This is a genomic window from Acidovorax sp. GW823-FHT01C06, from assembly GCF_058798375.1.
In genome coordinates this window covers 842,819-899,449 of the sequence record NZ_JBXAKN010000001.1, presented here as the reverse complement: position 1 = coordinate 899,449, position 56,631 = coordinate 842,819, and the positions used below count along the sequence as shown (strand labels likewise).

General features: G+C 68.4%; 51 protein-coding genes and 1 riboswitch (2 of these 52 only partly in view). Of the genes, 16 read left to right on the top strand and 35 right to left on the bottom strand.

The features are described from left to right. From AC1RCS_RS04070 to AC1RCS_RS04060, 3 genes are all read right to left on the bottom strand, one after another. Positions 1-460, bottom strand: partial view of an ABC transporter permease gene (locus AC1RCS_RS04070; protein WP_218293321.1) — the start only. 521 nt of this gene lie to the left of the window's left edge; the window shows 460 of its 981 coding nt (coding positions 1-460); it begins with the start codon at positions 458-460; its stop codon lies beyond the left edge, outside the window. 141 nt (positions 461-601) lie between these two features. Further along, entirely contained in the window at positions 602-2,182 is a 1,581-nt protein-coding gene (locus AC1RCS_RS04065; RefSeq protein ID WP_492244367.1) for an ABC transporter substrate-binding protein, read from the bottom strand. A 413-nt stretch (positions 2,183-2,595) separates the two neighbouring features. Further along, a complete protein-coding gene (locus tag AC1RCS_RS04060; protein ID WP_218293319.1) occupies positions 2,596-3,654 on the bottom strand; it encodes a porin in 1,059 nt (352 codons plus the stop codon). Between the two features lie 316 nt (positions 3,655-3,970). On the opposite strand from AC1RCS_RS04060, the gene coq7 reads away from it, so the two are divergent. Further along, positions 3,971-4,588, top strand: coding sequence for a 2-polyprenyl-3-methyl-6-methoxy-1,4-benzoquinone monooxygenase (gene coq7 / locus AC1RCS_RS04055; protein ID WP_369641441.1), 618 nt, complete (start codon positions 3,971-3,973; stop codon positions 4,586-4,588). 71 nt (positions 4,589-4,659) lie between these two features. Here the strand turns inward: coq7 and AC1RCS_RS04050 are convergent, their stop codons facing one another. Continuing rightward, positions 4,660-5,109, bottom strand: coding sequence for an OsmC family protein (locus AC1RCS_RS04050; protein ID WP_492244366.1), 450 nt, complete (start codon positions 5,107-5,109; stop codon positions 4,660-4,662). 359 nt (positions 5,110-5,468) lie between these two features. Here AC1RCS_RS04050 and ilvA point away from each other — a divergent pair, with 359 nt between their 5' ends. The 3 genes from ilvA to AC1RCS_RS04035 all read left to right on the top strand — a co-directional run bounded on the left by ilvA (position 5,469) and on the right by AC1RCS_RS04035 (position 8,511). After that, a complete protein-coding gene (gene ilvA / locus AC1RCS_RS04045; RefSeq protein ID WP_369641439.1) occupies positions 5,469-7,031 on the top strand; it encodes a threonine ammonia-lyase, biosynthetic in 1,563 nt (520 codons plus the stop codon). 86 nt (positions 7,032-7,117) lie between these two features. Beyond that, entirely contained in the window at positions 7,118-7,924 is an 807-nt protein-coding gene (cobS, locus tag AC1RCS_RS04040) for an adenosylcobinamide-GDP ribazoletransferase (RefSeq protein ID WP_492244365.1), read from the top strand. Next, positions 7,921-8,511, top strand: coding sequence for a histidine phosphatase family protein (locus tag AC1RCS_RS04035; protein ID WP_492244364.1), 591 nt, complete (start codon positions 7,921-7,923; stop codon positions 8,509-8,511). Before cobS ends, AC1RCS_RS04035 begins: the two co-directional genes overlap by 4 nt. A gap of 43 nt (positions 8,512-8,554) precedes the next feature. On the opposite strand, the gene AC1RCS_RS04030 is transcribed toward AC1RCS_RS04035, so the two are convergent. Continuing rightward, the gene (locus tag AC1RCS_RS04030) at positions 8,555-9,010 is read right to left on the bottom strand and encodes a type II secretion system protein N (RefSeq protein ID WP_218293313.1); all 456 of its coding nucleotides are present in this window, start codon (positions 9,008-9,010) and stop codon (positions 8,555-8,557) included. Positions 9,011-9,058: 48 nt separating this feature from the next. On the opposite strand from AC1RCS_RS04030, the gene gspG reads away from it, so the two are divergent. From gspG to AC1RCS_RS03980, 10 genes are all read left to right on the top strand, one after another. Then, on the top strand, positions 9,059-9,511 hold the full coding sequence (gene gspG / locus AC1RCS_RS04025) for a type II secretion system major pseudopilin GspG (RefSeq protein WP_370628420.1): 453 nt from the start codon (positions 9,059-9,061) through the stop codon (positions 9,509-9,511). Between the two features lie 31 nt (positions 9,512-9,542). Continuing rightward, positions 9,543-10,061 (top strand): prepilin-type N-terminal cleavage/methylation domain-containing protein, encoded by a 519-nt coding sequence (locus AC1RCS_RS04020; RefSeq protein ID WP_255591235.1) that lies wholly within the window; start codon positions 9,543-9,545, stop codon positions 10,059-10,061. Beyond that, entirely contained in the window at positions 10,058-10,444 is a 387-nt protein-coding gene (gene gspI, locus AC1RCS_RS04015; RefSeq protein WP_218293312.1) for a type II secretion system minor pseudopilin GspI, read from the top strand. The genes AC1RCS_RS04020 and gspI overlap by 4 nt, the downstream gene beginning before the upstream one ends. Positions 10,445-10,622: 178 nt before the next feature. Then, positions 10,623-11,249: a PulJ/GspJ family protein gene (locus AC1RCS_RS04010; RefSeq protein WP_218293311.1), complete on the top strand. Its 627-nt coding sequence runs from the start codon at positions 10,623-10,625 to the stop codon at positions 11,247-11,249. Positions 11,250-11,329: 80 nt separating this feature from the next. After that, positions 11,330-12,340 carry a type II secretion system minor pseudopilin GspK gene (gene gspK / locus AC1RCS_RS04005; protein ID WP_492244362.1) on the top strand — a complete coding sequence of 337 codons (1,011 nt, stop codon included), beginning with the start codon at positions 11,330-11,332 and terminating at the stop codon, positions 12,338-12,340. An 83-nt stretch (positions 12,341-12,423) separates the two neighbouring features. Continuing rightward, positions 12,424-13,722, top strand: a complete 1,299-nt coding sequence (gene gspL / locus AC1RCS_RS04000; protein WP_492244361.1) for a type II secretion system protein GspL — start codon at positions 12,424-12,426, stop codon at positions 13,720-13,722. Beyond that, positions 13,719-14,267, top strand: coding sequence for a type II secretion system protein M (locus AC1RCS_RS03995; protein ID WP_218293308.1), 549 nt, complete (start codon positions 13,719-13,721; stop codon positions 14,265-14,267). Before gspL ends, AC1RCS_RS03995 begins: the two co-directional genes overlap by 4 nt. A gap of 50 nt (positions 14,268-14,317) precedes the next feature. After that, positions 14,318-15,127 (top strand): type II secretion system protein N, encoded by an 810-nt coding sequence (gspN, locus tag AC1RCS_RS03990; RefSeq protein WP_492244360.1) that lies wholly within the window; start codon positions 14,318-14,320, stop codon positions 15,125-15,127. 4 nt (positions 15,128-15,131) lie between these two features. After that, positions 15,132-17,753, top strand: coding sequence for a type II secretion system secretin GspD (gene gspD, locus AC1RCS_RS03985; RefSeq protein WP_492244359.1), 2,622 nt, complete (start codon positions 15,132-15,134; stop codon positions 17,751-17,753). 13 nt (positions 17,754-17,766) lie between these two features. Next, positions 17,767-19,155: a GspE/PulE family protein gene (locus AC1RCS_RS03980; RefSeq protein WP_218340433.1), complete on the top strand. Its 1,389-nt coding sequence runs from the start codon at positions 17,767-17,769 to the stop codon at positions 19,153-19,155. Positions 19,156-19,281: 126 nt separating this feature from the next. Here AC1RCS_RS03980 and AC1RCS_RS03975 read toward each other — a convergent pair whose 3' ends face one another. The 29 genes from AC1RCS_RS03975 to dapF form a co-directional block, all read right to left on the bottom strand. After that, on the bottom strand, positions 19,282-20,940 hold the full coding sequence (locus AC1RCS_RS03975) for a methyl-accepting chemotaxis protein (protein WP_218293305.1): 1,659 nt from the start codon (positions 20,938-20,940) through the stop codon (positions 19,282-19,284). 178 nt (positions 20,941-21,118) lie between these two features. Continuing rightward, positions 21,119-22,999: a phosphomethylpyrimidine synthase ThiC gene (gene thiC, locus AC1RCS_RS03970; RefSeq protein ID WP_492244506.1), complete on the bottom strand. Its 1,881-nt coding sequence runs from the start codon at positions 22,997-22,999 to the stop codon at positions 21,119-21,121. 141 nt (positions 23,000-23,140) lie between these two features. Next, a riboswitch (TPP riboswitch) is annotated at positions 23,141-23,264 on the bottom strand. 44 nt (positions 23,265-23,308) lie between these two features. Next, positions 23,309-23,485, bottom strand: a complete 177-nt coding sequence (locus AC1RCS_RS03965) for a hypothetical protein (RefSeq protein ID WP_218293304.1) — start codon at positions 23,483-23,485, stop codon at positions 23,309-23,311. A gap of 82 nt (positions 23,486-23,567) precedes the next feature. Beyond that, on the bottom strand, positions 23,568-24,491 hold the full coding sequence (gene lpxC / locus AC1RCS_RS03960) for a UDP-3-O-acyl-N-acetylglucosamine deacetylase (protein ID WP_218340434.1): 924 nt from the start codon (positions 24,489-24,491) through the stop codon (positions 23,568-23,570). A gap of 405 nt (positions 24,492-24,896) precedes the next feature. Beyond that, positions 24,897-26,138, bottom strand: coding sequence for a cell division protein FtsZ (gene ftsZ / locus AC1RCS_RS03955; protein WP_492244358.1), 1,242 nt, complete (start codon positions 26,136-26,138; stop codon positions 24,897-24,899). A gap of 175 nt (positions 26,139-26,313) precedes the next feature. Next, entirely contained in the window at positions 26,314-27,543 is a 1,230-nt protein-coding gene (gene ftsA / locus AC1RCS_RS03950) for a cell division protein FtsA (RefSeq protein ID WP_008903721.1), read from the bottom strand. Positions 27,544-27,653: 110 nt separating this feature from the next. Further along, positions 27,654-28,460, bottom strand: coding sequence for a cell division protein FtsQ/DivIB (locus tag AC1RCS_RS03945; protein WP_218293301.1), 807 nt, complete (start codon positions 28,458-28,460; stop codon positions 27,654-27,656). Then, complete coding sequence (locus AC1RCS_RS03940) at positions 28,457-29,443, bottom strand: D-alanine--D-alanine ligase (RefSeq protein WP_218293300.1); 987 nt, start codon at positions 29,441-29,443, stop codon at positions 28,457-28,459. Before AC1RCS_RS03940 ends, AC1RCS_RS03945 begins: the two co-directional genes overlap by 4 nt. Beyond that, on the bottom strand, positions 29,440-30,873 hold the full coding sequence (gene murC / locus AC1RCS_RS03935; RefSeq protein WP_218340435.1) for a UDP-N-acetylmuramate--L-alanine ligase: 1,434 nt from the start codon (positions 30,871-30,873) through the stop codon (positions 29,440-29,442). The genes AC1RCS_RS03940 and murC overlap by 4 nt, the downstream gene beginning before the upstream one ends. After that, the gene (gene murG / locus AC1RCS_RS03930) at positions 30,870-31,937 is read right to left on the bottom strand and encodes an undecaprenyldiphospho-muramoylpentapeptide beta-N-acetylglucosaminyltransferase (protein ID WP_218293298.1); all 1,068 of its coding nucleotides are present in this window, start codon (positions 31,935-31,937) and stop codon (positions 30,870-30,872) included. The genes murC and murG overlap by 4 nt, the downstream gene beginning before the upstream one ends. Further along, the gene (ftsW, locus tag AC1RCS_RS03925) at positions 31,934-33,205 is read right to left on the bottom strand and encodes a putative lipid II flippase FtsW (RefSeq protein WP_218340437.1); all 1,272 of its coding nucleotides are present in this window, start codon (positions 33,203-33,205) and stop codon (positions 31,934-31,936) included. The genes murG and ftsW overlap by 4 nt, the downstream gene beginning before the upstream one ends. Next, positions 33,202-35,199, bottom strand: a complete 1,998-nt coding sequence (murD, locus tag AC1RCS_RS03920) for a UDP-N-acetylmuramoyl-L-alanine--D-glutamate ligase (protein ID WP_492244357.1) — start codon at positions 35,197-35,199, stop codon at positions 33,202-33,204. Before murD ends, ftsW begins: the two co-directional genes overlap by 4 nt. Next, entirely contained in the window at positions 35,196-36,374 is a 1,179-nt protein-coding gene (mraY, locus tag AC1RCS_RS03915; RefSeq protein WP_218293295.1) for a phospho-N-acetylmuramoyl-pentapeptide-transferase, read from the bottom strand. Before mraY ends, murD begins: the two co-directional genes overlap by 4 nt. A 66-nt stretch (positions 36,375-36,440) precedes the next feature. After that, on the bottom strand, positions 36,441-37,922 hold the full coding sequence (locus AC1RCS_RS03910; protein WP_492244356.1) for a UDP-N-acetylmuramoyl-tripeptide--D-alanyl-D-alanine ligase: 1,482 nt from the start codon (positions 37,920-37,922) through the stop codon (positions 36,441-36,443). Further along, positions 37,919-39,427 carry a UDP-N-acetylmuramoyl-L-alanyl-D-glutamate--2,6-diaminopimelate ligase gene (locus AC1RCS_RS03905; protein ID WP_492244355.1) on the bottom strand — a complete coding sequence of 503 codons (1,509 nt, stop codon included), beginning with the start codon at positions 39,425-39,427 and terminating at the stop codon, positions 37,919-37,921. Before AC1RCS_RS03905 ends, AC1RCS_RS03910 begins: the two co-directional genes overlap by 4 nt. After that, on the bottom strand, positions 39,424-41,169 hold the full coding sequence (locus AC1RCS_RS03900) for a peptidoglycan D,D-transpeptidase FtsI family protein (protein ID WP_218293292.1): 1,746 nt from the start codon (positions 41,167-41,169) through the stop codon (positions 39,424-39,426). The genes AC1RCS_RS03905 and AC1RCS_RS03900 overlap by 4 nt, the downstream gene beginning before the upstream one ends. Next, positions 41,166-41,501 carry a cell division protein FtsL gene (ftsL, locus tag AC1RCS_RS03895; protein WP_492244354.1) on the bottom strand — a complete coding sequence of 112 codons (336 nt, stop codon included), beginning with the start codon at positions 41,499-41,501 and terminating at the stop codon, positions 41,166-41,168. The genes AC1RCS_RS03900 and ftsL overlap by 4 nt, the downstream gene beginning before the upstream one ends. A gap of 132 nt (positions 41,502-41,633) precedes the next feature. Beyond that, positions 41,634-42,560 (bottom strand): 16S rRNA (cytosine(1402)-N(4))-methyltransferase RsmH, encoded by a 927-nt coding sequence (gene rsmH, locus AC1RCS_RS03890; RefSeq protein WP_492244353.1) that lies wholly within the window; start codon positions 42,558-42,560, stop codon positions 41,634-41,636. Positions 42,561-42,568: 8 nt separating this feature from the next. Further along, the gene (gene mraZ / locus AC1RCS_RS03885) at positions 42,569-42,997 is read right to left on the bottom strand and encodes a division/cell wall cluster transcriptional repressor MraZ (protein WP_218293289.1); all 429 of its coding nucleotides are present in this window, start codon (positions 42,995-42,997) and stop codon (positions 42,569-42,571) included. Positions 42,998-43,252: 255 nt separating this feature from the next. Then, positions 43,253-44,578: an ATP-dependent protease ATPase subunit HslU gene (gene hslU / locus AC1RCS_RS03880; RefSeq protein ID WP_218340442.1), complete on the bottom strand. Its 1,326-nt coding sequence runs from the start codon at positions 44,576-44,578 to the stop codon at positions 43,253-43,255. A gap of 116 nt (positions 44,579-44,694) precedes the next feature. After that, positions 44,695-45,261, bottom strand: coding sequence for an ATP-dependent protease subunit HslV (gene hslV, locus AC1RCS_RS03875; protein ID WP_218293287.1), 567 nt, complete (start codon positions 45,259-45,261; stop codon positions 44,695-44,697). A gap of 245 nt (positions 45,262-45,506) precedes the next feature. Next, on the bottom strand, positions 45,507-47,276 hold the full coding sequence (locus AC1RCS_RS03870) for an STAS domain-containing protein (protein ID WP_492244352.1): 1,770 nt from the start codon (positions 47,274-47,276) through the stop codon (positions 45,507-45,509). A gap of 39 nt (positions 47,277-47,315) precedes the next feature. Continuing rightward, a complete protein-coding gene (gene dksA, locus AC1RCS_RS03865) occupies positions 47,316-48,116 on the bottom strand; it encodes an RNA polymerase-binding protein DksA (protein WP_218293285.1) in 801 nt (266 codons plus the stop codon). 181 nt (positions 48,117-48,297) lie between these two features. Next, entirely contained in the window at positions 48,298-49,359 is a 1,062-nt protein-coding gene (locus AC1RCS_RS03860) for a CobW family GTP-binding protein (protein ID WP_218340444.1), read from the bottom strand. 114 nt (positions 49,360-49,473) lie between these two features. Continuing rightward, the gene (locus AC1RCS_RS03855; RefSeq protein ID WP_218340445.1) at positions 49,474-50,709 is read right to left on the bottom strand and encodes a class I SAM-dependent rRNA methyltransferase; all 1,236 of its coding nucleotides are present in this window, start codon (positions 50,707-50,709) and stop codon (positions 49,474-49,476) included. Positions 50,710-50,803: 94 nt separating this feature from the next. Then, positions 50,804-51,475: a signal peptidase I gene (lepB, locus tag AC1RCS_RS03850; RefSeq protein WP_492244351.1), complete on the bottom strand. Its 672-nt coding sequence runs from the start codon at positions 51,473-51,475 to the stop codon at positions 50,804-50,806. A gap of 243 nt (positions 51,476-51,718) precedes the next feature. Continuing rightward, entirely contained in the window at positions 51,719-52,687 is a 969-nt protein-coding gene (locus AC1RCS_RS03845) for a tyrosine recombinase XerC (RefSeq protein WP_492244350.1), read from the bottom strand. A 128-nt stretch (positions 52,688-52,815) separates the two neighbouring features. Next, entirely contained in the window at positions 52,816-53,505 is a 690-nt protein-coding gene (locus AC1RCS_RS03840) for a DUF484 family protein (protein ID WP_492244349.1), read from the bottom strand. Beyond that, a complete protein-coding gene (dapF, locus tag AC1RCS_RS03835; protein ID WP_492244348.1) occupies positions 53,502-54,383 on the bottom strand; it encodes a diaminopimelate epimerase in 882 nt (293 codons plus the stop codon). The genes AC1RCS_RS03840 and dapF overlap by 4 nt, the downstream gene beginning before the upstream one ends. A gap of 190 nt (positions 54,384-54,573) precedes the next feature. On the opposite strand from dapF, the gene AC1RCS_RS03830 reads away from it, so the two are divergent. Continuing rightward, on the top strand, positions 54,574-55,278 hold the full coding sequence (locus AC1RCS_RS03830; RefSeq protein WP_492244347.1) for a glutathione S-transferase N-terminal domain-containing protein: 705 nt from the start codon (positions 54,574-54,576) through the stop codon (positions 55,276-55,278). Between the two features lie 32 nt (positions 55,279-55,310). Here the strand turns inward: AC1RCS_RS03830 and AC1RCS_RS03825 are convergent, their stop codons facing one another. After that, positions 55,311-56,195: a LysR family transcriptional regulator gene (locus tag AC1RCS_RS03825; RefSeq protein WP_218293278.1), complete on the bottom strand. Its 885-nt coding sequence runs from the start codon at positions 56,193-56,195 to the stop codon at positions 55,311-55,313. 105 nt (positions 56,196-56,300) lie between these two features. On the opposite strand from AC1RCS_RS03825, the gene AC1RCS_RS03820 reads away from it, so the two are divergent. Then, positions 56,301-56,631, top strand: the beginning of a protein-coding gene (locus tag AC1RCS_RS03820; protein WP_218293277.1) for an MFS transporter. 872 nt of this gene lie beyond the right edge of the window; the window shows 331 of its 1,203 coding nt (coding positions 1-331); its start codon is at positions 56,301-56,303; its stop codon lies off the right edge, out of view.

Below are 56,631 nucleotides of genomic sequence, written 5' to 3'. Positions count from 1 at the left end.
ACACCAGGATCAGCAGGATGCCGATCAGGAAGGTGGGCAGCGACACGCCGAGCAGCGAAAGCGTCATGAACATCTGGCTGGTGAAGGTGCCGCGCTTGAGCGCCGCATACACGCCCATGGGCACGCCGATCACCAGCGCCAGCACCGCGGCGACCAGCGCCAGCTCCAGCGTGGCGGGGAAACGCTCGGCAATGAGGCGCGAGACCTTGGCACCCTGGCGCAGGCTCAGGCCGAATTCGCCTTGCGCCGCATTCACGAGAAAGTGCCAGAACTGCACGAAGAAGGGTTTGTCCAGGCCGAGGGAGGCACGCAGCTCCCGGATCTGTTCAGGGGTGGCATCCTGTCCCAGCAGAAACACCACGGGATCTCCCACGTACTGGAACAGCATGAAGGAGATGAAGGCCACCGTGACCATGACAATCACAGCCTGTATCAGGCGGCGCAATATAAAGGCAAGCATCGGGAAGTCGAGTGAGTGTTCGATAAAAGCACCGCGGCCACTTTTGATGGCAGGGGCACTGACTGGCAATACGTCGTCGTCAAACTGAATCAAGGAGAGCAAGGGCCTCGAGGCCCTTGCTCTCAGCGTATCGACAATCGATCAGTTCACCTTGACCGTGCGCATGTCCACGCGGTTGTCGGCGCGGTGGACCAGCTCCACGTTCTTCTTCATGGCCCAGGGTATCACCTGGTCATGCAGAGGAAGGTGGGATACGGTGTCATTGGACAGCTGCAGCGCCTCCGTCAGCATGCGCGCGCGCACGGGAGCGTCCGTCTCGGCCTTGATCCGGTCCACCAGGTAGTCCATGCGCTGGTTGCTGTAGCGGCCCACGTTGTAGTTGCCGTCACCCCCCTGGCCCACGGTGCGTACCAGCGACTGCAGGCTGTACAACGCATCGAACGTCGGCACGCCCCAGCCCAGCATGTAGATGCTGGCTTCGTAGCGCTGGATCATGGGGAAATAGTTCACCAGTGGCAGCGTGCGCAGCTTGGCCTTCACGCCCACACGCGACCACATGGCCGTCACGGCCTGGCAGATGGCCTCGTCGTTGATGTAGCGGTTGTTCGGGCAGGCGAAATCCACTTCGAAGCCATCGGGATAACCCGCTTCGGCCAGCAGCTTCTTGGAGGCTTCCACACTGTAGGGGAAACGCTTGCCCACGGCTTCGGTGTATCCGGCCACCTGGGGCGCCACGATGGTGCCCGTAGGCTTGCCCAGGCCGCGCATGATGTTGCGCGAGATCGTGTCGGCATCGATGGCCTGGTACAGGGCCTTGCGCACGCGCACGTCCTTGAGCGGGTTCTTGCCCTTGATGTTGGAGCCTGGCAGCTCATCGCGGAACTGGTCCATGCCCAGGAAGATGGTGCGGTTCTCCACACCGTCGATCACCTTCAGGTCGGGGCTGGCGCGCAGGCGACCCAGATCCTGGGGCGTGGGGTCCAGCACCATGTCCACTTCGCCCGACAGCAGCGCAGCGATGCGCGTGGCGGCGGACTTGATCGGGGTGTAGACGATTTCCGTGACGTTGCCGTCCATCTTGCCCCACCAGTTGGGGTTGCGCTTGAAGACCATCTTCACATCGGGCTGCCACGACTCCAGCGTGTAGGGGCCGGTGCCCATGGCATTGCGGTGGGCAAAGTTCTCATCGCTGCCCTTGATGTCCTTGGGCTCCACGGACTTGTTCTTTTCCGCCCAGGCCTTGCTCATCATGCGCAGTTCGGTCATCTGGCGCAGCAGCACGGGATTGGGGGCCGTCAGGATGACGTCGATGGTTTGCGCGTCGACCTTGTTGACCTTGCTGATGCCCTGGATGTAGGGCGTGAAGTTCGACGTCTTCGCCATCGCGCGCTGCAGCGAGTACACGGCGTCATCGGCGGTGAACGCCGACCCATCATGGAACTTCACTCCCTGGCGCAGCATGAAGCGCACCTGTGTGGGGCTGACCTCTTTCCAGGAGGTCGCCAGGACGGGCTCCACGTCAAATGTCTTGCTGTTGTAGTAGACCAGGCTCTCATACACATTGGCATGAATGCCGTTTTGCAGTGCATTGTTTTGGGAATGGATATCCCAGGTCGCAATCTCCCCCTGGCTCGCCCATTTGAAGGGCTTGGCATGCAGCGCTGGTGCTGCAAGCAGTGCAGCCATGGCAGCTACCGACAAAAGACTGTATTTGAGTTTCATGGAACCCTCTTGATTAAAAGTTTTACTATGCAGTAAAGGTTGCTCTATAGCCAACGGGAAATCCCTGAATCTCCAGCGCCGAGAAGGGCCTCTGAGGGTGGATTTACGTTGCTTTTGCGTCGTTCCAGCACGCAAGGATGGTGCCAAGAATCTGCACCGGGGCAAAGAAGGGAAAGAAACCACAGAGACAGGGCCAACAAGGCCCTCCGGAAGGTGCCAGGCATTGCAGCGGCAGAAGGCATGTACCCGGAGTTACATGCCATGCAGCACTGGATTGTTCACTCGGGCAATCCACAATTCAACTCCCGCAATCAACCGCAGACAAACAGTCAGTCGGTTGGTCAAAAAAAAAGCCGCCCGAAGGCGGCTTTTTAGCTTTGATATCGTCAACTGGCCAAAGGCCAGTCTTGATATTAGAAGCTGTGACGGATACCGAAGTCGTAGCCGTTGGAGTTTTCGCCAGCAGCAGTCACGGAACCGTTCAGGGACTGAGCGGAGCCGTTCTTGTTGCTCACGTGAGCGTACGTTGCGTACAGAGCCGTGCGCTTGGACAGGTTGTGCACGTAGCCCAGAGCCAGCTTGTTGGCGCGGGGATCAGCACCGGGGGTTTCGATCTTGTAGGTGGAGTAAGACAGACGGATTTCGCCTGCACCGACTGGCACCAGACCACCGATCAGGAAGCCCTTGCCTTCGTTGCCGTTCTTGATGTCGTCTTGGTTGTAGTGAGCCATGATCTTGGCCACGCCCAGATCGTATTGACCGCCCACGTTCACAGCCTTGATGTTGCCGCTCAGGAACTTGGTGTCAGAGAAAGCCAGAGCCACGTTGATGGGGCCGTTGGCGTAACCAGCGCGCAGAGCCAGGCCGTTGCCGTCCTTCTTGTTGGCAGCGTTGCTCAGGTTTTCACCCATGTAGTACTGTGCTTGGCCGTAGAAGCCGCCCAGGTTGCCAGGCAGGAAGTAGCCGATGGCGTTCGAAGCGCGGATGGTGGTTGGGCCACCCAGGCTGGAGTTCAGGGTTTGGGTCGTGCCAACACCGTTCGTGCCGAACGGATCGAACACGGTCAGGTTCCAGAATTGGGGCGTGTAGTCACGGCCCAGACGCACTTCACCGAAGCCGCCGTTCAGGCTGACCGTCGAACGACGGTTGAACGTCAGACCTTGTTGGCCGTTGCCCAGGGCAGCAGCAGCGCCTTGGTTGGTAGCGTTGGTAGCAGCGCCTTGGCCGTTGTCGTTGTTCAGACCAGCTTCCAGCCAGAACGAAGCGGACATGCCGCCACCCAGATCTTCAACGCCGCGGAAACCCAGACGGCTGCTGTTGTAGCCGGAGTTCGTCAGTTGGGACTTGTTAGCGACGCTGCCGGAACCGTAAGCGTAGGTTGCATCAACCACGCCGAACAGGGTCACGGACGATTGAGCCATTGCAGCGCCGGAAGCAGCCAGCACAGCCAGGGCAATCAGGGATTTTTTCATTGCGAGTTACTCCAAGGTTAAACATAGGGCGCCGGTACGGGGGGTCTATGGTGAAAGCACCTGCACAGTCCCGCCGGTTCCCCGGGCCAACCTCCTGGTGGGGAAGTTGCTCTTATTGCACCAGACCCGGCCGGGTTTCGCAAAGGAATTCACCCACAATCGACCCGAAAGGGGAAAATCGTTGCAGTGTTGCAACATTTCACGGAGCGCCAGCAAAATCGGTTTCGGCACCCTTGCGGCCCCCGTCGGCACCTGCCGAATATTTGTATCCAAGTGAAAATTGTGTTTCCTGCCCCTTGCCATCCTGAAAGCTGCCATGGACCCCTTGCTGACCGCCGCTGACAACGCCCTGCGCACGCTTTTCGCGCCCCCCCGGGCCTGCGAGCCCACGCCCGCCCTGGGCATCGCGGAAGCCGACCTCGACCCCGCCCAGAAGAAGCTGGCGGGGGCATTGATGCGGGTCAATCACGTGGGTGAAGTCTGTGCGCAAGCCCTCTACACGGCGCAGGCCGCGGTCACACGCGATGCCGGGCTGCGCGTGCACTTGCTGGAGGCCGCCCGGGAAGAAACAGACCATCTGGCCTGGACGCGCGGGCGCCTGGAGGCCCTGGGAGCACGCCCCAGCCTGCTCAATCCGCTGTGGTTCGCGGGCGCCTTCGCGCTGGGCCTGGTAGCGGCCAAGGTGAGCGACCGGGCCAGCCTGGGGTTCGTGGCGGAGACGGAAAACCAGGTGGCGGCGCATTTGCAGGGCCACCTTGCGCGGCTTCCCGAGCAGGACCTGGCCTCCCGGGCCGTGGTGGCCCGGATGAAGGACGACGAGGAGCGCCACGCGGCGCAGGCGCGGGCCTCCGGTGCGCTGCAGCTGCCGGCACCCGCCCGCGCCGCGATGAGGGCGGCCGCCAAGGTGATGACCACCACGGCGCACTACATCTGACCGTGCCCCCCGGAGCCCTGCACCGGGAAAGTGCGTGCTGCCCGGGCGCCCGCCGCGGTTCGGGGCGGCCGTCAGGCCTCGATCACCTCGAAGCCGGTGGTGATCTCGGCGGTCTTGCCGAGCATGATGCTGGCCGAGCAGTATTTGTCGTGGCTCATGGCAATGGCGCGCTCCACCGCCGAGGCGGGAATCCCCTTGCCCGTCACGGTGAAATGCATGTGGATCCTGGTGAACACCTTGGGGTCGGTCTGGGCCCGCTCGGTGGTGAGCTTGACGCTGCAGCCGCGCACGTCGTGGCGGCCCCGCTTGAGGATCAGGACCACGTCATAGGCGGTGCAGCCACCCGTTCCTGCCAGCACTGTCTCCATGGGCCGGGGCGCCAGGTTCTGCCCGCCATTGGCGGGGTTGGCGGCATCGGGGGCGCCATCCATGGCCAGGACATGGCCGCTGCCGGTTTCGGCCACGAAGCCCATGCCGGAGCGTGTTCCTGCCCCTCCTGTCCAACTGACTGTGCATTCCATTTGTGTTTCTCCTGTGTGACACGTGGTTTTTTTCGCACGGAAAACCGAAACGAAAAGAATTTGATGCGAATTTTGCTGCATCGCAACAAGACTCGCGCTAAACTTCGCCCATGCGCTGCCGGTTTCGAACAAAAAGGAAACGGCAGGCGGCAAGAAGTCCGGAATCCGGTACTTGCCCCGCACCGATTGTCTCCTCCATCTCCTCAAAGGATGGATTAGCCCCAGGCCTCACGGCCCGGGGCTTTTTTTTGGCCGGTCCGGCCGCCTGCCGCCCGGGTGGCGTCCGGACCAGGCCGGAAACCGACGCCCTATGATGTGGCCCCCGCCGCTGTCCAGCGGCGGCCCCACCAGCTCCCGCCATGACCCTGCACCTCACCCCCGCCGACTACCTGAAGAAAATCCTGACCGCCCGCGTGTACGACGTGGCGGTGGAGTCGGCCCTGGAGCCCGCCAAGAACCTCAGCCGCCGCCTGCACAACAAGGTGCTCTTGAAGCGCGAGGACCAGCAGGCGGTGTTCAGCTTCAAGCTGCGCGGCGCCTACAACAAGATGGCGCACCTCACGCCCGAGCAGCTCGCGCGCGGAGTGATCTGCGCCTCGGCCGGCAACCACGCGCAGGGCGTGGCCATGAGCGCCCACAAGCTGGGCGCCCGCGCGGTCATCGTGATGCCGACCACCACGCCGCAGCTCAAGATCGATGCCGTGAAGACGCTGGGTGGCGAGGTCGTGCTGTTTGGCGAGAGCTATTCCGACGCCTACGGCCACTCGGTGACGCTTGAAAAGGAACAGGGCCTGACCTTCGTGCACCCGTTCGACGACCCGGACGTGATCGCGGGCCAGGGCACCATCGCCATGGAGATCCTGCGCCAGCTGCAAAGCCTGGGCAGCAACCAGCTCGATGCCGTGTTCGTGGCCATCGGCGGCGGCGGGCTCATCTCTGGCGTGGCCAACTACATCAAGGCCGTGCGGCCCGAGATCAAGGTGATCGGCGTGCAGATGAACGACTCGGACGCGATGATCCAGTCGGTCAACGCGCACCAGCGCGTCACGCTGCTCGATGTGGGCCTGTTCTCGGACGGCACGGCCGTCAAGCTCGTGGGCGAGGAAACCTTCCGCATCACCCACAGCGGCCTGGTGGACGGCTTCATCACCGTGGACACCGACGCCGTCTGCGCCGCCATCAAGGACATCTTCGTGGACACGCGCAGCATCGTCGAGCCCGCGGGGGCCCTGGCCGTGGCCGCCATCAAACAGTACGTGGCCGAGAACAAGACCCGGGGCGAGACCTACGCCGCCATCCTGTGCGGCGCCAACATGAACTTCGACCGCCTGCGCTTCGTGGCCGAGCGCGCCGAGGTGGGCGAGGAGCGCGAGGCGCTGTTCGCCGTGACCATCCCCGAAGAACGGGGCAGCTTCCGGCGCTTTTGCGAGGTGGTGGGCGACCTGCCCGGCGGCGCGCGCAACGTGACCGAGTTCAACTACCGCATCAGCGACGCCGCCCAGGCCCATGTGTTCGTGGGCCTGACCACCAACGGCAAGGGCGAATCGGACAAGATCGCCCGGAACTTCGGCCGCCACGGCTTCGAGGCGCTGGACCTGACCCACGACGAACTGGCCAAGGAACACCTGCGCCACCTGGTGGGCGGCCATTCGGCGCTGGCGCAGGACGAGCGGCTGATGCGCTTCACCTTCCCCGAGCGGCCGGGCGCGCTGCTCAAGTTCCTGAGCCTGATGCAGCCGACCTGGAACATCAGCCTGTTCCACTACCGCAACCAGGGCGCCGACTACGGCCGCATCCTCGTGGGCATGCAGGTGCCGCCCGAGGACACCGCCACGTTCGACGCCTTCCTGGCCACGCTGGGCTACCCGTACGTGGAAGAGACGCTGAACCCGGCCTACCGGCTGTTCCTGCGTTCCAAGTGACCAGAATATGGGTCGAACCGGCCTCCAGCGCTTATCCAACCAGCGCTGGCAGCTATCAAATCTGACATAGCCTCCTCCGCCCGTCCATGCAAGCCCTGCGCCACTACCTGCTGGCCGTGCAGTTCTTCACGCGCATCCCGGTGACCGGGCGGCTGGCGCAGTGGGTGGGCTACAGCCCCGCCATGCTGCGCGCCAGCGCGGCGCACTTTCCGGGCATTGGCTGGTTGACGGCGCTGCTCGCGGCGGGCGTCTATGCCGCGCTGCACTGGGCGCTGGCGCCCAATCCGCTGGCACCGGCCGTGGCCGCCGTGTTCTGCACCATCGCCACGGTGCTGATGACCGGCGGCTTCCACGAGGACGGCCTGGCCGATGTGGCCGACGGCCTGGGCGGCAGTGCCGACCGCGAGCGGGCGCTGGACATCATGAAGGACTCGCGCATCGGCGCGTTCGGTGCCATGGCCCTGGTGCTGGCGCTGCTGGCCAAGCTCAGCGTGCTGGCGCTGCTGGGCTCCCACAGCCTGCTGGCCGCCGTGGCCGCGCTGGCGGGGGCCCATGTGGTGTCGCGTTTCTGGCCCCTGCTCATCGTGCGCAGCCTGCCGCATGTGGGGGACACCGCCCGCTCCAAAAGCAAGCCGCTGGCCGACCAGATCTCGGGCACTGCGCTGGCGACGGCATTTTCATGGTGTTTTGTGCCGCTGGCGCTTGTCTGGAAAGCACAATCAGCTATATATTTAATAGCAGCCATTGTGCTGAGCGCACTCGCCGCCGCCTGGATGGCCCGCTGGTTTGCGCGCCGGCTGCGGGGGTTCACGGGGGATTGCCTGGGCGCCACGCAGCAGGTCAGCGAAATCGGCTTCTACCTGGGCGCGGCGCTGGCCCTGCGCTGGATGTGAAGCCCGTGGCCCGACCGCAGCGCGGCGCCCGCCTCTGGCTGGTGCGCCATGCCCAGCCGCGGGTGGCGCCCGGCATCTGCTACGGCGCGCTGGACGTCCCCGCCGACCCCGCCGCCACCCGCGCCGCCGCGGAACGCCTGGCCACCACCCTGCCGCCCCGGATCCAGGTGTTCCACTCCACGCTACAAAGATGTGAGCAGCTTGCGATGGAACTGCAAGCGCTGCGGCCTGATTTGATACCCAAACCCGACGCCCGCCTGCGCGAAATGGACTTTGGCAGCTGGGAAGGGCTGGCCTGGGATGCCATCGCCCGCTCCGACATCGACGCCTGGACGGCCGCGTTCGCCAGCTACCGCCCCGGGAATGGTGAAAGCCTGGCGGCCATGCTGGAGCGCGTGGCAGCCGCGCTGCATTCCCTCCCGCCCGCAGAAGAAACCGCACGGGATGTGGCCTGGATCACCCATGCCGGCGTGATCCGCTGCGTGGCCTGGCTGCAGGCACGTGGGGGCGAGCTGCCGCGCTCCGAAGAATGGCCCCTTGCCGCGCCGGGCTGGGGCGAGTGGGACATCGCCCACCGGGGCATCTGAGAATGGAGGCCCTGGCGGGCGACTGCGCCCACCACGCGCCGGGTCAGCGCTTCAGGGGCATGTCCAGCGTGAGCGTGGCGGCGCCTCCCACCTCGGCGCCCAGTTGCGCCTGGCGCGGTCCCAGCGCCTGCAGCACCAGCCCCTCGTCCACCGCCGCGCCCACGCGGAAGGGCCTGGCCGGCTTGCCGTCCACCGCGATCAGCGCGGCACCGCCGCCGCTGCTGCGGCCCGAGAGCACCCCGATCAGCGCGAACCGGCTGGCCAGCGTGGGCGCAGCGGGCGCGGGCGCAGCGCCCGCCGGGGAGGCCACCGCCCCGAGGAGGCGGGCCAGCGCCTGCGCGTCGGGCGCCACCGGCGCTGGCAACACCGCGGGCGCGGCGATGCCGCCCGCCGGCGCCGACAGGCGCAGGCCCCAGAAGACCACGCTGGCGCCCGCCGCGGCCCAGAGCGCCAGGGTCCCCAGGCGCACGCCCCATTTGCTGTGTGAATTGGTCACCATGCGGGGATTATGATTCACGCGATCCGACCATCCGAGAGACCGCCAGCAGTGAACACTTCCCTCCCCTTCCTCTTGCGCTCCGCCCGCCGCAGCCTCTCCCGGGGCTTCACCCTCATCGAGCTGATGGTGGTGCTCGTCATCATCGGCGTGCTGGCCGCCCTCATCGTGCCCAATGTGCTCGAGCGTGCCGACGACGCCCGCGTGACGGCAGCCCGCACCGACATCACCAACATCATGCAGGCGCTCAAGCTCTACCGGCTGGACAACCAGCGCTACCCCACGGCCGAGCAGGGCCTGCCGTCGCTGATCGTCAAGCCCACCTCGGGCCCGGTGCCCAACAACTGGAAGCTGTACCTCGAAAAACTGCCCAACGACCCCTGGGGCCGCCCGTACCAGTACCTGAACCCCGGCATCAAGGGCGAGATCGACGTGATGTCGTTCGGCGCCGATGGCCAGTCCGGCGGCGAAGGCAAGGATGCCGATATTGGCAGTTGGCAATGAGGGCCGGCCCTTCGCCGTGCACCCCCGCCCCATGACACTGGCGCGCCCCAGGCCGGGGATGCCGTGGAACCGGCCTGGCCGGGCCACCGGTGGCCCGGCCCCTCTGCGGGGACGACGCGCAGCGGCCCAGGGGGGCTTCACGCTGCTGGAGCTGCTGGTGGTCATCAGCATCATCGCGCTCGCCACGGCGGGCGTGGGCGTGGCGATGCGCGACAGCGGGCAGACGCTGATCGAGCGCGAGGCGGCCCGGCTGGCGGCATTGCTGGAATCCGCGCGCGCGCAGTCGCGCGCCGGCGGCATGCCCGTGCGCTGGCGCACCGAGGCACGCGGGTTCCGCTTCGAAGGGCTGCCGCCCAGCGCGCAGCAGGCGCTGCCCAGCCAGTGGCTGGATGCGGGCACCACGGCGCGCGCCCCCACCGTGCTGGTGCTGGGACCGGAGCCGCTCATCGGCCCGCAGCAGGTGCTGATCACCCACCACGCCCATCCCGAACGCGCGCTGCGCGTCGCCACCGATGGCGTGCGCCCCTTCACCGTCGAGCCGGTCCAGTGAGCAGCCGCCCGCGCCCGGATCGACGCAGCGCGCCGCAGCGCGGCTTCACGCTGGTGGAAGTGCTGGTGGCGCTGGGCATCGTCGCGATCGCCCTCATGGCGGGCCTGCAGGCCACCACCGCGCTCACCCGCAACGCGCTGCGCCAGTCGGACATCGTGCTGGCCCAGCTGTGCGCCGAGAACGAGCTCGTGTACACCCGCCTGTCGCGCCAAATGCCCAGCGTGGGCGACAGCACGCTCGCCTGCGAACAGGCGGGGCGCACGCTCACCGTCGCCGTGAGCGTGCGCCCCACGCCCAACCCGAGCTTTCGCCGCGTGGACGCGCAGGTGCTGGATGGCGACAACTCCATCCTGCGCATCTCGACCATCATTGGAAGGTATTGACCAGATGCCCCCCCTGAGTCGCTTCGCGCCTTCCCCCCAGGGGGACGCCACCCGTGGCCTGGCAAAGCCAGTTCCACGGTGGCACTGGCGTTGGGGCGCGCCAGGTTCCACGGCCTCCGGCGATGCGCGGCCGCATGTCAGAAGGAACCCGTCATGTCGCACTCACGGTGGCTTCACCTTGGTCGAACTGCTGCTGGCGATTGCGGTGATGAGCCTGCTGGCCATCCTGAGCTGGCGCGGGCTCGATGGCATGGTGCGGGCGCAGGAGATCACGCGCCAGCGGGCGGATGAAATGCTGGTGCTGCAGGCGGCGCTGGGCCAATGGGGCACGGACCTGGATGCGCTCACGCCGATCGCCAACACCACGCCGCTCGACTGGGACGGCCAGGTGCTGCGCCTGACGCGGCGCAGCAGCGCCGTGCCCGACGAAGGCGCCCTGGTGGTGGCCTGGACACGCCGGGGCGCCCAGGGCGAGGGCCAGTGGATGCGCTGGCAGTCTCCCCCGGTGCGCACGCGCGCCCAATGGCAGGAGGCCTGGCAGCTGGCGGCGCAATGGGCGCGCACGCCGGGCGAGGCCGAGCGGCGCCACGAGATGACGCTGCTGCCGCTGGCGGACTGGCAGATCTTCTACTACCGGGGCGGCGCCTGGTCCAACCCGCTCTCCAGCAGCGGCGCCAGCGCGAGCGGCGCGGCGGCCATCCCCGACGGCGTGCGCCTGCAGATCACCCTGCCGCCAGGCCAAGCCCTGGTCGGGCGCCTCACGCGCGACTGGGTGAACCCGGTGCTGGGCGGAGGCAGGTCGTGAGGCGCCGCGCACCACGCACCCATGACGCTGGCACGGCCAACGCCAGTGCCCCCGTGGAACCGGCTTTGCCGGGCCACCGGATGCGTCTCCCTCCCGCGCAGCGAGAGAGAGGGAAGGCGCGCAGCGCCTCACGGGGGGCCGCTTTGCTGCTGGCCATGCTCACCGTCACGCTGGTGGCCACCTTCGCGGCCGCGGCCATGTGGCAGCAGTGGCGCGCGGTGGAGGTCGAGACGGCCGAGCGCGGCCGCGTGCAGTCCACCTGGATCCTGGTCGGCGCGCTCGACTGGTCGCGCCTGATCCTGCGCGAGGATGGCCGCTCGGGCGGCGCCGACCACCTGGCCGAGCCCTGGGCCGTGCCGCTGCAGGAGGCGCGGCTGTCGACCTTTCTCGCGGCGGACAAGAACGTGAGCCAGGTGGACGACGCCAGCACCGACACCACCGAAGCCTTCCTGTCGGGGCAGATCTCGGACATGCAAGGCCGCATGAACCTCATGAACCTGGCGGCCACCGGGCCCGAGCAGGCCGTGGCGATGCGCCAGTTCACGCGGCTGTTCGAACGCCTGGGGCTGCCGCAGCAGGAGCTCGGCCTGCTCGCGCAGGCCCTGCGGCAGGCACAGGCCACGACGGGCAGCGACAGCAGTATGGCGCCACTGATGCCACCCACCGTGTCCCAGCTGGGCTGGCTGGGCCTGGCACCCGCCACCGTCGTCCACCTGACCCCGCACGTGGCGTTGCTGCCCGTGCGCACCCCGGTCAACATCAACACCGCCGACATCGACGTGCTGCTGGCCGCCATCGACGGCCTGGACATGGCCAGCGCCCAGAAGATCCTGCAGGTCCGCGAGGCACGGCATTTCCGCACCCTCAGCGAGGTGCGCGACCTGCTGGGCGCGAACATCGACATCAATGAAGGCGCCCATGCGGTGGCCTCCTCCTACTTCGAGGTGCGGGGCCGCCTGCGCCTGGGCGATGCGATGGTGGACGAGCGGTCGCTGGTGCGCAAACAGGGTATCGAGGTGACCACGCTGTGGCGCGAACGCGGCGCTTTTGACCGCGAAAACACCGGGGCCGCGCCGCAGCCTCCGCGCTGAGACGCAACACATCCGCAACACATCCGCGGGTTGGGCCCTGCACTGTCAAGCCCGCCCCCTAAAATGGCCCGCAAAACCCGTCCATGAGCACCCTCATCCTTTTCCTGCCGCCCGCCCGCCCGGGCCCCGCCACCGAGTACAGCTACACGCTGACGGCGGACGGCCACACCGCCATCCGACATGCCAGCGCCCCGGCGGCGCTGCTGCCCGAGCCCACGCGCCCTGGCGGCGAGGTCGTGGCCGTGGTGCCCGCGCGGGCGCTGTCGTGGCAGAAGGTGCAGCTGCCCCCCGGCCTGCCCCTGGGCGCCGGGCAGCAGACACCGCGCCTGCGGTCCGTTCTGGAGGGGCTGCTCGAAGACCGCGTGCTTGACGATGCCTCCCAGCTGCACTTCGCGATCCAGCCCGCGGCGCACCCCGGCGAACCCGTGTGGGTGGCCGTGTGCGACCGCGCCTGGCTGCGCGAGAACCTGCAGGCGCTGGAAGCCGCGGGCCGCCGCGTAGCGCGCGTGGTGCCCGAGTTCGCCCCCGGCCCGACCGCCAGCGGCCGCCCCGAACTGTGCGTGCTGGGCACGCCCGAGGACGCCTGCGTGGTCCTGACGGGCCAGGGCGCGGACCACGGCGTGGCCGTGCTGCCCCTGTCGAACATGGCCATGGCGCTGGCCCGCGCGGGCATGCCCGCCCAGGCGGCTTCCGGCGAGGACGGCGACGCTCCCGTCGTGCGCGCCGAGCCCGCCGTGGCGGCCCTCGCGGAACGCACCCTGGGCCAGCGCGCGGCGCTGCACACGGCCAGCCAGCGGGCGCTGGAAGCCGCGCGCGGCGACTGGGACCTGGCCCAGTTCGACCTGGCCAGCACGGGACGCACGCGCGCGCTGCGCAAGGCGGGCAGCGTGGCCAGCGCACTGCTGTACGCCCCCCAGTGGCGCGCGGCGCGCTGGGGTGCCGGGCTGCTTGCCGCGGCCCATCTGGTGGGACTCAACGCCTGGGCCTGGCAGGAGCGCCAGGCGCTGGCGGCCAAGCAGGCCGCGGTGCGCGCCACGCTGACCCAGACCTTCCCCAAGGTGCAGGTGGTGGTGGATGCCCCCGTGCAGATGGAGCGCGAGCTGGCGCAGCTGCGGCAGGCCGCCGGCAGCGTCTCGGCGCGCGACCTGGAGCCCCTGCTGGCCGCCGCGGGCACCGCCCTGCCCAACGGCCGACAGCCCACCGGCATCGAATACACCCCCGGCGAGCTGCGCCTGCGCGGCGTGGCGCTGGCCCCCGACGAGGAACCCGCGCTCAGCGCCCGCCTGGAAGCCGCGGGCTACCGGGTGCGGCTGGAAGACGGCAGCCTGCTGATGAGCGCCGCCGAAGGCGGCCCACGGCCCCATGCGCAAGGCACCCCATGACACGCAACACCACCGCGCTGCGGGACCGCTGGCAGGCGCTGGCACCCCGCGAACAAACACTGGTCCTGGCCGCGGGCGGCCTGATCGCCCTCGCCCTGCTGTGGTGGGTGGCCGTGGCCCCCGCCCTGTCCACGCTGCGGACCGCGCCCGCCCGCCATGCCGCGCTCGACACGCAGCTTCAGCACATGCAGGGCCTGCAGGCCGAGGCCCAGCAGCTGCAATCCGCCCCGCGCACCAGTACCGGCGACGCGGTGGGCGCGCTGCGCACCGCACTGACCCAGCGCCTGGGCAACACCGCCCAGCTCAATGTGGTGGGCGACCGCGCCACGGTGACGCTCAAGGGCGCGCCCGCCGACGCCCTGGGCCAATGGCTGGCCCAGGCGCGCAGCAACGCACGGGCCACGCCGGTGGAGGCGCGGCTGGCCCGCAGCGCCCCGGCCGCCCCTCCCCCGGGCACCGCGGCACCCGCCGTCCTGGGCGCCCCGGCCTCGGCCATGCCGCGCTGGGACGGCACGCTGGTCCTCGCCCTGCCAGCCCAGCGCTGACACGGCCCGCCAGACAGACCAGCCGACAGACAGACAGATATTCCCTTACCGTGGCCACCAGCCCCCGCACCCGCAAGCCTCCCGTCCGTGCCCCGCGCTCCGCCTGGGGCTGGGCGCTGGCGGGCGCCGTGGCCGGCGTGGTGCCCGCCGTGCTGGCCTTCGCGCCAGCGCACTGGCTGGCGCGGGGCCTGGCCCGCGCCACCAATGGCCAGGTGCAACTGCTGCAGGCGCGCGGCACGGTCTGGACCGGCTCGGCCCAGCTGGTGCTGACCGGCGGCGCGGCGAGCCAGGACCGCGCGGCCCTGCCCGGCAGGGTGGAGTGGCGGTTGCGCCCCGGCCTCGCCGGCCTGCGCGCCCAGCTGCATGCGAGCTGCTGCACGCCCGAGCCCCTGCAGCTGCACGCACAGGCCCGCTGGGCCGGCCCCCGGCTGACCCTGGCCGATGGCCAAAGCCAGTGGCCCGCCGCCATCCTGGCCGGGCTCGGGACTCCCTGGAACACCTTGCAGCCCCAAGGCCAGCTCACGCTGCAGACGCGCGGCCTGGCCTTCAGCTGGACCGCGGGCCGCATGGTGCTGGAGGGCCAGGCCCAGATGGATGCGCGGGCCATGTCCTCGCGCCTGTCCACCCTGCGGCCCATGGGCAGCTACCGGCTGCTGCTGGCGGGCGGCGAGGTGCCCGCGCTCACGCTCAGCACGCTCGACGGCCACCTGCAGCTCAGCGGCACCGGCCAGTGGGTGGGCCAGCGCCTGCGGTTTGCGGGCGAGGCCAGCGCCACCCCCGAGCGCGAGGCCGCCCTGTCCAATCTCCTGAACATCATCGGACGGCGCAGCGGCGCGCGCTCCATCATCACCGTGGGTTGAACCTATGACTTCCTTGTTTTCGCACCGCCCGGGTTTTGCTCTCAAAACAATAGCTTTCAGCGCTTTACTGACCTGCGCTGGCGGCCAGATCATTGCGCAGACCGCCATTGACACCAGCACCGGCAGCGTGCGCTCGGGCGAACCGGTCACGCTGAACTTCGCCAATGCCGAGATCGAGGCGGTGGCGCGCACCATGGCCACCATCACCGGCCGCAACGTGGTGGTCGATCCCCGCGTCAAGGGCCAGCTCAACCTGGTCACCGAACGGGCCGTGACCCCCGCCGCCGCCTTCCAGCAGTTCCTGGCCGCGCTGCGCCTGCAGGGCTTCACGGTGGTGGAGGCCGCAGGCCTGTACAAGGTGGTGCCCGAGGCCGACGCCAAGCTGCAGGGCGGCAGCGTGAGCGTGGTGCAGGGCAACGCCGGCAGCGCGCCCGGGGGCGGGCAGATCGTCACGCAGATCTTCAAGCTCAACTTCGAGAACGCGGCCAACCTCGTGCCCGTGCTGCGCCCGCTGATCAGCCCCAACAACACCATCAACGTGAACCCCGGCAACAACTCGCTGGTGATCACCGACTACGCCGACAACCTGCAGCGCCTGGCGCGCATCGTGGCGGCCATGGATGTCTCCAACGCCAGCGACGTGGAAGTGATCCCGCTGCGCAACGCCGTCGCCACCGACCTCGCGCCGCTGGTGGCGCGCCTGATCGACGGCGGCAGCGGCGCCACCCCCGGCGCGCCAGGCGCACAGGGCCAGACCGATACCTCGTTCAAGACCACGCTGATCGCCGAGCCGCGCAGCAACGCGCTGATCCTGCGCGCGGCCAACCCGGCCCGCGTGGCCCAGGTGCGCGCGCTGGTGGCGCAGCTCGACCAGGCGCCCGCGCCCGGCAGCAGTGCGGCCACCGGCAACATCCACGTGGTTTACCTGAAGAATGCCGACGCCACCAAGCTGGCCACCACCCTGCGCGCCGCCATGGCGGCGATGGGCGGCAGCGGCAACACGGGTGGTGGCGGCGCGGGCGCAAGCGCCGCACCGGCGGCGCCCAGCGCAGGCGTGGGCGGTGGCAACAACAGCGGCAGCATGCTGTCCACGGGCAGCAGCCTGTCCGGGGGCGGCGGCAACTCCGGCCTGGGCTCTGGCAGCTCCAGCATGGGCACCAGCAGCACCAACAACAACCAGCCCTCCACCGGCGGCCAGATCCAGGCCGACCCGACGACCAACTCGCTCATCATCACGGCGCCCGAGCCGCTGTACCGCCAGCTGCGCACCGTCATCGACAAGCTCGACGGCCGCCGCGCGCAGGTGCTGGTGGAAAGTCTGATCGTGGAGGTGTCGGCCAACAAAGTGGCGCAGTTCGGCATCCAGTGGCAGGGCATCCTGGGCAAGCAGGGGGACGGCACGGTGGGTGTGATCGGCACCAACTCCGGCGCGGCCGGCGCCAACATCCTGGGGCTGACCGCCGCGCTGGCCTCGGGCAGTGCCAGCAGCATCGCCACCGCCGCGGGCGGCCTGGGCGGGGGCCTGAACCTGGCGCTCGCGCCGCGCATCAACGGCCAGTACTACCTGGGCGCGCTGGCCAACTTCCTGCAGAACAGCGGCGACGCCAACGTGTTGTCCACCCCCAACCTGATGACGCTGGACAACGAGGAGGCGCGCATCCTCATCGGCGACAACGTGCCCTTCGTCACGGGCTCGTATGCGAACACCGGCAACAGCGGCACCGTGAACCCGTTCAACACCGTGGAGCGCAAGGACGTGGGCCTGATGCTCAAGGTGCGCCCGCAGATCGGCGAGAACGGCACCGTGAAAATGGCGATCTACCAGGAGATCTCCAAGATCGACCGCTCCACCCTGTCCAACGCCACCGGCCCCACCACCAGCAAGCGTGCGGTCGAATCGAACGTGGTGGTGGACGACGGCAGCATCATCGTCATCGGCGGCCTGCTGGAGGACACCTACTCGCAGGGCGAAGACAAGGTGCCCGTGATGGGCGACCTGCCCGTGGTGGGCAACCTGTTCAAGAGCGAGAACCGCTCGCGCCGCAAGACCAACCTGATGATCTTCCTGCGCCCCATCGTGGTGCGCGACAACGCGACCAGCGACGCCCTGGTGGTGGACCGCTACGAAGCCATCCGGGCGCTGCAGCACGCCACCCAGCCCGCCCCTAGCCTGATGATGGGTACGGTATCGGGGGCCCCGGTGCTGCCCGCACTGCCCGTGGCACCCGAACGCACCGCCCCCGCCGCCATGCCGGCGCCCCTGCAGCAGCAACAGCAGCAGCTGACCCCGGTGCCCGCGCCCCAGCCATTCAACCCCGCCACGGCCCCACAAAGCAGCGCCCCGGCCCAGCCCGGCACCGCCGCCACGCCCATGGCCAAGGTGCCGGTGCCCCTGTACTACGTGAACGTCGGCGTGATGGGCCAGGACGCCCAGTCCAGGAGCGCGATGGCCAAGCTGCGCGACTCCGCGCTGCCGCTGTCCCTGCAGGCGGTGGAAACCAACCGGGGCAAAGCCACCCGCGTGCGCGTAGGCCCGTTCGCCACGGAAGACGCCGCCCAGGCGGCTGCGGCCACGGTGCGCAGCCAGACGGCCTTGAACGCCACGGTGGCGGCCCAGGCGCTCTGAGGACCGAGCCCCCATGCGCCACCCCCTACCCTACGCCTTTGCCCGCACGGCCCAGCTGCTGCTGGAGGACGACGGCCACCAGCTGGTGCTGTGGCACGGCCCCAGCCCCGACGCGGGAGCGCTGTCCGAAGTGCTGCGCAAGCACCCTGTGCAGCAGCTGCTGCCGCTGGACGCCCCGGCCCTGGCCCAGCGCATCAGTGCCGTGTATTCGCACAGCGAATCGAGCGCCGCCACGGTGGTGAGCGAGGTCGAGAGCGACGCCGACCTCTCGCGCATGATGCAGGAACTGCCCGCCGTGGAAGACCTGCTGGAATCGGCTGGCGACGCACCCATCATCCGCATGCTCAACGCCCTGCTCACGCAGGCGGCGCGCGACGGCGCGAGCGACATCCACATCGAGCCCTACGAGCGCCATTCCAGCGTGCGTTTTCGCGTGGACGGCACGCTGCGCGAGGTGGTGCAACCCAACCGCGCGCTGCACGCCGCCCTGATCTCGCGCCTGAAGATCATGGCCGACCTGGACATCTCTGAGAAACGCCTGCCGCAGGACGGCCGCATCAGCCTGCGCCTGGGCACCCGCGCCATCGACGTGCGCGTGTCCACCCTGCCCAGCGCCCATGGCGAGCGCGCCGTGCTGCGCCTGCTGGACAAGAGCGAGAGCAAGCTGAGCCTGGAAGCCGTGGGCATGCAGGGCGACACCCTGCGCCGCTTTGAGGGCCTCATCAGCCAGCCACACGGCATCATCCTGGTGACGGGCCCCACGGGCTCGGGCAAGACCACCACGCTGTATGCGGCGCTGGGCCGGCTCGATGCCACGCGCAACAACATCATGACGGTGGAAGACCCCATCGAGTACGAGCTGCCCGGCGTGGGCCAGACCCAGGTCAACAGCAAGATCGAGCTGACCTTCGCCAAGGCCCTGCGCGCCATCCTGCGCCAGGACCCGGACATCATCATGATCGGCGAAATCCGCGACTTCGAGACCGCGCAGATCGCCATCCAGGCCTCGCTGACAGGCCATTTGGTGCTGGCCACGCTGCACACCAACGACGCGGCCAGCGCCGTGACGCGCCTGACCGACATGGGCGTGGAGCCGTTCCTGCTGTCGTCCTCGCTGCTGGGCGTGCTGGCCCAGCGCCTGGTGCGCAAATACTGCAGCCATTGCCATGGGGCAGGCTGCGAGCACTGCGGCCAGACGGGCTACACCGGCCGCACCGGCGTGTTCGAGCTGCTGGTGACCACGGACGCGATCCGCGCCCAGATCCACAACCAGGCCTCCGAGGCCGACATCCGCACCGCCGCGCTGGCCGATGGCATGGCGCTGATGCGGGAGGATGGCGAGCGGCTCATCGCGGCGGGCATCACCAGCCGCGAGGAAGTGCTGCGCGTGACGCGGGACTGATCCCACGGGCCGGCGGCCGCGCCACAGGCCCTCTCGGTGGCGGTGCGCCACCGGGATCATTTTGCTACTTTTTTAATAGCGATCCGCGTTTGACAAGCAAGCGCTAGAGGCCCAAAACGCTTGGGATCAGCGGATCTGCAGCGCGGGGCGCCGGCCCGCCGGTGAAACGGCGGGCGCGGGCGAGGCCAGCGGCGCCGATGAAGGCGAGGAGGGCAGCTCCGAGCCCCCCCCTTGCAGCTTGAACTGGCGGACCGCGCTGGTCAGCTGCACCGCCTGTTCGCGCAGCGATTCCGAGGCCGCGGTGGACTGCTCCACCAGGGCCGCGTTCTGCTGCGTCATCTGGTCGAGCTGCGAGACGGCCTGGCTGATCTGGCCGATGTTGTCGCTCTGCTCGGCCGACGAAGCGGTGATCTCGCCAATGATGTCGGACACGCGGCGCACGCTGCTCACGATCTCGGTCATGGTCTGGCCGGCCTGGCTCACGAGGCGCGAGCCGTCCTCGACCCGCTCCACCGAGGAGCTGATGAGGCCCTTGATCTCCTTGGCCGCCTCCGCGCTGCGCTGCGCGAGGCTGCGCACCTCGCTCGCCACCACGGCAAAGCCGCGGCCCTGTTCGCCCGCGCGCGCGGCCTCGACCGCGGCATTGAGCGCCAGGATGTTCGTCTGGAAGGCGATGGAGTCGATCACACCCGTGATGTCGGCGATCTTGCGCGAGCTGGTGGTGATCTGGTCCATGGTGGTCACCACCTGCGACACCACGGTGCCGCCGCGCGCGGCCACCTCGGCGGCCGTGGAGGCGAAGTCGCTGGCCTGGCGCGAGGACTGCGCGCTTTGCTGCACGGTGCTGGTCAGCATCTCCATGGACGAAGCGGTTTCCTCCAGATTGGCCGCCGTCTGCTCGGTGCGGTGGCTCAGGTCGTGGTTGCCGCTGGCGATCTCGGAGCTGGCGGTGGAGATGTTGCCCGCCGTGTCCTGCACCTGGCGCACCAGGCCGCGCAGCGCATCCTGCATGCGCCCCATGGCGGCCACCAGCTGGCCCACCTCATCCTGGTTCATGGCCTCCACATCGCGCGACAGGTCGCCGCTGGCGATGCGGTCGGCCAGCTCCTGCGCCTGGCGCAGCGATCCGGTGATGGAGCGCACGCTGAAGAACGTGAGCGGGATCAGCACGGCCAGCCCCAGCAGCAGGCCAATGCCGATGAAGGCCGACATGGTGGAGGTGCGCGACTCCACGCCCGCGCGGGCCTCGTCCATCTGCGCGCGGGCCGTGGTGGCCAGGCTGGAGAACAGCTTGTCGGTGGCCTCCATGTGGACCTTGAGCCGGTCGGCATAGGCGCCGCCGCCGGCACCATCGAGCTGCGCGCCCTCGATCTTCTCGAAGATGGGGGAAATGCCGGTTTCGTACTGCTTGATCTCGGCCAGCGACTTGTCGATGGACTCGACGAAGGCCGCATCGCCCGACTGCACCTGGCGCACGTCGGCCAGGCTCTTGCGCAGCGCGGCCAGTGTCTTGGCCCAGGTCTCGCGCAGCGCGGAGACCTCGACCGAGTTGTTGAAGTTGATGATGATGTCTTTTTCGGTACGGCGCAGGTCGCCCAGCGTGGTGCGCAGCTCCGACATGTCGGTGAGGGTCTGTACGCGCTGCGAGAACAGCACCTGCAGCGTGCCGCGCGTGCGGTCCAGCGCCACGTAGCCCATGGCGCCGATGACAACAAGCAGGATCAAGGAAAAGACGGTTCCGAAGTAAAGGCGCGTGCGGATGGAGAAGCGGCCCAGAGCATTCATGGCTCTTCCTTACAATTTTTAACAGACAATCCAGCATAGCAAATTTGGTGCCACGCCCTCCCCCCGGTCTTCTGAACCGAGTGTGGCCGGACTATATGCCGGGCTGCCGCCCCCGCCGCACAGGGTAAGCACCGCCCCGGGGCCCTTTGCAGGGAATCCCCGGGGTCAGTAGGCGGGCTTATGCCACCGGTGTCACGGGAATGTAGAATTGCCCGCCGCGCTGCTGGAATTCCGCCGCCTTGGTCTGCATGCCCTGGGCCAGCGCCTCGGCCTCCGCCACGCCCTTCTGGGCGGCAAATTCGCGCACTTCCTGCGTGATCTTCATGGAGCAGAACTTGGGGCCGCACATGGAGCAGAAGTGCGCCACCTTGGCGCTGTCCTTGGGCAGCGTTTCGTCGTGGTATTCCTTGGCCGTGTCGGGGTCCAGGCCCAGGTTGAACTGGTCCTGCCAGCGGAAGTCGAAGCGCGCCTGGGAGAGCGCGTCGTCGCGCGCGCGGGCCCCCGGGTGGCCCTTGGCCACGTCGGCCGCGTGCGCGGCGATCTTGTACGCGATGATCCCCTGCTTGACGTCGTCGCGGTCGGGCAGGCCCAGGTGCTCCTTGGGCGTCACGTAGCACAGCATGGCGGTGCCCATCCAGCCAATCATGGCCGCGCCGATGGCCGATGCGATGTGGTCGTAGCCCGGTGCGATGTCGATGGTCAGCGGGCCCAGGGTGTAGAACGGTGCCTCGTGGCAGGTCTTGAGCTGCTCGGTCATGTTGGCCTGGATCATGTGCATGGGCACGTGGCCGGGGCCTTCGATCATGGTCTGCACGTCGTGCTTCCAGGCCACCTGGGTCAGCTCGCCCAGCGTGTGCAGCTCGGCGAACTGCGCCTCGTCGTTGGCATCCGATGCGCAGCCGGGGCGCAGGCCGTCGCCCAGGCTGAACGACACGTCGTACGCCTTCATGATGTCGCAGATGTCCTCGAAGTGCTCGTACAGGAAGCTCTCGCGGTGGTGCGCCATGCACCACTTGGCCATGATGGAGCCGCCGCGCGAGACGATGCCCGTGCGCCGCTGCGCGGTGAGGTGGATATAGGCCAGGCGCACGCCGGCATGGATCGTGAAGTAGTCCACGCCCTGCTCGGCCTGCTCGATGAGCGTGTCGCGGAAGATGGCCCAGGTCAGGTCCTCGGCCACGCCGCCCACCTTTTCGAGCGCCTGGTAGATTGGCACCGTGCCGATGGGCACGGGCGAGTTGCGCACGATCCAGTCGCGCGTGGTGTGGATGTTCTTGCCGGTCGAGAGATCCATCACGTTGTCGGCACCCCAGCGGATGGCCCAGACGAGTTTTTCCACCTCTTCCTCGATGCTCGACGTGACGGCCGAGTTGCCGATGTTGGCGTTGATCTTGACCTTGAAGTTGCGCCCGATGGCCATGGGCTCCACCTCGGGGTGGTTGATGTTGGCGGGAATGATGGCGCGGCCCCGGGCCACTTCGTCGCGCACGAATTCGGGGGTGATGATCTTGGGGATGCTCGCGCCCATGGGGTTGCCCATCAGCCGCTGCTCGCGGCCAGCGTCGGCCATGTACCGCTCCATCCACTCGCGCTTGCCGTTCTCGCGGATGGCCACGTATTCCATCTCGGGCGTGACGATGCCCTTCTTCGCATAGTGCATCTGCGTGACGTTGGCACCCGCCTTGGCGCGCAAGGGCTTGCGCTGCAGGGCTGCGGCCTCGGCGCGCAGCTGGGCCAGACGGGTGGCGTCTTCGCTCTTCTGGCCATCGTCCAGCGCCACGGGCGCGCGGCCTTCGTAGTGCTCCACGTCGCCACGGCCGGTGATCCAGCCGCCGCGCACTCCCGCCAGGCCCTTGCGCACATCGATCGCAGCCTCGGGGTCGGTATACGGGCCGGAGGTGTCGTACACGCTGACCAGTTCGCCGTTGGTCAGCGCAATGTCGCGCACGGGCACGCGCAGATCGGTGTGCAGGTGGCCGGGGAGGTAGGCCTTGCGTGAGGCAGGAAAGGGTTCGCGCGTGCGTGCGAGCAACTCGGCGAACTTCTCGGGGGTGGCCAGCTTGGCGTGGGGGTCGGGGGCGTTCATGGGCAGGTCTCCTGGTTCCGGTGGCGGTGGGTGCTGCTCCGGAATGGACCTGTGCGCCCCTCGGGTGCGGCTGCACCTGAGGCATGGCGTGCCAGCAGGGACTGCGGGCACGGAGACAAGGAGGTCGGCTCTTCTTCCGCCGGTATGAACCGGATCAAGTTCGTCGGGTTCGCAAGGCCTGCCGAATTTCTTCAGCCACCTCGCATCTCAGCGCTTACGCACACCCCGGAGCAGGCGCGAGTATAGGCCAGAGAGAAAAAACCGCGCCGCGGAGCCTCTCGGTCAGGCGAGGCGCCCGATGAGGACCACCGCAAAGAAGAAGACGGCCGCGATCACCGTCCACTTGAGGATGACGAGCCCCAGGCGCTTGTAGCGCGCCTGCCCCGTGCCGGCATAGAAGGCAAACGACACGGCCGCCGCCAGGAGCAGCAGCATGGCCAGCCAGCGAAAGATCAGCATGTCAGGGACTCCCGGCGCCGTGAAAACGGGCGCGGCACTGGCAGGAGGCTCCGGGCTGCGGCCCGGGAATGGTGCTTCATGCTCACCAGGCGCGCGCCGGCTGGGCAAACCCGCCGGGCGCCTGGCGCTCGTCCTCGAACGTGACGACCTCCCAGGCATCGCGCTGGGCCAGCAGCTCGCGCAGCAGCAGGTTGTTCATGGCGTGGCCCGAGCGGAAGGCGCTGTAGGCCGCGAGCAGGGGCTTGCCGATCAGGTACAGGTCGCCCATCGCGTCCAGGATCTTGTGCTTGACGAACTCGTCGTCGTAGCGCAGCCCGTCGCTGTTGAGCACCTTGTAGTCGTCCATCACGATGGCGTTGTCGAGGCCGCCGCCCAGCGCCAGGCCGTTGGAGCGCATCATCTCCACATCGCGCGTGAAGCCGAAGGTGCGCGCGCGGGCGATGTCGCGGCTGTAGTTGCCTTGCCCCATGTCGAACTCCACGCGCTGGCCCGTGGAATCCACGGCGGGGTGGTCGAAGTCGATCTCGAAACTGAGCTTGTAGCCGTGGTAGGGCGCAAGCCGAGCCCACTTGGCCGCGGCGCCCTCGCCTTCGCGCACTTCCACCGGGCGGGTGACGCGGATGAATCGCTTGGGGGCGTTCTGCAGCTCGATGCCCGCGCTTTGCAGCAGGAACACGAACGATGCCGAAGAGCCATCCAGGATGGGCACCTCTTCGGCGGTGATGTCCACATAGAGGTTGTCGATGCCCAGCCCCGCGCAGGCCGACATGAGGTGCTCCACGGTGTGCACCTTGGCATTGCCCACGGCGATGGTGGACGCCAGGCGGGTGTCGGTCACGGCCTCCGCCCGGATGGGGATGTCCACCGGCTGCGGCAGGTCCACCCTGCGGAACACGATCCCGGTGTCCGGCTGCGCAGGCCGCAGGGTCAGCTCGACCCGCTGGCCACTGTGCAGGCCCACGCCCACGGCGCGGGTGATCGTCTTGAGGGTGCGTTGCTGGAGCATCCGGGGATTTTAGTGGGGCGACCCCGCAAAAACCATCCACTGCTGCCTATGACCCTGATAGAAAACGGAGAGTCGCAGGGGCGGCGTACAAGCTGTCAGAGACACGCAGGTAGCGCCCCGCAGCGACTGCATTGCGCGCCACGCGTACCCAGACGGCGGTGACTGCGCAGCTGAGGAGCATACGAGCCAAATAGGAAGCGCGGTGGTGGAAACCGTCACGGCCCAATGCCAGAGACACCGCGCAAGGGCCGCCCCGCCGCGCATGTCGAGAAACCCCTTGCCAGAGTCAAGGGGCGCTCGGTCTGTCCCAGCCCGCGCAGGCGGGCTGGGAGCCGCAGACCTCGCCCCCTCCCGCGCAGCGAGAGAGGGGGTGAAGCGGCGTAGCCGCTCAGGGGGAGTACCGAATCAATCCGCCTGCTTGCGCAGGAAGGCCGGAATCTCCAGGTCGTCCATGCCGCCCGAGGACAGCGCGTCCACGCGCGCCGCGGCCTGGGTGCGGTTGGTGCGCCACACGCTGGGCACCGACATGCTGCCGTAGTCGGCCTGCGCGCTGCTGGCATGGCCGCCCTGCACGCCCATGGCCGAGCCCAGGGCCCCCGTGCCCGCGATGGGCATCTGGTAGGCCACGTTGTCCGTGCCGGTGCGCAGGCCGCCCTGCACCACCGAAATCGGCTGGCGGCGCGCGTTGGGGCGCGACAGGCCGGTGGCCACCACGGTCACGCGGATCTCCTCGCCCAGGCTGTCGTCATAGGCAGCGCCGTAGATCACGTGCGCGTCGGGCGAGGCGTAGGCATTGATGGTGCTCATGGCCAGGCGCGATTCGGACAGCTTCAGGCTGCCCTTGGCGGCCGTCACCAGCACCAGCACGCCCTTGGCGCCCGACAGGTCGATGCCTTCCAGCAGCGGGCAGGCCACGGCCTGTTCGGCGGCGATGCGGGCGCGGTCCGGGCCGCTGGCGGTGGCCGTGCCCATCATGGCCTTGCCGGGCTCGCCCATCACGGTGCGCACGTCTTCGAAGTCGACGTTCACGTGGCCGTATTCATTGATGATTTCGGCAATGCCGCCCACGGCGTTCTTGAGCACGTCGTTGGCATGGGCGAAGGCTTCGTCCTGGGTGATGTCATCGCCCAGCACTTCCAGCAGCTTCTCGTTGAGCACCACGATCAGCGAATCCACGTTGGCTTCGAGCTCGGCCAGGCCGTTGTCGGCGTTGGTCATGCGGCGGCCGCCTTCCCAGTCGAAGGGCTTGGTGACCACGCCCACGGTGAGGATGCCCATTTCCTTGGCCACGCGGGCGATCACGGGTGCGGCGCCCGTGCCCGTGCCGCCGCCCATGCCGGCCGTGATGAACAGCATGTGCGCGCCGTCGATGGCCAGGCGGATGTCGTCCACCGCGGCCTCGGCGGCTTCACGGCCCTTGTCGGGCTTGCTGCCGGCGCCCAGGCCGCTGCCGCCCAGCTGGATGTGGCGGTGGGCCGAGCTGCGGGTCAATGCCTGCGCGTCGGTGTTGGCGCAGACAAACTCCACGCCCTGCACGCTGCGGGCAATCATGTGCTCGACGGCGTTGCTGCCGCCGCCGCCCACGCCGATCACCTTGATCTGGGTGCCCTGGTTGAATTCTTCGGCTTCGATCATTTCGATGGTCATGTTGGAGCTCCTGTTTCTTTCACTGAATTCGTTTGCAATCTCGTGTGCAACTGCCAATGGGTTGTTCGGTATGTCATCGTGCGCAGCGGGGATGGCGGTCCGGTACATCGTCGCCATCGCCCACGCGGTATTCGGTGCGGACTGCCTCTCGCCAGCCAAAGAGGAAATTTCATGGTCAGAAATTCCCCACGATGAAGTCCTTGAAACGGCCAAACGCCGTCTTCATGGAACCGCTTTTCTGTGCCACCTTGAAGCCGCGCAGCCGCGCCAGGCGCGCCTCTTCCAGTAGGCCCATGACGGTAGCAGCCCGGGGCTGTGCCACCATGTCAGACAAGGCGCTGGAATACTTCGGAATGCCGCGCCGCACGGGCTTCAGGAAGATGTCTTCGCCCAGCTCGATCATCCCGGGCATCACCGAACTGCCGCCGGTGAGCACGATGCCCGACGACAGCACTTCTTCATACCCCGACTCGCGCACCACCTGCTGCACGAGCGAGAAGATCTCTTCCACGCGCGGCTCGATCACGCCGGCCAGCGCCTGCTTGCTGAGCATGCGGGGGCTGCGGTCGCCCAGGCCGGGCACTTCCACCTGCGCCTCGGGGTCGGCCAGCAACTGCTTGGCGTAGCCGCTTTCGACCTTGATGTCCTCGGCGTCCTTCGTGGGCGTGCGCAGCGCCATGGCGATGTCGCTGGTGATGAGGTCGCCCGCGATCGGGATCACCGCCGTGTGGCGGATCGCGCCGCCGGTGAAGATGGCCACGTCGGTCGTGCCCGCGCCGATGTCGACCACCACCACGCCCAGCTCGCGCTCGTCATCCGTCAGCACCGCCTGGCTGCTGGCCAGGGGGTTGAGCATGAGCTGCTCGACCTCCAGGCCGCAGCGGCGCACGCACTTGATGATGTTCTCGGCCGCGCTCTGCGCACCGGTCACGATGTGGATCTTGGCCTCCAGGCGGATGCCGCTCATGCCGATGGGCTCCTTCACATCCTGCCCGTCGATCACGAACTCCTGCGGCTCCACCAGCAGCAGGCGCTGGTCGCTGCTGATGTTGATGGCCTTGGCCGTTTCCACCACACGCGCCACGTCGGCCGAGGTGACCTCCTTGTCCTTCACGGCCACCATGCCGCTGGAATTGAGGCCCCGGATATGGCTGCCCGTGATGCCGGTGTACACGCGCTGGATCTTGCAGTCGGCCATCAGCTCGGCCTCCTTCAGCGCCTGCTGGATGCTCTGCACGGTGGCGTCGATGTTCACCACCACGCCGCGCTTCAAGCCATTGCTCGGGGCCACGCCCAGGCCTGCGAGCTTGAGCTCGCCATTGGGCAGAACCTCGGCCACCACGGCCATGACCTTGGCCGTGCCGATGTCCAGCCCCACCACGACGTCTTTGTATTCTCTTGCCATATCAGTCTCTGCCCTTCTCTGTTCTGTCCCGCCGCACCCCGGCCTCATTCACGAACCGCCCCGCTCTCCACGCCACGCACCGCTGTTGTTGCTGCTGCTGTTGCATGCCGTCACCTCCTGCGCACGCCACCCGCGGCGCCCATGGCATCGGGGATCACGGTGCTCACGCCGCGCATGCGCAGCGCATACCCCCCGGCGTGCCGCAGGTCCGCGGATTCCAGGGACTCCACGCGCCGGCCGTACTGCGCCGCCACCTGGGTCAAGGTGCGCGTGAAGCGCTGCGTGCGCTGCACCACCTCCTGCGGTGCCCCGCCCCCCAGCTCCACCACCGCGTCGCTGTCGAGCCTGGCGCGCCAGCCGCCCCGGCCGGTCAGTTCCAGGGACTCGACCTCCAGCCCCAGGGGCTTGAACACCGGCTGCAGCAGCCCAAACATCTGCAGCACCTCGGGGGAGCTGCCCGCGGGGCCCAGCAGGCGGGGCAGGCCGTCCTGCTCCACATCGCCCACGTTGGCCTCGAACACCTCGCCCTGCCGGTTGACCATGGCCGAGCCGCTCTCCGGTCCCCAGTACGCCACGGCCTCGTGTTCCTGCAGCTCCACCTGCAGGCTGCCGGGGTAGACCCGCCGCACCTCGGCGCGGCGCACCCAGGGCACTTGCTCGAACGCCGCGCGCGCGGCGCGCAGGTCCACCGTGAAGAAGTTGCCCGCGAGGTGCGGCGCCACATTGGCCCGCAGGGTGACGGCGTTGTTGTGCACCAGCTCCCCCTGCACCACGATGCGCGCGATCGCGAAGCCCGGATAGCGCAGCATCCACCAGGCACCCGCCGCCAGCACGAGCAGGGCGCAGCCCACGAACAGGACCGACGCGGTCAGGTTCATGAGCTTGACGTCCAGCGGTGCGGGCAGCGCGGAGTTCATTTGGCGGCGGCTCCTTGCGTGTCGAGCACGGCATCGGCCAGGATGCGCAGGCACAGCTCCTCGTAGCTGATGCCCGCAGCGCGCGCGGCCATGGGCACGAGGGAATGGCCCGTCATGCCCGGCGAGGTGTTCATCTCCAGCAGAAAGGGCTTGCGGTCGCTGGCGCGCAGCATCAGGTCGGCGCGGCTCCAGCCCCGGCAGCCCAGGCTGCGGTAGGCGTCCAGCACGATGCGCTGGATCTCGCGCTCTTCCGCTTCGGGCAGGCCGCTCGGGCACTGGTATTTCACGTCGTCGGTGAAATACTTGTTCTGGTAGTCGTAGGCACCGTCGGGCGCCACGATGCGGATCACGGGCAGCGCGCGCGCGCCGGCGCCCTGGCCCAGCACAGCGCAGGTGACTTCCTCGCCGTCGATGAATTCCTCGCAGAGCACATCGGGGTCGTATTTCGCGGAGAGCTGCACGGCCTCCTGCATGTCCGAATAGCCGCGCACCTTGGTCACGCCGATGGACGAGCCCTCGCGCGGCGGCTTGACGATGAGCGGCAGGCCCAGCTCGTCGGGCACGGTGCGCACCACCTCGCGCTGCTGGCGGTCGGGCGCCAGCCACACGTAGCGCGGCGTGGGCAGGCCCTCGGCCAGCCACACCCGCTTGGTCATGACCTTGTCCATCGCGATGGCCGAGGCCATCACGCCCGGGCCCGTGTAGGGGATGCCCAGCAGTTCGAGCGCGCCCTGCACCGTGCCGTCTTCGCCATGGCGGCCGTGCAGCGCGATGAAGCAGCGGGCATAGCCGTCGCGCTTGAGATCGCCCAGCGGGTTCTGCGCGGGGTCGAACGCATGCGCGTCCACGCCGCGCGAGCGCAGGGCCTGCAGCACGCCGCTGCCGGACATCAGCGACACCTCGCGCTCGGCCGAGTCGCCGCCCATCAGCACGGCCACCTTGCCCAGGGACTTCACATCAAAATTCGAATCAAAAAGGGTCATAGCGCGCTCCCCTCCAGCGCCTTAAGCTCATTATTTTGTAGCAAATCGACCACTTTGCCGGGCACGGCGCCGATGGAGCCCGCGCCCATGCACATCACCACGTCGCCGTCCTTCGCGTTGTCGGCGATGGCCTGCGGCAGGTCGGCCACGTTGTCGATGAACACCGGCTCCACGCGGCCGGCCACGCGCAGCGCGCGCGCCAGTGAACGGCCGTCGGCCGCCACCACGGGCGCCTCGCCGGCGGCGTACACCTCGGTCAGCAGCACGGTGTCGGCATGGCCGATGACCTTCACGAAATCCTCGAAACAGTCGCGCGTGCGGCTGTAGCGGTGGGGCTGGAAGGCCAGCACCAGGCGGCGGCCCGGGAAGGCGCCGCGCGCCGCTGCCAGCGTGGCGGCCATCTCCACCGGGTGGTGGCCGTAGTCGTCGATCACGGTGAACTGGCCGCCATCCCGGGCGGGAAGGTTGCCGTAGCTCTGGAAGCGCCGCCCCACCCCCTTGAAGCCGGCGAGCGCGCGCTGCACGGCCTCGTCGGGGATGTTCAGCTCCACGGCGATGGCGATGGCCGACAGCGCGTTGAGCACGTTGTGCTCGCCCGCGAGGTTGAGCACGATGTCCAGGTCCGGCAGCGTGACGCCGTTGCGCCGCTGCACGGTGAAGCGCATCTGCCCCGCCTCGGCGCGCACATTGATGGCACGCACCTGGGCATCTTCGGAAAAGCCGTAGCTCGTGATCGGGCAGGTCACGCTTTGCAGGATGTCGCGCACGGCCGGGCTGTCCACGCACAGCACGGCCGTGCCGTAGAACGGCATGCGGTGCAGGAAGTCGACGAACGCGCCCTTGAGCCGGCCGAAGTCGTGCCCGTAGGTGTCCATGTGGTCGGCGTCGATGTTGGTCACCACGGCCATCACGGGCAGAAGATTCAGGAACGAGGCATCCGACTCGTCGGCCTCGACCACGATGTAGTCGCCGCTGCCCAGCTTGGCGTTGGCCCCCGCGCTGTTCAGCCGCCCGCCGATCACGAAGGTGGGGTCCAGGCCCGCCTCGGCCAGCACGCTGGTCACGAGGCTGGTGGTGGTGGTCTTGCCGTGCGTGCCCGCGATGGCGATGCCCTGCTTCAGGCGCATCAGCTCGGCCAGCATGAGCGCGCGGGGTACGACCGGGATCTTCTTTTCCCGGGCTGCGAGCACCTCGGGGTTGTCGGGCGTGACGGCCGTGGACGTGACCACGGCATCGGCACCTTCGATGTGCGCCGCCGCGTGGCCCAGGCAGGTCTTGATGCCCAGGCCCTCCAGGCGGCGCAGCGTGGCGCTGTCGGCCAGGTCGGAGCCCGAGATGCGGTAGCCCAGGTTGAACAGCACCTCGGCGATGCCGCTCATGCCGGCGCCGCCCAGGCCGACGAAATGGATATGGCGAATGGCGTGCTTCATGGTGTTGCAAGCTCCTCGCAGGCAGTCACCACCTCGCGGGTGGCGTTGGTTTTTTGCATGTCTTTAGCTTTAAGCGCCACACCCACCAGGGTGGAACGCTGCATATTCAATAGCATCCCGGACAGCCCCTCGGGCGTCAGGTCGCGTTGCTGCACCAGCCAGCCGCCGCCGGCGTTCACCAGGAACTGGGCGTTGGTGGTCTGGTGGTCGTCCACGGCGGAAGGGAACGGCACGAACACGGCCGCCGCGCCCACGGCCGCGATTTCGGTCACGGTGCTCGCCCCCGCCCGGCAGACGATGATGTCGGCCTCCGCAAACGCGCTGGCGGTGTCGTCGATGAATGGCGTCAGCTCCGCATCGACCCCTGCGGCCGCATAGTGGGCGCGCAGCGCGTCGATCTGCGTCGCGCCGCTTTGGTGAACCACGGTGGGGCGTTGTTCGGCGGGCATCAGCGCGACGGCCTGCGGCACGATCTCGTTGAGGGCCCGTGCGCCCAGGCTGCCCCCCACCACCAGCAGGCGCAGCGGGCCGGAGCGGCCCGCAAAACGTTCGGCCGGGCCGGGTTGCCGGGTGAAGGCGGTGCGCAGCGGGTTGCCCACCCACTGGCCCTTCTTGAACACATCGGGGAAGGCCGTGAACACGCGGTCCGCGACGCCCGCCAGCACCTTGTTGGCCATGCCGGCCACGGAGTTCTGTTCGTGCAGCACCAGGGGCTTGCCGGCCAGCACGCCCATCATGCCGCCCGGAAAGGTGATGTAGCCGCCCAGGCCCACCACCACATCCGGCTTCACGCGCCGCACCACGGCCAGCGCCTGCCAGAACGCGCGCAGCAGGCGCACCGGCAGCAAAGCCAGCGTGACGAGGCCCTTGCCGCGCACGCCCGAGAAGTCGATGAGCTCCAGCGCGAAGCCGTGCTGCGGCACGATGCGCGACTCCATGCTGCCCGGTGCGCCCAGCCAGTGCACGCGCCAGCCGCGTGCACGCAGCTCCTCGGCGACGGCCAGCCCGGGGAAAATGTGGCCGCCGGTGCCGCCGGCCATGATGAGGGCGGTTTTTTGCGTCATACGCGCCCTCCCCTCATCAACAATTTGTTTTCATAGTCCACACGCAAGACCACGGCCAATGCCACCAGATTCATCAAGATGGCCGACCCGCCGAAGCTCATCAGCGGCAGCGTGAGCCCCTTGGTGGGCAGCGCGCCCAGGTTCACGCCCATGTTGATGAAGGCCTGGAAGCCGATCCAGATCGCCACGCCCTGCGCCACGAGGCCCGCGAACACGCGGTCGAGGGCGATGGCCTGGCGGCCGATGTGCATGATGCGGCGCGTCATCCACAGGAACAGCACGATGAGCGTGACCACGCCCACCAGGCCGAACTCCTCGCCGATCACGGCCAGCAGGAAGTCGGTGTGGGCCTCGGGCAGCCAGTGCAGCTTTTCCACGCTGCCGCCCAGGCCCACGCCAAAGATCTCGCCGCGCCCGATGGCGATCAGCGAGTGCGAGAGCTGGTAGCCCTTGCCCAGGGCGTGCTCCTCGCTGAACGGATCCAGGTAGGCGAACACGCGCTCGCGCCGCCAGGGGGAGCTGGCGATCATGATGCCGAAGGCCGCCACCAGCACGCCCGCGATCAGGAAGAACATGCGGGCGTTCACGCCGCCCAGGAACAGGATGCCCATGGCGATCACCGCCACCACCATGAAGGCCCCCATGTCCGGTTCGGCCAGCAGCAGCACGCCCACGATGGCCACGGCCGCCCCCATGGGCAGCACGGCGCGGAAGAACCGCTCCTTCACGTCCATCTTGCGCACCATGTAGTCCGCCGCGTAGATGAGCACGGCGAACTTGGCCACCTCGGAGGGCTGAAAGCCGATGGGCCCGAGCGACAGCCAGCGCCGCGCGCCATTGACCACCTTGCCCACGCCGGGAATCAGCACGGCCACCAGCAGCAGCAGCGCCACGACGAAGAGCCAGGGCGCCATGCGCTCCCACAGCGCCATGGGCACCTGGAAGGCCAGCAGCGCCGCGACGAACCCGACCACGAGGTACATCACGTGGCGGGTGAGGAAATGGGTGGAGGCGTAGTTGGCAAAACGCGGGTTGTCCGGCATCGCGATGGAGGCCGAATACACCATCACCAGCCCCCAGGCGAGCAGCGCCACCACCACCCACAGCAGCGCTTGGTCGAACCCGAGCACGCTCGCCGGCGTGCTGGTGGTGCGGGGCCGGTAGTCGGTGCCGCCCACGCGCACCGGCAGCACGTCCACGGCCTTGCCGGGCAGGCCGCCGAACCAGCCCGCCACGCGCTGCAGGAAGCTGCTGGCCGGTGCACTCATGCCGCGCCTCCTGTCGCATCGTCCGCCAGGGCATGCACCGTGTCGCAGAAGACCTGGGCGCGGTGCTCGTAGCCCCTGAACATGTCAAAGCTCGCGCAGGCGGGCGACATCAGCACCGCATCGCCCGCATGGGCGCGCTGCGAGGCCAGTTCCACGGCCTGCGGCAGGGTCTCGGCGTCGACCAGTGCCACGCCGCTGTCCTGCAGCGCGGCGCGGATCTGCGGCGCATCGCGCCCGATCAGCACCACCGCGCGCGCATGGCGCGCCACGGGCGCGGCCAGCGGAGAAAAATCCTGGCCCTTGCCATCGCCGCCCAGGATGACCACGATGCGGCGCTCCGCGCCCAGGCCGGTGAGGGCCGCCACCGTGGCGCCCACGTTCGTGCCCTTGCTGTCGTCGAAGTACTCGACGCCGTGGATGACGGCCACGGGCTCCACGCGGTGCGGCTCGCCCCGGTACTCGCGCAGCCCGTACAGCAGGGGCGCCAGCGTGCAGCCTGCCGCCGATGCCAGCGCCAGTGCGGCCAGCGCGTTCACGGCGTTGTGGCGGCCCCGGATGCGCAGCGCGTCAGCGGGCATCAGGCGCTGGACGTGCAGGTCCTCTGCGGCCTCGTTGCGGCCGCGCTTGCGGGTTTCGTCCGCATCCATGGCACGCACCAGCCAGGGCATGCCGCTCACCACCTCGATGCCGAAGTCGCCGGGGCGCTGGGGCATGTCGGCGCCAAACGTCAGGTGCTCGCGCACCTGGGGCTTTTGCAGCTTGACCTTGACCGGCGGCGGCAACATCTGCATCACGGCCGCGTCCTCGCGGTTCAGGATCATGAGCCCGGTCTGGCCGAAGATGCGCGCCTTGGCCGCCGCATAGGCCACCATGTCGCCGTGCCAGTCCAGGTGGTCCTGCGTGATGTTGAGCACGGTGGCCGCCGTGGGCTCGAATCCGGTCACGCCGTCGAGCTGGAAGCTTGAGAGTTCGAGCACCCACACCTCGGGCAGCGTGCCCGCGTCGATGTGGCTGGCGAGCGTGTCGAGCAGCGTGGGGCCGATGTTGCCGGCCACGGCGACGCTCTGGCCCGAGCGCTCCACGAGTTGCCCCGTGAGCGAGGTCACCGTGGTCTTGCCGTTGGTGCCCGTGATCGCCAGCACCGCCGGGGCGTAGCCGTGCGAGGCCTTGAGCGCGCCCAGCGCCATGGAATACAAGCTCAATTCACCACCAGCGCTTATTCCACAAGCGCTGGCAGCTACTAAAACAGGAGCAATTGTCTGAGGACTCAAACCCGGTGAGCGGTAGACCGCATGCAGGTCCTGGCCTTCGACCAGGCTGGCGTCGAAGCCACCGGCCACAAAACGCACCTGGGGCAGCTCCTGCTGCAGCACCGCGAGCTGCGGCGGCGCGGCGCGCGTGTCGGCCACGGTGACCTCGGCGCCACAGCGCACGCACCAGCGCGCCATGGCCAGGCCCGAGGCGCCCAGGCCCAGGATGAGGATCTTCTGGCCCAGCAGCGGACGCAGGCCTTCGCCGGGCCGGCCCAGGGGCTCGGCGGGCCCATCGGCTGGAGCGTCCTGCGTGGCTTCTTCTTCATCAGCCACCTGCGGCAGCGCAGACGCGGCCTCGGGGGCCGCCACCTCGGCAAAAATCTGCGCCACGAAATCGGCGGCGGCCTTGGCGGCGGAGACCGCGGGCGGCTTTTCAGGGTCCCAGGCATTGGCAGCCGCGTTGGCTGCGCGTGCGCCTGTGGCGGGCCCGGGAGCCCCGGCCGTGCCATCGGCGCTTGCCGCAGGTTCCGTCGCGCCGGCCGTGGCGTCCATGGGTTCGGCGACGGACAGCGCGCCGGGCCCAGCCACGTCGGTCACGCCTGGATCGCCCGGCACCACATCCGCCGTGGACCGCTCTGGTGGCAGCTCCACCTCCGGCGTTCCGGCAGGCGCATCCATGCCCGTGGCCGCCACGGGAGGATCGGCTGGTGCCGCCGGGATGAGGGGATCGTCCGGGTTCATCGCAGTTTCAATGTGGAAAGGCCGATGAGGCACAGCAGCATGGTGATGATCCAGAAGCGCACGACCACCTGGGTCTCCTTCCAGCCGCTCTTTTCAAAATGGTGGTGCAGCGGCGCCATCTTGAGCAGGCGCCGGCCTTCGCCGTAGCGTTTCTTGGTGAACTTGAACCAGGTCACCTGCAGCATCACGGACAGCGCCTCGACCACGAAGATGCCCCCCATGATGGCCAGCACGATCTCCTGGCGCACGATGATGGCGATGGTGCCCAGCGCCGCGCCCAGCGCCAGCGCGCCCACGTCGCCCATGAACACCTGCGCGGGGTGCGCGTTGAACCACAGGAAGGCCAGGCCCGCGCCCGCCATGGCCGCGCAGAAGATCAGCAGCTCCCCCGAGCCCGGGATGTGCGGGAAGAACAGGTACTTGGAATACACCGAGCTGCCGGTGACGTAGGCGAACACGCCCAGCGCCGAGCCCACCATCACCACGGGCATGATGGCCAGGCCGTCCAGCCCGTCGGTCAGGTTCACGGCATTGCTGGAGCCCACGATCACGAGATAGGTCAGGATCACGAAGCCCAGCACTCCGAGCGGGTAGCTGATTTCCTTGAAGAACGGCAGCTGCAGCCCCGCCTTGGGCGGCAAATCGAGCGAGAAGCCCGATTGCACCCAGCCCACGAACAGCTCCCACACCTTGGCGTTGGAGCTTTCCGAGATGCTGAACACGAGGTACAGCGCGGCGATCAGGCCGATGACCGACTGCCAGAAATACTTCTCGCGCGAGCGCATGCCCTCGGGGTCCTTGTTGACCACCTTGCGCCAGTCGTCCACCCAGCCGATCGCGCCAAAGCCCAGCGTGACGATGAGCACGATCCACACGAAGCGGTTGGACAGGTCGAACCACAACAGGGTCGAGATCGCGATCGACAGCAGGATGAGCACGCCGCCCATGGTGGGCGTGCCGCTCTTGGACAGGTGCGTCTGCATGGCATAGCCCCGGATGGGCTGGCCGATCTTGAGCGAGGTGAGCACGCGGATCACCTTGGGCCCCGCGATGAGGCCGATGAGCAGCGCCGTCATGGCCGCCATCACCGCCCGGAACGTGAGGTACTGGAACACGCGGAAAAAGCCGAACTCGGGCGACAGGCCCTGCAGCCATTGCGACAGCATCAGCAGCATGCGGCACCTCCCACGGGCGGCCGCGCCCCACGGACGCAGGCTCCGACTGCTGCTTCCAGCACGCTCTCAATGCGTTGCGCCATGGTGTCCCTCCCGTGCCTGCGTCGGCGGTTGTCGCTCTTGTTGTTCCTGGTTGTCCTGCGCTTGCGCGGCAGAGGCGATCGCCTCCACCACCTGTTCCATCTTCATGAATCGAGATCCCTTGACCAGCACGCTGCCCACCGTGGGCAGGGCCTGGCGCACCGCATCCAGCAGCGCGCCCCTATCGTTGAAATGCCGGGCCACACCGCCGTTGCCCTCGCCAAAGGACGTGGTGGCGTGCACCGATTGGTCTCCCAGCGCAAAGAGGCAGGGGATGCGGGCCGCGCGCGCATGCGCACCGGCCTCCGCATGGAACTGCGGCCCCTGGTCGCCCACCTCGCCCATGTCGCCCAGCACCAGCAGCTGCGGGCCGGGCAGTTCGGCCAGCACGTCGATGGCGGCGCGCATGGAGTCGGGGTTGGCGTTGTAGGTGTCGTCCACCACGGTGACCTCGCGGCCCGCGATGCGCACGCTGAAGGCGCGCGAGCGGCCCTTGACCGGCACGAAATCGTTCAGCCCCTGCGCAATGGCGGCCAGCGGTGCGCCCGCCGCCAGCGTGCAGGCCGCGGCCGCCAGCGCGTTGGCCACGTTGTGGCGCCCGGCAATGTGCAGGTGGGTGGCCACCTCGCCCCGCGGCGTGGCCAGCGTGACGGCCCAGGCACCCTGGCCCCACGCAGCCTGTGCGCAGGCCACATCGCCGCCTTCGCCAAAGGTGACGGTGCGGCGCCCCGGCGCCATCGAGCGCCAGAGGGCGGTGTAGGCATCCCCCGAAGGAAACACCGCCACGCCGTCGGCGGGCAGGCTGGCCAACACGGAGCCGTTCTCGCGCGCCACCGCCTCCACCGTGTGCATGAACTCCAGGTGCTCGCGTTGCGCGTTGTTGACCAGTGCCACCGTGGGCCGCGCCATGGCGGCCAGCGTGGCGATCTCGCCCGGGTGGTTCATGCCCATCTCGATCACGGCCGCCGCATGGCCGGCACGCAGGCGCAGCAGTGTCAAAGGCACGCCGATGTCGTTGTTGAAATTGCCCTGCGTGGCAAACGCGGCCTCGCCTTTCCAGGCGCGCAGGATGGACGCGATCATCTGCGTCACCGTGGTCTTGCCGTTGCTGCCCGTCACGCCGATCAACGGAAGGCCAAACTGCGCGCGCCAGCCCGCGGCCAGCGCGCCCAGCGCGGCCAGGCTGTCCGGCACCTCGATGCCGGGCAGGCCGGCGGCTTGCAGGCCGCCATGGGCGATGGCGGCGGCGGCGCCACCGGCGCGGGCATCGGCCAGGAAAGCGTTGGCGTCAAAGCGTTCGCCCTTGAGCGCCACGAAAAGGTCGCCCGCCTGCAAGCTGCGCGTATCGGTGTGCACGCGGGCCAGCGGCGTGGCCCCATCGCCCACCAGGCGCGCGGCGGGAATGCGCGGCTGCACCAGGGCCAGCGCCTGCTGCAGGGTCATCATCACGGCCGGGGTGGCGCTCATGGGCGTGCTCCGCGGGCCTGCAGCGCGCTCTGCGCATGGGCCATGTCGGAGAACGGCACGCGCACGCCCGCCGTCTCCTGGGTGTCTTCATGGCCCTTGCCGGCGATCAGCACCACATCGGCGGGCGCGGCCTCGGCCAGGGCCAGGGCGATGGCGGCGGCACGGTCGGGCTCGGCACGCACCACGTTGCTGGCGATGGTGCCTTGCAGGATCTGGTGCAGGATGGCCGCGGGGTTTTCGCTGCGCGGGTTGTCGCTGGTCACGACCACGAGGTCGGCCTGCTGCTGCGCCACGGCGCCCATCAGGGGGCGCTTGCCCGCATCGCGGTCGCCGCCGCAGCCGAACACGCACCAGAGCTTGCCGCCGCGCTCCCGGGCCACCGGGCGCAGCGCCTGCAGGGCCTTGTCCAGCGCGTCGGGCGTGTGGGCGTAGTCCACGGCCACCAGCGGTTGCCCGGGGTGGTGGATCCGCTCCATGCGGCCGGGCACGGGCGAGAGCTGGGCGCAGGCGTAGAGCGCGTGCTCCAGCGGCACGCCCAAGGCGCGCAGCCCGGCCAGCACGCCCAGCAGGTTGGAGACGTTGTACTGCCCGATCACGCGCGTCTGCAGCACATGCGTGTGCACGCCCTCGGCCACCGTGAAGGAGAGGCCGCCCTCGCCCATGGCGATGTCGCGCGCCGCGAGCCGCGCGGGGCCGGTGATGGAAACACTCCACAGGTCCAGCAGCCGGTCCGCCAGCGAGGCATGCAGCTCGGCACCGCGCGGGTCGTCGATGTTGACCACCGCGGCCTGCAGGCCGGGCCAGTCGAACAGCATGCTCTTGGCCTGCCAGTAGGCGGCCATGCCGGGGTGGTAGTCCAGGTGGTCCTGCGTGAAGTTGGTGAACAGCGCGACGCGGATGCGCGTGCCCGCCATGCGATGCTCGGCCAGCCCGATGGACGAGGCCTCGATGGCGCAGGCCGTGCGGCCGGCATCGGTGAACTGCTGGAACGCGCGCTGCAGCCGCACCGGGTCGGGTGTGGTCATGCCCGTGCTGGTGAGTGCGGGCGGTGTGCCCATACCCAAAGTGCCTACCAGCGCACATCCACCTTGCGGAATAAGCTCATTTTTTGATAGCACATTAAGTGCCTCGGCCAGCCACCAGCTCGTGCTGGTCTTGCCATTGGTACCCGTCACGGCCAACACATCCAGGCGCTGCGTGGGCTGCCCGAACCAGTCGGCCGCGATGAGGCCGGTGGCCGCCTTCAGGCCATGGAGCGCCGCCACCGGCAAGCCTTCGAGCGCAAATGCCTCCACGCCCTCATGCTCCACCAGGCAGGCCACGGCGCCGCGCGACAGCGCGTCCGCGATGTGGGCGCGGCCGTCGGTCGCGGCGCCGGGCCAGGCGATGAAACCGTCGCCGGGGCGCACCTGCCGGCTGTCGGTCTGCAGCGTGCCGGTGACCCGCTCGCGCAGCCAGGCGACGGCGTCGTGCACCGAGGCGAGCAAAGGCAAGGCCGTTGTCATAGCGATTCCTCCACCTCTTTGGCCACGATCTGCGGCTTGACCGCCATGTCCGGCTGCACGCCCATCATGCGCAGCGTCTGCTGCACGACTTCGCTGAACACGGGCGCGGCCACGGCACCGCCGTAGAACACGCCGTTGCTGGGCTCGTCGATCATCACGGCCACGATGATGCGCGGCTTGTCGATGGGCGCCATGCCGGTGAACCATGCCCGGTACTTGCCCGAGGCGTAGTTCTTGCCCACCTGCTTGCGCGCGGTGCCGGACTTGCCGCCCACCGAGTAGCCCAGGGTCTGCGCCTTCTGGCCGGTGCCGCCGGGGCCCGCGGCCATCTGCAGCATCTTGCGCACCTGGTCGGCGGTGCGTTCGGAGAACACGGGCACGCCCAGGGCGGGCTCGGAGGTCTTGAACATGGTGGCCGGAATCACGCGGCCGCCATTGGCGAACACCGTGTACGAGCGCGCCATCTGGAACAGGCTGGCCGACAGGCCGTAGCCGTAGGACATGGTGGCCTGCTCCACCGGGCGCCAGGTCTTGTAGGGGCGCAGGCGCCCTGTCACCACGCCAGGAAAATGCAGCTGCGGCTTCTGGCCGAAGCCCGCGGCCGAGAAGGTCTCCCACATCTCGCGCGCGGGCATCTGCATGGCGATCTTGGTGGTGCCCACGTTGCTCGACTTCTGGATCACCCCTTCCACCGTGAGCACGCCGTGGTTGCTGGTGTCGGAGATGGTGGAGCCCGTGATGTTGATCCGGCCCGGATTGGTGTCCACGATGGTGTCGGGCCGCACGCGCCCCGATTCCAGCGCCAGGCCGATGGTGAACGGCTTCATGGTCGAGCCGGGCTCGAAAACGTCGGTGAGCGCGCGGTTGCGCAGCTGCTCGCCCGTGAGGTTCTGGCGCTTGTCGGGAACGTAGCTCGGGTAGTTGGCCAGCGCCAGCAGCTCGCCCGTGTGGGCATCGAGCACCACCACGCTGCCCGCCTTGGCCTTGTGCAGCGCGACCTGGTCCCGCAGCTTCTGGTAGGCAAAGAACTGCACCTTGCTGTCGATGGACAGCTGCATGTCCTTGCCATCGACCGGAGGCACGGTCTCGCCCACGCCCTCGACCACCCGGCCCAGGCGGTCCTTGATCACGCGGCGCGAGCCCGCCTTGCCCGCCAGCTCCTTGTCGAAGGCCAGCTCCATGCCTTCCTGCCCGTGGTCTTCCACGTTGGTGAAACCCACCACGTGGGCCGCGGCTTCCCCTTCGGGGTACTGGCGCTTGTACTCCTTGCGCTGGTAGATGCCCTTGATGTCCAGTGCCGCGATCTCCCGACCCACATCCCAGTCGAGCTGGCGCTTGATCCAGACGAAGGTCTTGTCTTCATCGGCCAGCTTGCGCTGCAGCTCGGCCAATGGCATGTCGAGCAGCTTGGCCAGTTGCTTGAGCTTGGCGCGGACCTCGGGCCTGTCCTGCTCCACGTCTTCCGGAATCGCCCAGATGCTGGCCGCCGGCACGCTGGATGCCAGGATCAGCCCATTGCGGTCCACGATCTTGCCGCGGTTGGCCGGCAGCTCCAGCGTGCGCGCGAAGCGCACTTCGCCCTGGCGCTGGAAGAAGGCGTTGCCAAACACCTGCACGTAGGCAGCGCGCCCCGCCAGCCCCATGAAACCCAGCGCGATCGCCGCCACGATGAACTTGCTGCGCCAGACGGGCGTCTTGCTCGCCAGCAGCGGGCTGGAGGTGTAGAGCACGCTGCGGCTCATGGCTGCGCTCCTTCGGTCCGGGACGGCGCCGCACTGGCGGCCGCGGAGGCCGTGGCGGCGGCCACTCCTTGGGGGTCGGACACATACTGCGTGATGGCCGGCGTGGCCGTGCGCATGTTGAGCTGCGCGCGCGCGATCTTCTCCACGCGCAGCGGCGTGGCCTGCGCACGCTTTTCCACCTGCAGGCGCTGGTGTTCGGTTTCCAGGCGGCGCGCCTCGGCGGTGGCGCGGTCGAGCTCGGTGAACAGGCGGCGCGACTCGTACTGGGTGTGCACGAGATAGATCGCGCTGGCCAGCACGGCCACCAGCAAGACGACGTTGAGCCTTGTCATGTCAGTTGCCTGCCATGCCGCAGCATGAAACCGCCACGGCCCCACCCAGGGACACCGGGCCAGGGCCGTTGCGCAGCGAGGGCGTCGTCCCCCTGGAGGGAGAAGGCGCGAAGCGGCTCAGGGGGCGCTTCATCACTGCACCTCGGTGCGCTCGGCCACGCGCATGATGGCGCTGCGCGAACGGGGGTTGGCCGCCACTTCGGCGGCACCGGGCTTGATGCGGTCCAGGGCCACGAGCTTCATGGCCTGGGGCGCGGCAAAGGGCGCGCGGCGGTCGTAGACCTCCTTGGAGTGTTTGGCGATGAACTGCTTGACGATGCGGTCTTCGAGCGAATGAAAGCTGATGACTACCAGCCGCCCGCCCGGCTGCAGCACCGAGAGGCTGGCCTCTAGCGCCTGTTGCAGCTCTTCAAGCTCGGCGTTGATGAAAATCCGAAGAGCTTGAAATGTGCGCGTTGCAGGGTTCTGGCCCGCTTCGCGGGTTTTGACCGCGCCAGCCACGAGGTCGGCCAGTTCGGCGGTGGTTGCAAGAGGACCCCGTTCTTCGCGCCGAGCAACAATCGCCTTTGCAATGGGGCCAGCAAACCGTTCTTCACCGTAGTCACGTATCACCTCCGCAATCTGACCGACTTCGGCCGTGGCCAACCAATCGGCCACGCTTTCGCCGCGCGTGGTGTCCATGCGCATGTCCAGCGGGCCGTCAAAACGGAAACTGAAGCCCCGCTCGGGGCTGTCGATCTGGGGCGAGCTCACGCCCAGGTCCATCAGCACGCCCGCCGCACTGGCGGGCGGAAGGTCGGCCAGATAGCGAAAACCCTCGTGCCGAATGGAAAAACGCGCATCGGTGATGCGCGTTGCTTCGGCAATGGCTTCGGGGTCCTTGTCAAAGGCGACAAGGCGCCCCTGCGGCCCCAGGCGAAGCAGGATGAGGCGCGAATGCCCCCCGCGCCCGAAGGTCGCGTCCACCCAGGTGCCCGCGGGCGTGGCGCCGGCGCCGCCCAGCAGGGCATCCACGGCTTCTTCGAGCAGGACGGTGGTGTGTTGCAAGGAGGATGTCACCGCGCGCCTTAGAAGGAGAAGTCCTTGAACACATCCGGCATCTCGCCCTGCATGGCCTTGGCCTCCTGCTCGTCGTAGGTGGCCTTGTCCCAGAGTTCGAAATGGTTGCCCATGCCCAGCAGCATGGTGTCTTTGGAGATACCGGCCGCCTCGCGCAGCTCGGGCGAAACCAGCACGCGGCCCGTGGCGTCCATCTCCACATCCATGGCATTGCCCAGGAAGATGCGTTTCCACCACTGGGCGGACATGGGCAGCTGGGCGATGCGCTCGCGGAACTTCTCCCACTCCGGGCGGGGGAAGACCATGAGGCAGCCGTGCGGGTGCTTGGTGATGGTGAGCTGGCCGGATGCCGTGGCCGCGAGGACGTCACGATGCCGGGTCGGCACGGACAGCCGACCCTTCGCATCGAGACTCAGCGACGAAGCACCTTGAAACACGGACGGATTTCCCAACTCGGTTTTTGCGCCTCGCCGGTCCGTGCAATGGACCTGGAGGGCACTTTTCACCACTTAATTGCACTTTTTTGCACTGTAGCAGGAAAAGCACACCGAACAAGGGGGTGTCCAACAAACTTTTGCAATGAAATCAACGACTTAGGCGCGACTTTGTAGGCACAGGAAAGCCAAAAGTCGTTGAAAAAGAAGCACTTAGAGAGGCCTATGAAAGTGACCTCTCAAGGCTTGACCGAGTGGTCACAGGATGTAGCGCGACAGATCCTCGTCCTGGCTCAGCGTCTGCAGGCGGGCGTCCACGTAGGCGGCGTCCACGGTGACCGTCTGGCCCGACAGGCGCGTGGCATCAAAACTCACCTCGTCCAGCAGGCGCTCCATGACGGTGGACAGGCGGCGCGCGCCGATGTTTTCGGTGCGTTCGTTCACCTCGAACGCGATGTGCGCCAGGCGCGTGATCCCCTCGGGCGCGAACTCGAGCGTGACGCCCTCGGTCGCCAGCAGGGCCTGGTACTGCTTGACCAGGGAGGCATGGGTCTGCGTGAGGATGGCCTCGAAGTCCTTCACCGACAGGGATTCCAGCTCGACCCGGATCGGGAAACGCCCCTGCAGCTCGGGAATGAGGTCGCTGGGCCTGGACAGGTGAAAGGCACCGGAGGCGATGAACAGGATGTGGTCCGTCTTGATCATCCCGTACTTGGTGGACACGGTCGTGCCCTCCACCAGCGGCAGCAGGTCGCGCTGCACGCCCTGGCGCGACACGTCGGCGCCGCTGGTCTCCTGGCGGGCGGCCACCTTGTCGATCTCGTCGATGAAGACGATGCCGTTCTGCTCGGCATTGGCGACGGCCCGGGCCTTGATCTCGTCCTCGTTGACGAGTTTGCCAGCCTCTTCGTCGGTGAGCAGCTTCAGGGCCTCGGCGATCCTGAGCTTGCGCGTCTTGCGCTTGTCCTGCCCCATCTGACTGAACATGCCGCGCAGCTGCTCGGTCATTTCCTCCATGCCCTGGGGCCCCATGATCTCCAGCTGGGGGCGGCCCTCGGCCACGTCGATCTCGATCTCCTTGTCGTCCAGGGCGCCTTCGCGCAGCTTCTTGCGAAACACCTGCCGCGCCGTGTTGTCCGCCGCGGGCTCGCTGCCTGCCGCGGCCCGGGCCGGCGGGATCAGCACGTCGAGGATGCGCTCCTCGGCCGCATCTTCGGCGCGGGTGCGCACCTTCTTCATCTCGGACTCGCGGGTCTGCTTCACCGCCATTTCGGCGAGATCGCGGATGATGGAATCCACATCCTTGCCCACGTAGCCCACCTCGGTGAACTTGGTGGCCTCGACCTTGATGAAGGGCGCGTCGGCCAGCCGGGCCAGGCGGCGCGCGATCTCGGTCTTGCCCACGCCGGTGGGACCGATCATGAGGATGTTCTTGGGCGTGATCTCCTGGCGCAGGCTGCCCTCGACCTGCTGGCGGCGCCAGCGGTTGCGCAGCGCGATGGCGACCGCGCGCTTGGCGCTGGCCTGGCCCACGATGTGGTGGTCGAGTTCGGAGACGATTTCCTGGGGGGTCATGGACGACATACAGGTCTTCCTGGTATCAAATGAGGCTCCAGCGCATGATCAACAAGCGCCAGCAGCTATAAAAAACAGAGCAAACCGCTCCGGGGCATCCCCGGGGGCAGGACCATCCCGCGCGCTCAGAGCGTCTCGATGGTGTGGTTCATGTTGGTGTAGATGCACAGCTCGCCGGCGATTTCGAGCGATTTCTTGACGATGTCCTGCGCGGACAGATCGGTGTTCACCAGCAGCGCCTTGGCGGCCGAGTGCGCATAGGCGCCGCCCGAGCCAATGGCCACGATGCCCTGCTCTGGTTCGAGCACATCGCCGTTGCCCGTGATGATGAGCGACGCGCTCGCATCGGCCACCGCCAGCATGGCTTCCAGGCGGCGCAGCACGCGGTCGGTGCGCCAGTCCTTGGTGAGCTCGATGGCCGCGCGCGTGAGGTGGCCCTGGTGCTTTTCGAGCTTGGCCTCGAAACGCTCGAACAGCGTGAAGGCATCGGCCGTGGCCCCCGCGAAGCCCGCAAGCACCTTGCCATGGTAGAGCTTGCGCACCTTGCGGGCCGTGCCCTTGACCACGATGTTGCCCAGGGTGACCTGGCCGTCGCCGCCAATGGCCACTTGGATGCCTGCCGGGGTCTCGCGGCGCACGCTCAGGATGGTGGTGCCGTGGAACACCGGGGATTGGTTTGGTGATGAGTCCATAGCAGCCGCAGATGGGGACAGGCCCCCATTTTGCAAGCACACCGCCACCACGGGCGCTGCGCGCGGCCAGCGGACGCCTTCGAACGGGCCTGGCCCGGCCGCCAGCGTCGTCCGCCCTCCCGCGCGCCGCGCGGCAGAAGGGGCGGAGGCCGCGGTTCCAGGCATGCCTGCCCGGGCAGGGCAGTTCCGAAGAGCCGCCGTCTCTGGCGGCCGCACCGAGCGGAGCAGCCGGCCAGGGCGTGGCCCTAGTTCTTGCGGGGCACCACCCAGGCGTGCTCGTTGATGCCGATCACATTGAAGAAGATGGCCACCAGCCGCTGCAGGTTGTGAAACTGGATCACATGGCCCTGGCCCTGCTGCTCGGCCGCCCAGTTGAGCACCGAGCCCGCAGCGGCAAAGTCCACGCGGATGAGCTTGTCGCACGCAATGGTGAGCGGCACGCCGGGCCGCAGGAGGGCCTGGAAGGGCTCCAGCAGCGGCGTGGCATCGCCGTCGATGTGGCCGCTGAGCTGGGCCACGGGCCCCGTCTCCGCGGGCGCGGGCACCGACTCGCCCAGGTCGGACGCCATGAAGTCGCTGTCCACCGACAGCGGCGCGGCCCCGGAAGACACGCCCTCGTTGTCCGAATATCCGCAGCGCGGCGATACCCAGGAGGGCGGCGACACCTCGTAGGTCACGCAGTAATCGAGCGCGACCAGTTCGAACTCGTCGGGCTTGCCCATGAGCCGCAGCGCCGCCATGCGCAGGCGCCACCACTCAGGGCTGGTGGCACGGTCTCCGGACTGGGTCTTGGCGTCGAGCAGCGCATTGAGCTTCTCGACCCCCGAAAACACCAGTTGCCCGTCACGCTCGGCCCACTGGGTGAACTGGTCGGCCAGCAAAGGCACCGCGGCTTCGTCGATGGCGGCCAGGCGCGTCCAGGACAGCGTCCAGGGGGATGCGGCGCGGGCCAGGGAGGCCTGCAGCGCGGCGACGGACGACACCGCCAGAGAGGCCGGGGCATTCCAGCTGAAATCGCGGCGCACCGCGCCGGCCGGCGCGGCGCCCGTGGCACCGGGCGCCGCCGCAGCGGCAGCCGGCGCCATGCCCAGCTGCTGCGGCATGGAAAACCACAGCGGCGCCGAACGGCTGTACTGTGCGGCGAAGTCGATGGCCAGGGTGTCGAACCGGTCGTGCTGACCGGTTGCGCGGTACAGGTCGAAGAGCGTCATCCAGATTTCGAGTTGCTCTTCGGGATCATCCTGCTGGTGCTGGGCCAGCACGTCGAGCAGGCCGGACTCTGCCCCCGCGTGGTCGCCATTGGCGAACCGGATGGCGGCTTCTTCTAGATCGGGTTCGTGCACGAATTCCTCCGGTTCGGATGCCGGCGCTGGCGTTGCCGCTGTAGCCGCCGCAGGGCTGAAGGACGCTTCGCCCGGGCCTGGGCCCGCGAGCATTTGCGCATCGGTGCCGCCAAACCGGCCAATCGCCATGCTGTCATCGGCAAACAGCGGCTGGACACCGGCGGCCTGGTTGTTGTTGTCGCCCAGCGGCGCAGGCAGGCTGCCGGGCGCGGTGGGCGCGTAGGCCCTGGCGTGCGCGGAATCCGTCGTTGCCGCGCTGGGGGGCTCGGGCATGACGCCCGGCTGGGTGGGCGCCTCGGCCCCTTGCTTGCTCTTCCACCACTGCTGCGACATCTGCGCCTCGATCTCGTCGATCTTCTTGAGCGTCACGGCGCGTTCGTCGGGCGACGCCATGCTGCTCTGGAAGAACGACGGCCTGGCGGTGGGGTCCTCGGTGCGCTGCCCCTGCAGCACCTCGCGCTGGCGCAGCTTGCGCAGCTGATCGAACTCGCGGCGCCGCACGAAATCGTTGCGGCGCTTGCGCTCGATCATCTCCTTGAGCATCTGCTTGCTGTACTGGCTCTCCCGGTCATTCTGCGCGGAGTCCAGCTCCGTCCAGTTGACCGTGGGATTGCGCACAAACCGCACCACCTTCGAAAGCAGTCCGCCAGGGGTGGTTTCTTCCTTGCTCATGGCTCAGGGCGCGCGTGGGGATCAGGCCGGGCGGCCAGGTCAATCACCAAACATCTTCTGCTTGAGTTCGCGGCGCTGCTGCGCTTCCAGCGACAGCGTAGCCGTCGGGCGGGCGATCAGGCGGCCCACGCCGATGGGTTCGCCGGTCTCATCGCAGTACCCATAGTCGCCCGCGTCGATGCGGGCAATGGACTGCTCGATCTTCTTGAGCAGCTTGCGCTCGCGGTCGCGGGTGCGCAGCTCCAGGGCATGCTCTTCCTCGATCGTGGCGCGGTCGGCGGGATCGGGCACGACGACGGTGTCTTCGCGCAGGTGCTCGGTGGTTTCGCCGGCGCTGTTGTGGATGTCCTGCTTGAGCTGCACGAGCTTCAGGCGGAAGAACGCCATCTGCTTGTCGTTCATGTACTCGCTGTCAGGCATGGCCATGACTTCGGCGTCGGTCAGCTCGGCGGCGGACTTGGTCTTCCAGTTGTTCGCCAGCTTGGGGTCTTTTTTGGCAGCCGTATAGGTGGGCTGCGCTTGCACGGTCGTGGGCATGGTATGTAGATAACTGGCTTTGGCAGCGGTCGAAGCCACTGTCTGTGCCATGGATGGTACGGTCAATTGGGCCAATCGGGAAGAAGGCCGGGTTGTGCGCACGGGTACCTGCGAACCGGCCTGCAGCACGGGTGCTGGAGCGGGAGTCGCCACGGCCGCCGGGCTGGCGGCGACCTTGGGTGCTGCAGCCGGCTTGGCGGCAGCCTTCGCGCCAGCCTTGGTTGCCGCAGGGGCGGCGGCGGTTTTCGCCGCGGCAGGGGTTGCCTTGGTGGCCCCCTTGGATTTGCTGGTGTCGGCTTTCACTTCCTGGTCTCCTCGCAATACGGGCGGGCCCCAGCCGCATTCGCAGCCAAGGGCGGGTGGCAAGCCTTCCGGGGTTTTACCGGGGCGCGATTGTATCGACCTGGGCTGACGCAAACGGAAACGTTGCAGATACAACACAAACCAGCCGCCAACCCCCTGCCCTCGGGCCGCCCCGCCGGGGTCAGACCAGGCTCTGCTCCAGCCCCTGCAGAAAGATGTCCTTGGGCAGGTCGATGCCAATGAAGACCATCTTACTGGTGCGCGGCTCGCCTTCGGCCCACTGGGGGCCCAGGTCGCTGCCCATGAGCTGGTGCACGCCCTGGAAGATCACCTTGCGCTCGGTGCCCCTCATGTTCAGGACGCCCTTGTAGCGCAGCATGCGCGGGCCATAAATGTTGACAATCGCCCCGAGAAAATCCTCCAGCTTGGCCGGATCGAACGGCCGCTCGGAGCGGAAGACGAAGCTTTTCACGTCGTCATCGTGGTGATGGTGATGGCCGTGCCCGTGGTCGTGCTGGTGCGAGGGGTGGCTGCAGTGCTCGCCATGCTCGTGGTCATGGTCGTGGTGGTCATGGCCGTCGCCCTCTTCCTTGAGGAACTCGGGGTCGATGTCCAGCTTGGCATTGAGGTTGAAGCCCCGCAGGTCCAGCACTTCCGACAGCGGCACCTCGCCGAAATGCACGGCCTTGATGGGCGCGCGCGGGTTCATGTGCTTCAGGCGATGGATCAGCGCGTCGGTTTCCTCGGCGCTGACCAGATCGGTCTTGGACAAAAAGATCTGGTCGGCAAAGCCCACCTGGCGGCGCGCTTCCTGGCGGTCGTTGAGCTGCTGGGGCGCGTGCTTGGCGTCCACCAGCGTGATGATGGAATCGATGAGGTAGGTCTCGGCGATCTCCTCGTCCATGAAGAAGGTCTGCGCGACGGGGCCGGGGTCGGCCACGCCGGTGGTCTCGATGACGATGCGGTCGAACTCCAGCAGGTTCTTGCGCTTCTTGGCGGCCAGCAGCTGCAGCGTCTCGCGCAGGTCTTCGCGGATGGTGCAGCAGATGCAGCCGTTGCTCATCTGCACGATCTGCTCCTTGGACTCGGTCACGAGGATGTCGTTGTCGATGTTCTCTTCGCCGAATTCGTTCTCGATCACGGCGATCTTCTGGCCGTGGGCTTCGGAGAGCAGGCGCTTGAGCAAGGTGGTCTTGCCCGAGCCCAGGAAGCCGGTGAGGATGGTGACGGGGATCAATGCCATGTTTCTTGTCCTTCAAGGGATGAACCCATGCGCGGCACCCGGCACTGCGGGCCGGGTGTGCGTGGCGCAAGGGGTTGTTTTCAGTGTACCGACGCTGTCAAGCCCTTGCCGCGCTCAGCCCTTGCGCATCACCACCAGCCCCTTGAGGTACTCGCCTTCGGGGAATTCCAGGGTCATCGGGTGGTCGGGCGCGCCGCCCAGGCGCTCCAGGATGAAGCCGTCCACGCCGGCATCCGCGCCGGCCGACGCCACGATCTTGTGGAACAGGTCGGCGCTGATGCCGCCCGAGCACGAGAAGGTGAACAGCACGCCGCCCGGCGTGAGCAGCTGCAGCGCCAGGCGGTTGATGTCCTTGTACGCGCGTGCAGCGCGCTCGGCGTGGGCCGCCGTGGGCGCGAACTTCGGCGGGTCGAGCACGATGGCGTCGAAGCGCCGGCCTTCCTTGAGGAACTGGCGCAGCGAGGCGTTCACGTCCGCGTCCAGGAAGCTCGCGTGGTTCAAGTCGAACCCGTTGAGCGCCACATGGGCGCGGGCGCGCTCCAGGGCGGGGCCGGAGGAGTCGATGGACGTCACATGCCCGTCCGCCGATGCGCCGCTGGCGCGCATGCCGGCCAGCGCGGCCACGCTGAAGCCGCCGGTGTAGCAAAAGCAGTTGAGCACGTCCTTGAAGCCCAGGCGCTGCGCGTAGTCGGCAAAACGCTTGCGGCTGTCGCGCTGGTCCAGGTAGAAGCCGGTCTTGTGGCCTTCGGCGATGTTCAGCGTCAGGTTCCACTGGTGTTCGTGGATGGTGAGCTCGAGCGGCGGGCCTTCGCCGGCGCCCGGCGCGCCCGTGGGGCCGCCGCGCAGCCAGCCGGTGGCGGGCTCGAGGCCTTCGAGCGCGCGCACGCTGGCGTCCGAGCGTTCATAGAGCTTGACCAGACCCGTCTCGCGCAGCAGGGCATCGGCGATCACGTCCTTCCAGCGCTCGGTCCCGGCGCTGGTGAACTGCGCGACCAGGGTGTCGCCGTAGCGGTCCACGATGAGGCCCGGCAGGCCGTCGGACTCGCCGTGCACCAGGCGCACACCGTCGCTTTGTACATCAAAACGGGCTCTGGCGATGATGGATCGTGCGCAAGCAGCTATGAAAAAAGGAGCATCGATGCGCTGCGCCTCATCAAAGCTCCACACCCGCGCGCGGATGCGCGAGCTGGGGCTGAACGCCGCCCAGGCCAGGAACTGGCCCTCGTGCGATTCCACGCGCACGGTCTCGCCGCTGTCGCCGCCGCCCTTGGCGATGGCCGATTCAAAGATCCAGGGGTGGCGGCGCAAGAGCGAGCGCTCTTTGCCAGGGCGAAGGCGAAGGGTTTTCATGATGGGGCGATTGTCGCGTGAATGCGCCCCGCCGCCGGCCAGTGCTGCAGGGCGCTGGCCGTGCCGCCCCGCACTCGCTGACGGCCTGCCCGCGTCAGAGCGGGTGGCCGATGCGCCCGATGCGCGGCGCCCAGTTCTCCAGGATGTCGGCCGACACCAGCACGCGCCGCGCCTGGCCGATGAGCAGGTGGCGCGGGACGAAACCGATGTAGCGGGAGTCCGCGCTGTTGTCGCGGTTGTCGCCCAGCACCAGGTATTCGCCCTCGGGCACCGTCACCGGGCCGAAGCTGCGGTGCGCGGTCACACCCTGCAGCCATTGCACGCGCCGCTCGTGGCCCTGCAGGTGCTCCGTCCAGCGGGTGGCGGGCACCTGCGCGCCCAGCTCGGCCAGGTGTTCGGTCACCGCCTCGGGCGCGTCGTAGCGTGCGGCCTCGCCGTTGAGGTACAGCACCTCGTCGCGCATCTCCACCGTGTCGCCCGGCAGCGCCGCGATGCGCTTGATCAGCCGCGTGCCATCGCGCGGCGACGAGAACGTGACCACATCGCCCCGCGCGGGCTCGCCCAGGCGCGCCAGCACCACATCGGTGAGCGGCAGCTTCAGGTCATAGGCCAGCCGGTTGACGAACACCACGTCCCCTTCGAGCAGCGTGGGCCGCATGGACCCCGAAGGAATCGGATTCCAGTCCGCCACCGCCGTGCGAAAGATGCCGAAGCACAGCAGCAGCACGAGGAACCCACGGTTCGATTTGATCCATTTCAGCAGCATGGCGAGACACTCCAAGGCGCCCTACAGCAAGCACCCCTTGCTCGGATGCACGGCGTCACATCTTGGTTCCGTGGCACCGGCCCACGAGACCGGCCGCAGCCCACCGGCATGCCCGATCAGCGCCAGGAGCCGCCCACACGCCACCAACGCCCGCAGCGCGCACCGCCCCCACCAGTGCACCCGTGGAACCGGCTGTGCCGGGCCACCGGGCGCGTCCCCCTCCGGGGGAAGGCGCGCAGCGCCTCAGGGGGGCTTCTTTCTCGCCCGAGGATGCGCCGCGTCATACACCTTGGCCAGGTGCTGGAAATCAAGCCGCGTGTAGACCTGCGTGGTGGTGATGTTGGCGTGGCCCAGCAGCTCCTGCACCGCGCGCAGGTCGCCGCTGCTTTGCAGCAGGTGGCTGGCGAACGAGTGGCGCAGCATGTGCGGGTGCACCGGCGTGGTCAGGCCCGCCTGCTGGCTGCGCTGGCGCAGGCGCAGCCAGATCGACTGCGCCGTGAGCCGCTTGCCGCGCTGGCCGACGAACAGTGCGGTGTCAAGCCGCGCTGATCCTTCACCGCCGAAGGGCGTGGCCCGCAGTAGCAACCAAGCCTGCAGCGCCGCCGTGGCCGCGCGCCCCACGGGCACGCTGCGGCGCTTGCTGCCCTTGCCGAACACATGGGCCTCGCCGGCCTGCAGGTCCACCCAGCCCCGGCCCAGGCGCTGGGTGTCGGCGTTGGGGATGGCGTCGAGCCCCGCGAGTTCGCCCACGCGCAGGCCGCAGCCATACAGCAGCTCCACCATGGCCGCATCGCGCGCCTCCAGCCAGGGGTCGGCGCCGGTGTTGTCGAATTCGGCCAGCCGCACGGCGTCGTCCACACCCAGCGCCTTGGGCAGGGGCTTGGGCGCCTTGGGGGCGCGCACGTCCTGCACCGGGTTGTGCGGGATCAGCCCCTGCCGCCCCGCCCAGATGAAGAACCCGCGCCAGCCCGAGAGGATGAGCGCAATCCCCCGCCCGCTGCGCCCGCCGCTGTGCATCTGCGCCACAAAACGGCGGATGTGCGCGGTCTGCAGCTGCAGCAGGGGCACGCTGACCCCCGCCGCAAACTGCGCGAGCTTTTCAAGGTCCAGGGTGTAGAGCGTGAGCGTGCGCGCCGCCAGCCGCTTTTCGACGCGCACATGCTCCAGGTAACGCAGGACGTGCGGGTCCGGGGGAATCTGTGTGGCCAGCATGTCGGACACGGGGCATTACCCAGGCAACTGGCGCGCCCCAAGGCCAGCGCCACCGTGGAACCGGCTTTGCCGGGCCGGGGGTGGCGCCCCCCCGCAGGGGGGAAGCGGCGCAGCCGCACAGGGGGGCATCACTTCAGCCGCAGCAGGGCGGCACTGGCGAGTTCTGCCATGCGCGACAGAAATTCCGTGCCCATCGTGGCATCAAACCGCTGGGGGTCTTGCGAGCCCAGCACCAGCAGGCCGAACGCGGGCGTGGCGCTGTCGATGGCGCCTTCGCGCAGTGGCAGCAGGGCCAGCGACTGGGCCGGCTCACCCGCCTCGTTGGCCAGCCAGGCGGCGGGCTCAAAACCCAGGTTGGGGCCGCAGAACGGCATGGTGAGCGATGAGGCAAACGCGCGGGCGTCATCACTGGCGCCCTGGGTGAAGTCGGCGTCGATGTACGGCGCGGCCACCTCCCACATACGCACCGCAGCCTGGGGCACGTCGAACAGGGTGCGCACGCCATCGACCACCGCCTGCGGCAGGTCGAACGGGTCGCGCACCTGCAGCAGCGCGCTCGTCCACTGGTGCACCTTGTGGGCGATGGCGGCGTTTTCGGTGCTGTTGCGCACCATTTCCATGATGCGCTGCTCCAGGCCCTTGATCTTCTCGCGCAGCATCTCGGCCTGGCGCTCCTGCAGGCTCACGGCGCGCGCGCCGTGGGGGCTGGTGATCTGCACGCTGGCCAGCACCTCGGCATGGCGTTCGAAGAAGCCCGGCGTGTTGGTGAGGAACTGGGCGATGTCGTCTTCGGTGATCGGGGGGATGTGGGACGTCATAGGAGGGTGTCAGGAATGTCGATCCGGCCTTCGAACACCGTGGTGGCGGGGCCGGTCATGAAAACGGAATCGGCCTCCTGGCCGCTCCAGGCGATGGTGAGGCGGCCGCCGCGCGTGTCCACATGCACCTCGTTGTCGAGCAGGCCCAGGCGGATGCCGGCCGCCACGGCCGCGCAGGCCCCCGAGCCGCAGGCCAGGGTTTCGCCCACGCCGCGCTCGAACACGCGCAGCCGCACATGGGCGCGGTCCACGATCTGCAAAAAGCCTGCATTCACGCGCTGCGGAAAACGCGCATGGCGCTCGACCAGGGGGCCCGCTTCCAGCACCGGGGCGGTGTCCACGTTGTCCACCAGCTGCACGGCGTGCGGGTTGCCCATGGAGACAACCGCTACCAAAACAGTAGCTGTCAGCGCTTTACCATCCAGCGCCAGCGGCCATTTTTGTCCTGAACCTTGTGCCACGGCGGTCAAACCACTGGCATCAAACGGCACCCGGGCGGGCTCGAACTGCGGTCGGCCCATGTCCACGGTGACGCGGCCATCGGGGGTGAGGCGGGGGGCGATCACGCCGCTTTTGGTCTGCACCCGCAGGGTGTCCTTGCCCGACAGGCCCTTGTCGTGCACAAAGCGCGCGAAGCAGCGGGCGCCGTTGCCACACTGCTCCACCTCGCCGCCATCGGCGTTGTGAATCACGTATTCGAAGTCGATACCGTCCGCTGGCGAAGGCCGCACCGTGAGGATCTGGTCGGCCCCCACACCGAAGTGGCGGTCGGCGAGGAAACGGTATTGGGCGGCGCCGAGCCCCAGGCGGCCCCGGGTTTCGTCGAGCACCACGAAATCGTTGCCCGCGCCCTGCATTTTGGTAAAGGGAATCTGCATGGCCGGATTATCGTCGGTGGGCCGGCGTGCGCGGCACCCCGCCCGGGGCAACTTGTGACAGAACCCCCACCCCGCCAATGAACCCCGGCCTGCACCGGTTTTTCCGCCGGTTTAGGCTGTGCCGTGTGGCGGCCCGCCCGCGCGCCGGCCGCCGCCTCCCCAACCCCCCCATTCGCCAACGAGGACCCGCATGCCCGATCTCGCCAGTTTTCCCATTACCCGCAAATGGCCCGCCCGGCACCCGGAGCGCATCCAGCTGTACTCGCTGCCCACGCCCAACGGCGTGAAGGTGTCGATCGCGCTGGAAGAGCTGGGCCTGCCCTACGAACCGCACCTGGTGAGCTTCGAGACCAGCGACCAGACCTCGCCCGAGTTCCTGTCGCTCAATCCCAACAACAAGATCCCGGCCATCCTGGACCCGAACGGGCCCGACGGAAAGCCCCTGGCGCTGTTCGAATCCGGCGCCATCCTGGTGTACCTGGCGAGCAAGACCGGCCAGCTGATCCCGCAGGACACGGCCGGGCGTTACGAGGCCCTGCAGTGGGTGATGTGGCAGATGGGCGGCGTGGGCCCGATGTTCGGCCAGCTCGGTTTCTTCCACAAGTTCGCGGGCAAGGACTACGAGGACAAGCGCCCGCGCGACCGCTATGTGGCGGAGTCCAGGCGCCTGCTCAAGGTGCTGGACGAGCGCCTGAAGGGCCGCCAGTGGGTGATGGGCGAGCAGTACACCATCGCCGACATCGCCATCCTGCCCTGGGTGCGCAACCTCGTGGGCTTCTACGGCGCGGGCGATCTGGTGGAGTTCGATCAGTTCAAGGAAATAAAGCGCGTGCTGGAAGCCTTCGTGGCGCGCCCGGCCGTGGCCAGGGGGCTGAACATCCCGGCGCGCGGCTGAGCAGGCCCTGGCTGCAGGGGCCGTGGCACCGGTCAGCCCATGCGCTCCTGCAGAAAATCCAGGAAACACGCGATGCGCGCGGCCAGCTGCGTGTTGCGGTAGTACACGGCGCTCACGGGCTGGCGCACGTCCGCCGTGTCCCTGGCCAGCACCTGCACCAGATCGCCGCGCGCGCGGTCGGCGGCGGTCATGAAATCCGACAGGCACACGATGCCCGCGCCCTGCAGCGCGAGCTGGCGCAGCGTCTCGCCGCTGGACGCGGCGATCTCCGGCACGGTGGGCCACTCGTCACCATGCGCGCCGCGCAGGGGCCAGCGGTTGAGCGATTCCGGCTGCGTGAAGCCCAGCAGGGTGTGCCGCGCCAGGTCTTCCACCGCCCGCGGCCGCCCCCGGGCGGCCAGGTAGGCCGGGCTGGCCAGCACGCGGATGCGGCTGGTGCACAGCGGGCGCGCGTGCAGGGTCGAGTCGCGCAGGTGGCCGATGCGGATGGCCACGTCGGTGCGGCGCTCGAGCAGGTCGATGTTCAGCTCGTCCGTGTCCAGCTCCAGCGTGATCTGCGGGTAGGCCGCGCGGAACGCCGGCACCAGCGGCACCACCGCGTGCAGCATGAAGGGCGTGGCCGCGTTCACGCGCAGGCGGCCCGCGGGCTGCTGGCGGCGCGCGGCCATGTGCTCCTCGGCATCGTCGATGGACGCCAGGATGGCGCGCGTGCGCAGCAGGAAGGCCTGCCCCTCCTCGGTCAGCGCGGCGCGGCGCGTGGTGCGGCGCAGCAGCGTGGTATCGAGCTTCTTCTCCAGCCGTGCCAGCGCCCGGCTGATGCCCGAGACGGTCTGCCCCAGCTGGTCGGCCGCCGCCGTGATGGAGCCGCCGTCCACCACGGCCACAAAGGCCTGCAGTTCTTCGAGCGTGGTTTTCATGGGCCTCCATTGTTGACTTCGGATCAAGTATCTATGGAGCGTAACGGTATTTTTCTGCAAGACTGAAGCGCCCACACTCCTTCCCATGTCCACAGGAGTGTTTCCATGCCCATTGCCTTGCTCGCGCTGACGCTCAGCGCTTTCGCCATCGGCACGACCGAGTTCGTGATCGTTGGCCTGCTGCCCACCGTGGCGGCCGACCTGTCCATCAGCATCCCCTCGGCGGGCCTGCTGGTCAGCCTGTACGCCCTGGGCGTCGCCGTGGGCGCGCCCGTGCTCACCGCCCTCACCGGCCGCGTGCCGCGCAAGGCGCTGCTGCTGTCGCTGATGGCGCTGTTCACCGCCGGCAACCTGCTGGCCTGGCAGGCGCCCAGCTACGAAACGCTGGTGGCCGCGCGCATCCTCACCGGGCTGGCGCACGGCGTGTTCTTCTCGA

Excerpts from the sequence above, each read along its gene's own strand:
- AC1RCS_RS04065 (WP_492244367.1), bottom strand. The coding sequence starts at position 2,182 with ATGAAACTCAAATACAGTCTTTTGTCGGTAGCTGCCATGGCTGCACTG.
- AC1RCS_RS04060 (WP_218293319.1), bottom strand. The coding sequence starts at position 3,654 with ATGAAAAAATCCCTGATTGCCCTGGCTGTGCTGGCTGCTTCCGGCGCT.
- coq7 (WP_369641441.1), top strand. The coding sequence starts at position 3,971 with ATGGACCCCTTGCTGACCGCCGCTGACAACGCCCTGCGCACGCTTTTC.
- AC1RCS_RS04050 (WP_492244366.1), bottom strand. The coding sequence starts at position 5,109 with ATGGAATGCACAGTCAGTTGGACAGGAGGGGCAGGAACACGCTCCGGC.
- ilvA (WP_369641439.1), top strand. The coding sequence starts at position 5,469 with ATGACCCTGCACCTCACCCCCGCCGACTACCTGAAGAAAATCCTGACC.
- cobS (WP_492244365.1), top strand. The coding sequence starts at position 7,118 with ATGCAAGCCCTGCGCCACTACCTGCTGGCCGTGCAGTTCTTCACGCGC.
- AC1RCS_RS04030 (WP_218293313.1), bottom strand. The coding sequence starts at position 9,010 with ATGGTGACCAATTCACACAGCAAATGGGGCGTGCGCCTGGGGACCCTG.
- AC1RCS_RS04020 (WP_255591235.1), top strand. The coding sequence starts at position 9,543 with ATGACACTGGCGCGCCCCAGGCCGGGGATGCCGTGGAACCGGCCTGGC.
- gspK (WP_492244362.1), top strand. The coding sequence starts at position 11,330 with ATGCGTCTCCCTCCCGCGCAGCGAGAGAGAGGGAAGGCGCGCAGCGCC.
- gspL (WP_492244361.1), top strand. The coding sequence starts at position 12,424 with ATGAGCACCCTCATCCTTTTCCTGCCGCCCGCCCGCCCGGGCCCCGCC.
- AC1RCS_RS03995 (WP_218293308.1), top strand. The coding sequence starts at position 13,719 with ATGACACGCAACACCACCGCGCTGCGGGACCGCTGGCAGGCGCTGGCA.
- gspD (WP_492244359.1), top strand. The coding sequence starts at position 15,132 with ATGACTTCCTTGTTTTCGCACCGCCCGGGTTTTGCTCTCAAAACAATA.
- AC1RCS_RS03980 (WP_218340433.1), top strand. The coding sequence starts at position 17,767 with ATGCGCCACCCCCTACCCTACGCCTTTGCCCGCACGGCCCAGCTGCTG.
- AC1RCS_RS03975 (WP_218293305.1), bottom strand. The coding sequence starts at position 20,940 with ATGAATGCTCTGGGCCGCTTCTCCATCCGCACGCGCCTTTACTTCGGA.
- AC1RCS_RS03965 (WP_218293304.1), bottom strand. The coding sequence starts at position 23,485 with ATGCTGATCTTTCGCTGGCTGGCCATGCTGCTGCTCCTGGCGGCGGCC.
- lpxC (WP_218340434.1), bottom strand. The coding sequence starts at position 24,491 with ATGCTCCAGCAACGCACCCTCAAGACGATCACCCGCGCCGTGGGCGTG.
- ftsZ (WP_492244358.1), bottom strand. The coding sequence starts at position 26,138 with ATGACCATCGAAATGATCGAAGCCGAAGAATTCAACCAGGGCACCCAG.
- ftsA (WP_008903721.1), bottom strand. The coding sequence starts at position 27,543 with ATGGCAAGAGAATACAAAGACGTCGTGGTGGGGCTGGACATCGGCACG.
- AC1RCS_RS03945 (WP_218293301.1), bottom strand. The coding sequence starts at position 28,460 with ATGAACTCCGCGCTGCCCGCACCGCTGGACGTCAAGCTCATGAACCTG.
- AC1RCS_RS03940 (WP_218293300.1), bottom strand. The coding sequence starts at position 29,443 with ATGACCCTTTTTGATTCGAATTTTGATGTGAAGTCCCTGGGCAAGGTG.
- murC (WP_218340435.1), bottom strand. The coding sequence starts at position 30,873 with ATGAAGCACGCCATTCGCCATATCCATTTCGTCGGCCTGGGCGGCGCC.
- murG (WP_218293298.1), bottom strand. The coding sequence starts at position 31,937 with ATGACGCAAAAAACCGCCCTCATCATGGCCGGCGGCACCGGCGGCCAC.
- ftsW (WP_218340437.1), bottom strand. The coding sequence starts at position 33,205 with ATGAGTGCACCGGCCAGCAGCTTCCTGCAGCGCGTGGCGGGCTGGTTC.
- murD (WP_492244357.1), bottom strand. The coding sequence starts at position 35,199 with ATGAACCCGGACGATCCCCTCATCCCGGCGGCACCAGCCGATCCTCCC.
- mraY (WP_218293295.1), bottom strand. The coding sequence starts at position 36,374 with ATGCTGCTGATGCTGTCGCAATGGCTGCAGGGCCTGTCGCCCGAGTTC.
- AC1RCS_RS03910 (WP_492244356.1), bottom strand. The coding sequence starts at position 37,922 with ATGAGCGCCACCCCGGCCGTGATGATGACCCTGCAGCAGGCGCTGGCC.
- AC1RCS_RS03905 (WP_492244355.1), bottom strand. The coding sequence starts at position 39,427 with ATGACAACGGCCTTGCCTTTGCTCGCCTCGGTGCACGACGCCGTCGCC.
- AC1RCS_RS03900 (WP_218293292.1), bottom strand. The coding sequence starts at position 41,169 with ATGAGCCGCAGCGTGCTCTACACCTCCAGCCCGCTGCTGGCGAGCAAG.
- ftsL (WP_492244354.1), bottom strand. The coding sequence starts at position 41,501 with ATGACAAGGCTCAACGTCGTCTTGCTGGTGGCCGTGCTGGCCAGCGCG.
- hslU (WP_218340442.1), bottom strand. The coding sequence starts at position 44,578 with ATGTCGTCCATGACCCCCCAGGAAATCGTCTCCGAACTCGACCACCAC.
- hslV (WP_218293287.1), bottom strand. The coding sequence starts at position 45,261 with ATGGACTCATCACCAAACCAATCCCCGGTGTTCCACGGCACCACCATC.
- AC1RCS_RS03870 (WP_492244352.1), bottom strand. The coding sequence starts at position 47,276 with ATGAGCAAGGAAGAAACCACCCCTGGCGGACTGCTTTCGAAGGTGGTG.
- AC1RCS_RS03860 (WP_218340444.1), bottom strand. The coding sequence starts at position 49,359 with ATGGCATTGATCCCCGTCACCATCCTCACCGGCTTCCTGGGCTCGGGC.
- AC1RCS_RS03855 (WP_218340445.1), bottom strand. The coding sequence starts at position 50,709 with ATGAAAACCCTTCGCCTTCGCCCTGGCAAAGAGCGCTCGCTCTTGCGC.
- lepB (WP_492244351.1), bottom strand. The coding sequence starts at position 51,475 with ATGCTGCTGAAATGGATCAAATCGAACCGTGGGTTCCTCGTGCTGCTG.
- AC1RCS_RS03845 (WP_492244350.1), bottom strand. The coding sequence starts at position 52,687 with ATGCTGGCCACACAGATTCCCCCGGACCCGCACGTCCTGCGTTACCTG.
- AC1RCS_RS03840 (WP_492244349.1), bottom strand. The coding sequence starts at position 53,505 with ATGACGTCCCACATCCCCCCGATCACCGAAGACGACATCGCCCAGTTC.
- dapF (WP_492244348.1), bottom strand. The coding sequence starts at position 54,383 with ATGCAGATTCCCTTTACCAAAATGCAGGGCGCGGGCAACGATTTCGTG.
- AC1RCS_RS03830 (WP_492244347.1), top strand. The coding sequence starts at position 54,574 with ATGCCCGATCTCGCCAGTTTTCCCATTACCCGCAAATGGCCCGCCCGG.
- AC1RCS_RS03825 (WP_218293278.1), bottom strand. The coding sequence starts at position 56,195 with ATGAAAACCACGCTCGAAGAACTGCAGGCCTTTGTGGCCGTGGTGGAC.